This is a genomic window from Flavonifractor sp. An52 (assembly GCF_002159385.1).
GTDB lineage: Bacteria > Bacillota > Clostridia > Oscillospirales > Oscillospiraceae > Flavonifractor > Flavonifractor avicola.
Genome location: NZ_NFIB01000026.1, coordinates 1 through 45,457 on the forward strand (window position 1 = coordinate 1; position 45,457 = coordinate 45,457).

The window sequence follows — 45,457 nt, forward strand, 5'->3', positions numbered from 1 at the left end:
TACTACCATTTGCTTGAATTCCGGTGTGTAGCGCTTGTTTGCTTTCCCTTTTGGCATAATAAAACACCCCACTTGTTATCCAGTATATCATACTGTCTAACAAATGGGGTGCAGTTCATAAACTGGTGGGAGGGGGGCTTTTTATGCAAAGTAAGGCGTTACAGGAACAGATCAAAACGGCGGACAAATCCCTGTTTTTTCTCAGTATCCTGCTGGGGTCCATCTGCCTGTCCTGGCTGGCCCTGGACAAACAGCGGCGGGGGCTGTGCTGCAACGGAAAAGCCCCCGATGTGACGGGGCTGCGGCAGATCAGCTCTGTATTGGTGGTACTGGCTCTGGGGTACTTCTTCTGCCTGGGTGTGAAGGGCAGGGGAGAGCAGGGAGGCCAGGTCAACTTCTGGGCCTCCCTGCTGGTGCTGCTGGCCGCCCTGCTGCGGCTGGGGGAGCTGCTGAAGGATGGGTAAAGAAAAGCGGTGGTGCTGCCTGTGGCAGCACCACCGATTGGCGCGTTAAAAGGGGGCGTCCTCAATACGGGTTTCCTTGGCGAAAAAGGTGTAGGTGCCGGTAGCCACTGTCTGGCCCTGGTCGTTGGTCAGAACGGCGTCGTAGACCAGAATGGTCTTGCCCAGCTTTTTGGGGGTGGCCAGGCAGTGGATCTGGCTGCCGGTACCGGGGGCCAGGTACTGCATGGAGCAGTCCAGGGTGACGCACACCCTGCCGCAGGTGAAGGCGGCGCAGCCCGCCACTGTGTCCGCCAGGGCCACCAGGGCACCGCCGTGGACGATGCCCATGGGGTTCAGGCTCTCGGGGCGGATCTCCAGGGTGCCATCCGCCTCCCGACCCTCGATGCGGGTGACGGTAATATGGTTGTAGGGAGCGAAGTGGCCCTCGCCGTTGACCACCCGCTGAATATCACTGAAGGAAGCCATCCAGAATCTTCTCCTCCGCTTCCTGCTCGGTCAGACCCAGGGTCATCAGCTTCAGGATCTGGTCTCCGGCGATGCGCCCGATAGCGGCCTCGTGGATGAGCTGAGCGTCCACATGGTTGGCCACAATGGCGGGGATGGAGGAGATCTTGGCGTTGCCCATGATGATGGAGTCGCACTGAACATGGCCGAAGCACTTGGTGTTGCCGGTCATTTTGGGGTAGAACACCTGGACCGAGTTGTCCTGAGCCACAGACCGGGAGATGACCCGTCCGGTGGCGTCCTCGCCGTCCAGAATGATTTCCATGTCGCTCTCGGCGGTCTGCTGACCGTGGGTGAGCAGCTTCTCGGTGATGATGGCCTCGGCGCCCTTGCCCACCACAATGCGGGTCTCCCGCTTGGTGGAGTCCACGCCCCGGATCTGGGTGGACTCCATGTTGATGGAGGCCCCCTCGTCCAGATAGACGATGGTCTGGGGGTTCATGATCCGCTGGCCGGTGCCCTCACCGTCGCCGTAATGGCGCTCCACATAGCGAACCTTGGAATTCTTGCCGATGTGGAAGGTGTGGATGCCGTCGTGCTGGCTGGTCTCGCAGCCGGTGTTGTGGATGCCGCAGCCAGCCACGATGTCCACGTCGCAGTCGTCGCCGATGAAGAAGTCGTTGTACACCATTTCACTCAGGCCGGTCTGGCTGATGATAACGGGGATGTGGACCGACTCGTGCTGGGTGCCGCTCTTGACGGTGATGTTGATGCCCGACTTGCCCGGCTCCTCCTTGGTGGTGATCTCAATATTGGCGGTGTTGTTCCGGGAATCCAGCTGTCCGTTGCGCCGGATGTTGTAGGCCCCCTGGGGGGTCTTCTCCAGGTCCGCGATCTCCTTGAGGAGCTTCCATTCCGCTTGATCCATCTTACTTCGCTCCTTCCGACAGATAACTGCAAGAGGTCCTGGTGTTGGCCAGGATCTGGGGGAAGATCTCATCCTTGGGGCCCTGCTTCTGCACCTTGCCGTCGGCGATCATGACGATCTCGTCGGCCAGGTCGATGATGCGCTCCTGGTGGGAGATGACGATGAGGGTGGCCTCCCGCTTCTGGTGGATGAGCTTGAAGGTCTCGGTGAGCTTGGCGAAGGACCACAGGTCGATGCCGGCCTCCGGTTCGTCAAAGATCATCAGCCCGGTCTTGCGGGCCAGGATGGTGGCGATCTCAATGCGCTTGACCTCGCCGCCGGACAGGGAGGCGTCCACCTCACGGTCGATATAGTCCCCGGCGCACAGGCCCACCTTGGTCAGGTACTGGCAGCCCTCTTCCCGGGTCAGCTTCTCGCTGCCGGCGGCCAGGGCCAGCAGGTCCTTCACCTTCAGACCCTTGAAGCGGGGGGGCTGCTGAAAGCCGTAGCTGATGCCCAGACGGGCACGGCCGGTGATGTCCAGATCGGTGATATCGGTGTCGTTCCAGCGGATGGAGCCGCCGGTGGGCTTGACCAGGCCCATGATGGCCTTGGCAAGGGTGGTCTTGCCGCCGCCGTTGGGGCCGGTGATGACCACAAACTGGTGGTCCTTGACAGAGAGGGAGACGTCGTTGAGGATGCCCAGCTCCTGGCCTTCCTCTCCCTCCACCTGATAGCTGAGATGGCTGATCTCCAGCATAATCGGTCTCTCCTTTGTAAATGGTTCATTCCATGAGCAATTATTTTATCACGAAAGGCAGGAAAATACAACCCTGAGCGGGGCAAATCTTGCCAGGACGGCATAGGATGGTGGGAATCTACACAGAATGGGGAGGCAATGCGTATGGAACAGGAGTTGCTGCCCGGCTGCGACCGGGAGGTTTTCGAGCGGGTGTGGAAGCGGGTCATGCCCAACGAGCGGGGGGACTGCCCCTTTGAGGTGGTGGAGGCGGCGGCCCAGCGGCCTCTGCCGGCGGTGGTGGTACACGACACGCCGGCGGCGGAAGAGGAGGAGACGGTCACCTGCCTTGGACCCGCCTCGGCAGTCCACGGACCTCAGCTGCAACAGTACATAGACCAGGAACTGGCCACCCACCGGTGCTGCCAGGCGCTGGCCCGGCGGGTGCCGGGGGCCGGGGGCAGGATGCTCTCCAACCTGGCCGCCGAAAAGCGGCGGCGGGCCAAGCGGCTGAGCACCGCCTATTTCCTCATCTCCGGGGTGCGCTACTGGCCTGCTGACCGGGGGAGCGCTCCCGCTCTCCAGCCGGTGCAGGCCGCCCTGCGGGAGCAGTTTCAGGCCCAGCAGCGGGGGGCGGCCTGCTACCGGGCAGCCGCCGCCGGTACTGCCGACCCCTGCCTGGAGGCTCTCTTCCATGAGTCAGCTGACGAGGCGGAGGCCCATGCCTGGATCATCCGCAGCGTGCTGGAGCAGATGTAACGCTCAGTCCCGGCGGAATACATGGATGCGGAAGGCGGCCTGTACCTTCAGTCCGTCCAGGGCCGCCAGCCGGGCGGCTCCCTCCTTGGGGGTCTTCCAGTAGTAGGGGGTCATCTGGAACAGGTTGGGCAGGTCCTCGCCTGCCACCTCCATGGTGGTATCCACCGGAACCACGCTGACATAGGAGAAGCCCTCGTAGGGGATGTCCTGCTCCTGGTTGGGGTAGGGCTTGTCATAGAGCACCTGCTTGAGCTCCCACAGGTGGTTGGCGGCGGGGACCACATAGAGGAACAGACCTCCGGGGCGGAGCACCCGCCGGAACTCCTCCAGCGCCAGGGGGGAGAAGCAGTTGAGGAGCAGATCCACGCTCTGGTCGGCCACCGGCAGGTGGTAGGCCGAGGCCACGGCAAATTCCCCCTGGGGCACACGCTTGGCCGCCAGACGCACCGAGGGCTTGGACAGGTCGATACCCGCCAGGGCAACCTGCCTGCCCGCCCCGGTGAGGGCGGCGTGGATGCCGGCGGTGTAGTAGCCCTCCCCGCAGCCCGAGTCCAGCACCGATACCTGCCCGCCGGTGTGCTCCAGTGCCAGGGCGCACAGGGCGTCCCGGAGGGAGGCGTAGTAGTCCCTGGACAGGAACTGGTTGCGGGCGGTGACCATGCCCTTGTCGTCCCCGGGGGACTTGGAGTGCTTCTGGTTGGCGGGGAGCAGGTGGACATAGCCCTCTTTGGCGATGTCAAAGCAGTGGCCGTTGAGGCAGGTATAGGAGCGCGCCTCCCGGTTCAGGGGAGCGGCGCAGTGGGGACAGCGAAACAGGCTCAAAGGGGCCATCTCCTTCCAAAATGTCTGAGGGTATCATATCAGCTTGGAGGACATAACACAAGGGCCGCGCCAATGGCGCAGCCCTTGTGTTATACAGGCGTATTATTTGATTTTTTCAAAAATAATATAGCTGTTGCTGTCGCCTAAAAATTTAATGGTGTCTCCGTCGACTGTTCCGGTCCAAGGGCTACCGGGGAAGGAGATGGTGATTTTATTCCCTTTCATTTGCCACGTGCCGGAAGCGCTCTCATCGCTTGATGAGGCCATGCTCTTTAATGTGGCAAGGTCTTGTGCAGATAAAAATTCCTCAGCCTCTGGGTTTATTATCGTGGTAAATGTGGCCGTTGCGCTACCTCCGGATTTGATCTCTAGTATGCCAGAGGTTCTAGTAAGGCCGGATGAATCCCACTCCATCATATTGCGTTCCTCGTTGGAATCACCTACTTTTGTGGCCTCATAGGTGCCCACAGGATCGCCTCCTCCTGAGCAGGCGGTCAGTGCGGCCATCATAGCAACGGCCAGAGCTAGTGACAGAATTGTTTTTCTCATAAAAATCTTCCTCTCTTGTCTTTTTGGTTAATAAAGCGGCTAGGGTGTAGGTTAAAACGAGATGTCCACTATTAGTATAACATGAGTATGCGCATATGTCTACTAATAGGGCAATATAAGTACACCAAAACAGGACGATTTTTTTATACACTGTGCCAAAGAGGTGATTTGCTGTGAATGCCGTCGGCGAAAGGATCAAGGAACTGCGAAAGGCCAGAAGGATGACGCAGAATGAGTTTGCAGAACGGATCAATGTGACAAAATCAACGGTTTCGGCATATGAAAATGGGAGCAGGCTGCCTTCTTACGACGTGCTGATCAGAATCGCCCGATTATTTAAAGTAAGTACGGATCATCTGCTTGGATACAGCGAAAAAACGGAAATCGATGTAACGGGTCTGACCAGAAAACAGATCAATGTGATCCAGGATATGATTGCAACTTATCAACGCCATAACCGTTTTTATCAAGCTATACAGGAGGATAACTGCATCAAGGACAGGCTGATTGCCGCAGGATTGCTCCATGAAGATGATGGAGAGTGGATGAAATAGACATGAAACGAGCCGCGCCAATGGCGCGGCTCGTTTCATCCCCACAAGCATTTTTAGGAGAGGTTCTGCCTTTTGTGGTTTGTTTTTTTCTTTTTCTATGGTATACTGTACACTTGCGAAGATTTTCCCGGCCTGACGCCGGGCTGAACAAAAAGGAGTACGACATGATCACTGTTTCCGACCTGACCCTGGCATACAGCGGCCAGCCCCTGTTTTCCCATGTGGACCTGCAGTTCACCAAGGGCAACTGCTACGGCATCATCGGCGCCAACGGCGCCGGCAAGTCCACCTTCCTGAAGATCCTCTCCGGCGATCTGGAGCCCACCTCCGGCGAGGTGTCCATCCTGCCCAAGACCCGTATGTCCGTTCTGAAGCAGGACCAGAACGCCTACAATGCCTACACCGTCATGGATACCGTCATCATGGGCAACAAGCGCCTGTACGACATCGGCAAGGAGAAGGACGCCCTCTACGAGAAGGAAGAGATGACCGAGGAGGACGGCATCCGGGCCTGCGAGCTGGAGGAGGAGTTTGCCGAGCTGGGCGGCTGGGAGGCCGAGAGCGACGCCTCCCGCATCCTTCAGGGTCTGGGTGTGGGCACCGAGTTCCACCAGACCTCCATGGAGACCCTGGACGCCCGCCTGAAGGTGAAGGTGCTGCTGGCGCAGGCCCTGTTCGGCAACCCCGACATCCTGCTGCTGGACGAGCCCACCAACAACCTGGACATCAACGCCGTCAACTGGCTGGAGGACTTCCTGCTGGACTTTGAGGGCACCGTTATCGTGGTCAGCCACGACCGCCACTTCCTCAACACCATCTGTACCCACATCGTGGACATCGACTACAACAAGATCAAGCTCTATGTGGGCAACTATGATTTCTGGTACGACGCTTCTCAGCTGATGCAGAACCTGATGAAGAACCAGAACAAGAAGAACGAGGAGAAGGCCCAGGAGTTGAAGGAATTTATCTCCCGATTCTCCGCCAACAAGTCCAAGTCCAAGCAGGCCACCGCCCGCCGGAAGCTGCTGGAAAAGATCACCCTGGAGGAGATCCCCGCCTCCTCCCGCCGCTACCCCTGGGTGGCCTTCTCCCCCGACCGGGAGGTGGGCAAGGACATCCTCTTCGTCACCGACGTGTCCAAGACCATCGACGGGGTGAAGGTGCTGGACAAGGTGTCCTTCATCGTGGGCCACGGCGACAAGATCGCCTTCGTGGGCGACAACGAGAACGCCCAGACCGCTCTCTTCAAGATCCTCACCGGCGAGATGGAGCCCGACGAGGGCACCGTGAAGTGGGGCCAGACTGCTACCTTCTCCTACTTCCCCAAGGACAACACCGAGTTCTTCAAGGACTGCGACGACAACCTGGTGGAGTGGCTGCGTCAGTGGTCCTCCGATCCGCACGAGGCCTACCTCCGGGGCTTCCTGGGCCGGATGCTCTTCTCCGGCGACGAGGTGTATAAGCCCGTCAAGGTCCTCTCCGGCGGTGAAAAGGTGCGCTGTATGCTCTCCCGCATGATGCTGTCCGGCGCCAACGTGCTGCTGCTGGACCAGCCCACCAACCACCTGGATCTGGAGTCCATCGCCGCTCTGAACAACGGCCTGGAGGCCGTCAAGTGCAACGTGCTGGTGGCCTCCCACGACCATCAGCTCATCCAGACCGTGTGTAACCGGGTGTTCGACTTTACCGCCGACGGTCAGCTCATCGACCGCAAGATGACCTACGACGAGTACCTGGAGAGCCAGAAGGCGGACGCATAACAAGCAAAACAGCGGGACGGCTTGCCGTCCCGCTGTTTTTATGGATTTCCGCCCCCTATAGGGCGGCGGAGATAGAAGAGCAGCCCCGCCAGATCGGCCAGTCCCCACCCGATGGGTACCGCCCACCAGATGCCCTTCAGGCCGATGGCCGGAATGGGAGCCAGAAGGTAGGCCAGAGCCACCCGGGTACCCAGGGAGACCACCGTCAACACCACCGATACCCCGGGCTGCCCCAGCCCCCGGAAGAGGCCGTAGAGCAGGAAGAGGATGCCGATGCCGCAGTAGCACAGCCCCTCGATACGCAGATATTCCACCCCGATGGCGATGATCTCGGTCTCTCCCGGCTCCACGAAGAGGGCCATCAGGGGGGCGGCGAAGAGACACACCAGCAGGGAGCTGACCACGCAGAAGAGGATGGACACCCAGACGGCGGAGCGGATACCCCGGCGGATGCGCTCCGGCTGGGAGGCTCCGGTGTTCTGGGCCACGAAGGTGGAGAAGGCGTTGCCGAAGTCCTGGACGGGCAGATAGGCGAAGGCGTCGATTTTGACGGCGGCGGCAAAGGCGGCCATCACGTTGACCCCGAAGGAGTTGACCAGCCCCTGCACCATCAGGATGCCGAAGTTCATCACCGACTGCTGCACGCAGGTGAGCAGGGAGTAGCGGATGATGCGGCCCAGCTCTCCCCGCCGGAAGGTGCAGTGCTCCCGCCCCAGGCGGAGGAGCGCCACCCGCCTCCAGCAGTAGAGCGCAATCCCGGCGGCGGACACCCCCTGAGCCAGCACCGTGGCCCCGGCGGCTCCCGCCACCCCCCAGCCCAGACCCAGCACGAACCACAGGTCCAGAGCAATGTTGAGCAGGGTGGACAGGGCCAGAAAGACCAAGGGGGCGGTGGAGTTACCCACCGACCGCAGCAGGCAGGCGAAGTAATTGTATAAGAAGGTGAAGCAGATCCCCAGCAGCACCACCCGCAGATAGGCGTGGGTGTCGTCCCAGGCCTCCGCCGGGATACGCAGCAGAGTCATCACCGGCTCCAGCAGCAGAAGCACCCCCACATTGAGGATCACCGCCACGGCGCCGATGAAGAGGAAGGAGAGGAAGAGGCAGCGCTTCAGCTCCTCCTCCCGCCGGGCCCCGTGGAGCATGGACCACAGAGCCCCGCTGCCCATACACAGCCCCAGCAGCACCGAGGTGAGGAAGGTCATCAGAGTAAAGGAGAAACCCACCGAGGCCAGGGCGGAGGGCCCAAGGGCCCGGCCCACGATGAGGGTATCGGCAATGTTGTAGCACTGCTGCAGCAGGTTGCCCGCGATCATGGGCGCGGCAAAGCAAAGCATGGGCCGGGTGATGCCGCCCCGGGTCAGATCAATCTGCATGGTCATTCCACATCCCTTTCCAGGGCATGATAGCAGGCCCGGGGAAAAAATACAAGAGTGGCCTTGCCTTTTGAGCCAGGAAACGATAAGATAAGATGTGCAAAAAAACCGTGCGTTTTTAACCATTTCGTGCTATACTACATATTCGAACTTACTTCATCCGGAAAGGATGCTGACCATGCGAAAAGAGATCCTTTTGCCCGCCATTGCGGTGGTGGGCGGCGGGGCCGGCTTCGCCCTGCGGCGCTGGGAACTGGCCACCGCTTTTGAGGCGGACACCGGCCTTCCCATCTCCGGCGCTCCCGCCACCATGGCCCTCATCGCCCTGTCGGTGGTGGTGGCTGCCGTGCTGCTGATCCTCAGCTTTATGGGGAAGTATCCCCGATTCAGCGGCTATGACCAGGCTTTTTCTGCCAAGGACAACACCCTGTATGCCATGGCGGGGATACTCTCCGGCTTCCTGCTCATCGGGGCGGGCGGTCTGATGGCCTATGACTTTGCCACCGGGGCCAATCCCATCTACACCCGCCTCATCGTGGCGGTGCTGGCGGTGGCCTCCGGCCTGTGCGTCATGTACACGGTGCGGGACAATTTTAAAGGGGAGAACAAGGGCAAGTACAGCGTGCCCCTGCTCATCCCGGCCTTTGCCTTCTGCGTGTGGCTCATCGCCGCCTACCAGGTGCGGGCGGGGGACCCGGTGCAGCTGGACTATGTGTACGAGCTCTTCGCCATCATCGCCGGCCTGCTGGGGCTCTACTTCATCGCCGGTTTCTCCTTTGACAAGGGTAAGTGCGTCCCCGCGGTGTTCTTCTGCCTGATGGGTGTGTATTTCTCCCTGGTCACCCTGGCCGATGAGCACGACTGGGCCACCCTGGTGCTCTATGGCTTTACCATTCTCTATCTGCTGACTTCCAGCGCTTTGCTGCTGTACAATGCCGCCCGGCCTCTGCCAGAGGAGCCGGTCGAGAACGATACGGAGGGATCCTCTGATGTCTGAGAAAAAGAAATTTTATATCACCACCCCCATTTACTACCCCTCGGACAAGCTCCACATCGGCCATGCCTACTGCACTGTGGCCACCGATGCTATGGCCCGGTATAAGCGGCTGTGCGGCTATGATGTGATGTTCCTCACCGGCACCGACGAGCACGGCCAGAAGATCGAGGACAAGGCCAAGGCCGCCGGCGTCTCCCCCAAGGAGTATGTGGACAACATCGTGGAGGGCCCCCAGGGCGTCAAGGACCTGTGGAAGCTGATGAACATCTCCAACGACCGGTTCATCCGCACCACCGACGACTACCATGTGGCCGCCATCCAGAAGATCTTTAAGAAGATGTATGAGAAGGGCGACATCTATAAGGGCAAGTATGTGGGCAAGTACTGCAAGCCCTGCGAGTCCTTCTGGACCGAGAGCCAGCTGGTGGACGGCAAGTGCCCCGACTGCGGCCGTGAGGTCCAGGACGCCGAGGAAGAGGCCTACTTCTTCCGGCTGAGCAAGTACGCCGACCGCATCCAGGACCTGCTGGAGAACACCGACTTCCTGGAGCCCCGCAGCCGGGTCAACGAGATGGTGAACAACTTCATCAAGCCCGGCCTGGAGGACCTGTGCGTCTCCCGTACCTCCTTCCAGTGGGGCATTCCCGTGGACTTCGACCCTGGCCATGTGGTGTATGTGTGGATCGACGCCCTCTTCAACTACACCACCGCCCTGGGCTTCATGAACGACAAGTACGACGACTTTGAGAAGTACTGGCCTGCCGACGTCCACTTCATCGGCAAGGAGATCGTCCGCTTCCACTCCATCATCTGGCCCGCCATGCTCATGAGCATGGAGATGCCCCTGCCCAAGAAGGTGTTCGGCCACGGCTGGCTGCTGCTGGACGGCGGCAAGATGAGCAAGTCCAAGGGCAACGTGGTGGACCCCTATCTGCTGGCCCAGCGCTACGGCGTGGATTCCCTGCGCTACTTCCTGCTGCGGGAGTTCCCCTTCGGCACCGACGGCAACTTCTCCAACGAGACCCTCATCGGCCGCATCAACACCGACCTGGCCAACGACCTGGGTAATCTGGTGAGCCGTACCACCGCCATGGTGGGCAAGTACTTCGGCGCGCACCTGCCTGCCGGCTGCGGTGCCACCGGAGACGAGGCGGATCTGGCCAATCTGGTGGCTCAGTCCATGGGCAATGTGGGCCTGTCCATGCAGTTCCCTGAGGACGATCCCCAGAAGTTCGACGTGGAGCTCATCGCCATGGCCGCCCAGCTGCGCAACACCTATGAGGACAAGATGGAGCAGTATGCCTTCCAGGATGCCCTGATGGAGGTATTCAAGCTCATCGGCCGGGCCAACAAGTATATCGACGAGAACAAGCCCTGGGCTCTGGCCAAGGACGAGACCCAGCAGGACCGTCTGGCCCATGTGCTGTACAACCTGCTGGAATGCGTGCGCATTTCCGCCGTGCTTCTCACCCCCTTCATGCCCGAGACCTGCGAGAAGATCTTTGCCCAGATCGGCGCCGACGAGAGCCAGCGCACCTGGGAGTCCGCCGGTGTGTGGGGCGCGCTGTCCGACCAGGCTCCCGTGAGCAAGGGTGAGAACCTCTTCCCCCGCATCGATGCCGCCAAGGAGCTGGAGGAGCTGGCCGCTCTGGAGGAGGCCGCCAAGGCAGAAGCCGCTGCCAAGGCCGAGCCCGAGTATATTACCATCGACGACTTCGCCAAGGTGAAGTTTGTCACCGCCAAGGTGCTCTCCTGCGAGGCGGTGAAGAAGAGCAAGAAGCTGCTCCGCTTCACCCTGGACTGCGGCGAGGGACAGCCCCGTCAGATTCTCTCCGGCATCCATGAGTATTACGAGCCCGAGGATCTGATCGGCAAGACCGTGGTGGCCTGCGTCAACCTGGCCCCCCGGAAGATGATGGGCCTGGAGTCCAACGGTATGCTCATCTCCGCCGTGAAGGAGGGAGCCGAGGGCCACGAGGAGCTCCACCTGCTCATGCTGGACGACAAGGTGCCCGCCGGCTGCACCCTGGGTTAATTGAAAGAAAAACAAAGGAGACGCTGCACAAGCAGCGTCTCCTTTTTTATAAATACTATGCAGCCAGCTCATTGTGCCGGTGGGAAGAATTCTTTATACTTTAAGAAAAGGTTCAGGTTTTACAGGTCTGTTCAAGCCTGTGCCATTTCGAGAGGAAAGAAGGATCGCTATGAAAAAGGTTGTTTCCCTTGCGCTGGCCCTGGTCATGATGCTGGGCCTGTGTGCCTGCGGCGGCGGTTCCGCCGCGCCGGAAGAGGAGGACCACTCCGACGCCATCCGTCTGGCGGTACAGTCCGAGGCGGCTGTGGAGTGTATGTTCAGCTATGCCAACGTGAAGAACGTTATGGCCTCTGTGACCAACACCGACGATAACGGGGACGGCACCTATGAGGTCAACGGCTACATTACCGTGATCGACGACTACGGTGACCGCTACAAGGCCAAGTTTGACGCCACCGTCTCTGTGGACGAGGACGGCGACGCCGACTGCGACAGCTTCAGCATGGAGACCCCCACCCGGGAGTGATACTTCCAATCCCTTCAAAACAAAGACGTGCTGCTATGCAGCACGTCTTTGTTTTTTGTTCTGTTATCGCTGGTCCAGGGGCACGAAGGGCCGCATGGGAGCCACCGCCTTGTAGGCGGGACGGATGATGCGGTTGCCCGGCTGGTAGACCTCCTCGATGCGGTGGGCGCACCAGCCCACGATACGGGCCACGGCGAACAGGGGGGTGTACAGCTCCTGAGGAATGCCCATCATCTTGTACACCATGCCGGAGAACAGGTCCACATTGGCGCACACCACCTTGTCCTCCCTCTTGACCGAGAGGAGCACCTCGGGGGTGAGCCGCTCCACCGTCTCGTACAGCTCGAACTCGTCCAGCATCCCCTTGGTCTCAGCCAGCTTCTTGGCGAACTTCTTGAGGATGACGGCACGGGGGTCGGAGATGGTGTAGATGGCGTGGCCCATGCCGTAGATCAGGCCCGACTTGTCGCCCGCCTCCTTCCGCAGCAGCTTGCCCAGGAAGGCGCGCACCTCGTCCTCGTCCTTCCAGTCCTTTACCGCGTCCTCGATGTAGCCGAACATCTCCATGACCTTCTTGTTGGCGCCGCCGTGGCGGGGACCCTTCAGGGAGCCTACAGCAGCGGCGATGGAGGAGTAGAAGTCGGTGCCGGAGGAGGAGAGCACCCGGCAGGCGAAGGCGGAGTTGTTGCCGCCGCCGTGCTCGGCGTGGAGTACCAGGCACAGGTCCAGCAGCCGGGCCTCCTGCTCGGTGAACTGGTTGTCGTGGCGGACGGAGTAGAGAAAGTTCTCCGCCACGCTGAGTCCGGCCTGAGGCCGGTGGAGGTAGAGGGACTCGTCGTCATAGTAGTGGCGCTTCACGGCAAAGGCGTGGGCCACAATGACGGGCACCCGGGCGATGAGCTGGATGGCCTGCCGCAGCTGATTGGACAGGGACATATCGTCGGGGTTGTCGTCATAGGAGTACAGGGCCAGCACCGAGCGGGCCAGCTTGTTCATCACGTCGGGACTGGGGGCCTTGATGATCATGTCCTCGGTGAACATATGGGGCAGGGTGTGGTTGTCGGTGAGCATCTGCTGGAAAGCGGTCAGCTGCTCCCTGGTAGGCAGAGCGCCGAAGAGCAGCAGATAGGCGGTCTCCTCAAAGCCGAACCGGTTCTCCCGCACGAAGCCGTCCACCAGCTCCTCCACATCGATGCCCCGGTAGATCAGCTTGCCGGGGGCGGGAAAGCGCTCGCCGTCCTGGAGGTAGTAGCCCAGCACGTTGCCGATCTGGGTGACGCCCGCCATGACGCCGGTGCCGTCGGCGTTGCGCAGGCCCCGCTTGACCCGATAGCGCTCGTAATATGCCGGGTCGATCTGGTTATGTTTGCGATATTCCTGACATAGACTCTCTATGAAGTCCATGGATGTTCCCTTCTCGGCGTTTTGCATTTCCAGCCTCTCCTTTGCCCAAATTCTTTTACACGGTATTGTACAACCATTTTGCGGCACAGTCAATATGGAAAGTAAACGAAGTAAAAATTGAAATGGAATGAATGATGACTTGCAAAAAGAGAGGACGGTGTTTCCAATGAGACAGGTGGCGGCGGTTGCCCTGGCCCTGCTGCTGGCCCTTTTCCTGCTGCCGCTGCTGCTGGTGCCCCAGGGAGAGGGGGCTCTGCCGGTGGAAAGCGGCAGTCTGCCCATTGACCGCACGGTGGTTACACCGGAGCCGGCCCTGGACAGCGCCCAGCAGGTGAGGGTGAAGTTGGCGGACGGAACGGTGGCGACCATGGCCATGGACGATTATCTCTGGTGTGTGGTGGCGGCGGAGATGCCCGCCGCCTTTGAGCCGGAGGCCCTGAAAGCCCAGGCGGTGGCGGCCCGTACCTATACCTATGCCAAGATGGAGCGGACCACCGGCACCCACCCGGAGGCCGACGTGTGTACCGACATTACCTGCTGCCAGGCCTACCGCACCCGGGAGGATGCCGCCGCCAGCTGGGGAACCAACGCCCAGATGTACACCGACAAGATTGCCGCCGCTGTGGCGGACACCGACGGGGTGGCGGTACTCTATGAGGGCAGCCCCATCCAGGCCGTCTTTTTCTCCTCCGCCGACGGGCGGACGGTGGACGCGGTGGAGGTGTGGGGCAATTCCGTGCCCTATCTCACCGGAGTGGACAGCCCCGAGGGGGAGGAGGTGCCCAACTACCACTCCACCGTCACCCTGACGGCGGAGGAGTTCAAGACCGCCATTCTGGCCAAGTACCCCGGGGCGGACCTGTCGGGGGCCCCCTCCGGCTGGTTTTCCCATACCGTGTCCAACTCCGCCGGGGGCGTGAGCAGCGTGGACGTGGGGGGTGTCACCGTCAGCGGACAGGAGCTGCGTACCCTCTTCTCCCTGCGCTCCACCAGCTTCACCGTCTCCGCCGGGGCGGACGGGGTGACCTTTTCCGTCACCGGCTACGGCCACGGGGTGGGCATGAGCCAGTACGGGGCCAACGCCCTGGCCCAGGAGGGCAAAAGCTATGAGGAAATTTTAAAGTGGTACTACACCGGCGTGGAGGTGGAACAGTATACGCCTGGACAACCCTGAAAGGGTTGTCCAGGCGTATTTCTATGCCGTCAGTTGTTGGATGTTGGTCTCGTTCAGCTCATACCATACCGCGTCCGCTTTTTGGTCCTGGGCCGAACAGGCGGTCTCATACTCGGTCTGGGAGACGGGCCGGCCATCCACTTCAAAGGCTTTGGGCTCCCAAGCCTCCATCTCACAGCGGATGTGCTTTTCCAGGGTAAGGCCGTCTTCCCCGAAGCGGGCGGAAGCAATGCCGTCCTCCGTGCCGGCGGTATAAGAGTAAGTAAACGTACCGTCGGTTTTCAGATACCAGAAGGTGCGCCAGTGGCTGGGATAGCCCATGATCTCGTCCCCCTCCTGGCGTAAGACCACGTAGCCGCCCATGTCATTGGCCACGTCGGTGACCCGCAGGACTACCTCCCGGCTTCCGTCACCGTCCAGGTCCAGGACAGCAAACTCCGTTACAGCGGCATAGGAGCTGTAGGGGCTGAAGGCCAGGGGGATGTCGGGGAGGAAGGTGGGAATTTTCTGGCCGGAGCCGTCCACATAGAGGAAAGGAGCCTTTCCCAGCAGGACGTCCTGATAGGGGCTCTTCCCTCCGTCTGAGAAGCGAATGTAGGGGAGGGAGACGCCGGAGTCCATCCAGCTATCCCCGATGGTCCAGGCTTCCTCGCCGTCCTCCGGCTCGGACACGTGGTCCAACAGCGCCAAATAGCCCTCCGCCGACGGATCGAACCGGTACTGGTTCCATGCTGTCCGCCCTGCGCCGCTGGAGCCGTTGTGGCAGAGGATGTTGTCCTCGCGCACCACATAGAGACTCCGCTCCCAGCCCTCCACCGCCAGCACGGGCTGGCCGTCCACCAGGGTGTAGATGGCAAAGACATAGCCCTCATCCATGCTCCAGAATTCGCTGCCCACAAAGCCCATCAATAGCTCCTCTACCCCGTCGCCGTTTAGATCACGGAGTGTGTAGCCGATGGTACCAGCCGGGTCCCAGGAGGGGCAAATGAGGACGAGCAGCAGGTCCGGAAAGTCGATCGGCGGTCGTTTGCGAAGCAGGGCCTCCGCATACCGGGACAGAAGCGGACCATAGGCACTGAGCTCCCCGCCGGTGGGAGTGCCGGCGGAGACGGAGGACGCTCCGCCCCGCTGGACGGTGTTCTCTGCTGTGGCCGCAGCCGGGGGGTGAGTATCCACCATCCCGCAGGCGCAGCAGGTGACCACCAGCCCCAGAACCAAGGTCAGGCAGACTGCCCCTTTGCCCGGCTTGCGATAGCCCTTGATCCCCAGAAGCCGGGTTTTCAGCCGCTTCCCCTCCTGACAGAGGGGGGCGGCCATCCAGGGGGAGGGCCTTCCGGGCCGGGCGGCCAGCATCAGCAGCATATCCCCGTAGGCCATCCGCTGCTCCGGCTCCAGGGCGCGGAGTACCGCCTCGTCGCAGGACAGCTCGCAGTCCAGTGCGATGCGCCGCCCCATCCAGTGGACCAGGGGATTGAACCAGTGGAGGCTGGTAACCAGCACCACCAGCCACTTGTAGCAGATGTCCCACCGCCGGGCGTGGGTGAGCTCATGGCGGAGGGCGGCGGCCAGGGCCTGAGGAGGAAGGGACGGCCCACCCTGGGGCAGGACAATCACCGGCCGAAAGACCCCCAGCAGCATGGGGGCGTCCACCTGGCCGCTCTGGGCCAGCCGCACCCGGCGGCGGAGGCCCAGCCCCTCAAAGAGGGCCAGGGCCTCCGCGGTTGGCGGGGCGAGAGAGATACGGACCCGGCGGGAAAAGCGGGCATAAGCGGCAATGTGCCAGAGGAAGAAACCTGCCCCAACCGCCAGCCACAGGAAAACCAGCACGCCGGGGAGGGAAATTGCCGGGGCGGAGGGCTGGGTCGTCTCCGGTTGATCCACCGTGACCGACTCCGACGGCGGAGTAATGGGGGCAGTCTGCGTATTTGTTTGGTCCTGCCGTTCGGGAAGAATGGTTTCCTGCCGGACCATCTCCTGGGTAGGCTGAGGGGGCTGGGGCAGAGTGATGCCGTAGCCGAAGGGGATTAGAAAGCGGAGGAGCACCGCCAGCCAGAGATAATAGGAGACGGCTCTGGGCACCCTGTTTCTCGTCACGGGGCGCAGGAGCAGTACAAGCACGCACAGCAGGGAACCGGACAGGGTGAGGGAGAGCAGGGTAAGCAGTACCTCTTTCATGTGGATTCCTCCTGATGGAACAGGGCGGACAGCTCGGCGATCTCTGCTTGGCTCAGCTGGCCGTCGGACAGCAGGGAGGCCACCAGCTTTTTGGCGCTGCCGTTGAACACCTGGTCCACCAGGTGGCGGGCGGACCAGCGGCCATATTGGGCCTGGGTGATGACCGCCCGGTACATTCCCCGGCGCTCCAGCTGAACAGCCCCCTTTTCGCACAGACGGCGCAGCAGGGTCTTGACGGTGGAGTCCTCCCAGCCGCACCGGGCGGACAGAATGCGGCGCAGCTCTGACAGCGGCGCCGGCTGGGGCAGGCTCCACAGGGCCTTCATAACCTCCAGCTCGGCATCCTGGATCTTTTCAGCACCAATACACATAGCGGCCTCCTTAAAGGTTTACTGTTGTAGCCTAAATAAAGATTACAATAGTAAACTTTATTTGTCAAGGGGTTTCCGCAGCGCGGGGAAAAATTTGATGGGCTGCCTAAAAATTTTTCAGCCTGGATGGGTCAACGGCGTTGTCAAAAATAAGACCTTTTGGTATAATATCAAATTGGAAAGGTGGGTTACACCCCTTCCAAATATGACGTAAAGTGAGAGATCGCACATGAACACACGGTATGACGTTGCCATTCTGGGCTGCGGCGAAGCCGGTATTTTCGCCGGGTACGAGCTGATGCACCGCAACCCCGGCCTCAAGGTGGTGGCCCTGGATCAGGGGGCCGATATCTATACCCGCAGCTGCCCCATTGTGGCGGGCAAGGTGAAGGAGTGCGTCCACTGCAAGGTGTGCGGCACCATGTGCGGTTTTGGCGGCGCCGGTGCCTTTTCCGACGGCAAATATAACTTCACCACCGCGTTCGGCGGCTGGCTCACCGACTTCATGCCCAAGGAAGAGGTCATGAGCCTCATCGACTATGTGGACTCCATCAACATGAAGCACGGAGCCACCGACAAGGTGTTTTCCACCGATACCCCGGCGGCCCGTGCCCTGGAGAAGCGTGCTCTGGAACACGACCTCCACCTGCTCCAGGCCCGGTGCAAGCATCTGGGTACCGAGAACAACCTGAAGATCCTGCATAGCATCTATGAGGAGTGCCGCAAGGGTGTGGAGTTCCATTTCAACACCGCTGTCACCAAGATCATGGATCTGAAGGGGGAGGGCTACCGCCTCATCACCGAGAAGGGCGACGAGATCGACTGCACCTGGCTCATCGCCGGTCCCGGCCGCTCCGGCGCCGAGTGGTTCTCCAACCAGTGCAAGGAGCTGGGCATCCAGCTCATCAATAACCAGGTGGACATCGGCGTGCGGGTGGAGCTGCCCGCCAAGGTCTTTGAGCACATCACCGACGTGGTGTACGAGTCCAAGCTGGTCTACCGCACCAAGCAGTACGGCGATCAGGTGCGTACCTTCTGCATGAATCCCTACGGCCATGTGGTGGCCGAGAGCGTGGAGGGCATCAACACCGTCAACGGCCATTCCTATTCCGACCCCGCCCTCCAGAGCGAGAACACCAACTTCGCCCTGCTGGTGTCCAACCGGTTCACCCAGCCCTTCAACGAGCCCTATCGTTACGGCAAGCACATTGCCTCCCTGTCCAATATGTTGGCCGGCGGCGTGCTGGTCCAGCGCTTCGGCGATCTGGTCAGCGGCATCCGCACCAACGAGCACCGGATGAGCAAGTCCTTCGTCCGGCCCACCCTCACCGCCGCCGTCCCCGGCGACCTGTCCCTGGCCCTGCCCAAGCGTCAGCTGGACGATATTATCGAGATGATCTATCAGCTGGATAAGATTGCCCCCGGTACCGCCAACTACGATACTCTGCTCTACGGTGCCGAGGTCAAGTTCTACTCCGCCCGGCTGGCCCTGTCCGGCGAGCTGGAGACCTCTCTGCCCGGCTTCTTCGCCGTGGGCGACGGCGCGGGCATCACCCGCGGCCTGGCTCAGGCAGGCGCCTCCGGCGTGAAGGCGGCCCAGGTGATTCTGAACCGGCTGAAATAAGCCCGCCCGGAGCCCACACAATGCAAAGCATTGCCGCCGGCGGAATTTATTTCCGCCGTGCGAATCAAATCATCAGGGCTCCCGCAGGGCCTTGGCCCTGAGGGACCGACGGCGCGGGCATCACCCGGGGTCTGGCCCAGGCAGGCGCCTCCGGCGTGAAGGCGGCCCAGGTGATTCTGAACCGGCTGAAATAAGCCCGCCCGGAGCCTACACAATGCGAAGCATTGCCGCCGGCGGAATTCATTTCCGCCGTGCGAATGAAATCATTAGGGCTCCCGCGGGGCCTTGGCCCCGTGGGAACGACGGCGCGGGCGTTACCCGGGGCCTGGCCCAGGCGGGCGCTTCCGGTGTGAAAGCGGCCCAGGTGATTCTGGAGCGGCTGAAATAAGCGCAACAAAAAGCAGCTGCAAGCCAACGGCTTGCAGCTGTTTTTTGATTTGTTATGCAGCGGAGACACCGGTGTCGGGCAGTTGGGTCTCCTCCGGCTTCTTTACCAGGAAGGCCAGCCGCTTACAGAAGAACCGGGAGATGTAGCCCACCGTCAGGGCGCACACTACGGTGCCCTCCCGCAGGCCGTACACAGCCCCCAGGTCCAGCAGAGACAGCAGAGTGGCGGCGGCTACCATGGTCAGGTCAAAGCCAGTCTTGGTCTTGCCAAAGTCCCAGTGGAATTCCTGGCTGCACACCCGGACGAAACCCTCGCAGGGGAGGATGAGCACGTTGGGGATGACCTCCAGGGCCACACCCAGTCCCAGACAGGCGCAGCCCATCAGCAGTATCACCCAGTGGCTGGCGTAGGACTGGGGCACCAGACCGCCCAGCAGCCCCATCCACAGGTCGATGCAGCAGGAGAAGAGGAAAGTAAAGGGAACCTGGAGCAGCTGGATGGGCCGGAACTTTTTACGAAGAATGAGGATCTGGCCGCCCAGCATGACGCAGTTCACCACAAAGGTGAAGGTACCCAGGGAGATGCCGGGGAACACATAGGTGAGCACATAGGCCAGGCTGGATACCGCGGAGGTGCCCATTCCGGCCAGGGTGATTAGGGAAATGCCGAGGGCCGAGCACAGGACCCCGGCCAGAAAGATCAAATAGCGCCGGAGCAGACCGGAATGAGACATCGCATACGCCTCCAAAAAATCATTTTTTAGTACTAAAAATAGTTTAGCACGATGAAAAGGAGGGTTCAAGAGACATCTTTACCAAATAAAAAAGGAAATTTTTTGTGGAATTAACAAGAGGATGGCGCAAAACAGCAACAATAATTCAGGCGTGCCGCCCAAATCAGCGGCACGCCTGAATTTCAGGATTCTTTTTTGTGGCCGGTGTGTTCCTCTTCCTCCTCCGGCGGGGGAGAGAGTTTGGTGACGGTGGCCCACTCCACCCGGCGCTCGGACAGCTCCTCCACCCGGATGTGCAGGCCGTAAATGTCCACCTCGGGGTGACTGCCGTCCTCGGGGATGACGGACAGCTGGGCGTACACCAGCCCGCCCAGAGTCTCCGATTCCTCCTCCTCCGGCATCTCCATGCCCAGGGCCTCGAAGAGCTCCTCCAGCTCGGCGGAACCGGCCACCCGCCAGCGGTCCTCCCCCAGGGGAATGATCTCCAGGTCCTCCTGGGGATCGAACTCGTCGTAGATGTTGCCCACGATCTCCTCCAGCAGGTCCTCCATGGTGACCAGGCCGGCGGTGCCGCCGTACTCGTCCACCACAATGGACAGGTGGACCTTTTTGCTCTGCATATCCCGGAACAGCAGGTCGGTGCGCACCGACTGGGGCACGAAATAGGGGCGGCGGAGCAGCTCCCGCAGGGGCTTGGGCTGGGGCTTGCGGGCGTTGATGAGCCACTCCCGGGTGGAGAGGATACCGATGATGTCGTCGGCGTCCTCCTCGTAGACGGGGAAGCGGGACAGGCCGGATTCCTCAATGGTCTTTTCGATCTTCTCCGGGGTATCCTCCGCCTGCAGCATGACCATGTCGGTGCGGTGGACCATCACGTCGGCGGCGGTCATATTGTTAAACTCGAAAATATTTTCGATCATTTCCTTCTCTTCGGTCTCAATAGCACCCTTCTCCTCACTCAGGTCGATAAGTATACGCAGCCCCTCCTCGGATACCTCCTTATCCTCATCATTGGGATTGATGCGGAAGAGCCACAGGACGGCGTTGGTGGAAACGGTGAGCAGCCAGATCAGCGGACGCATGACGGTGGCCAGCAGGCCAACCACACCGCAGGAAAAACGGGCCACCGCTTCGCTCTTTTTCATGGCTACCCGCTTGGGCACCAGTTCACCAAAGACCAGAGTAAAGAAGGAGAGGATCACAGTGACCACGATCACAGACAGGGTACGAACCGTGGCCACCACAGGCCCGGTCAGCGCGAACGTGGATACCGCCCACTGGGTAAGGGGTCCGGCCAGATTGTCGGCGGCAAAGGCAGACCCCAGGAAACCGGCCAGGGTGATGCCGATCTGGATGGTGGAGAGAAACCGGGTGGGCATCTCTACGATCCGGAGCAGCTTGGCTGCCTTGCGGTCGCCGCCTTCGGCCTGCTTGCGGATAAGTGCCTCGTTTAATGAGATTACTGCGATCTCAGTGGCAGCAAAGTAGGCGTTGATGGCAATGAGTATGACCTGAAGAAGTAGTTGAGGCCATATGGATGACAAAATAAATTCCTCCTTAAATATATTGATCATGGAACCAGTATAACACACCGCTGAAAAAAATCCATAAGATTGCGGAAAAAAGTTGGTATCCATGTTATAATAATCACGTGTGTCGTACCTGGGGATAGGATAGTTCCTCAGCCCCAGAAAGAGCAAGGCCCCCTGTGCCGGGGACCGATGGAGTGTGAAAGAGATGGAGACAAAGAAGGTACCGGCCTGGCTGGAGCATCCGGCCGCCTTTGTAAAATGGCTGATCTTCGCGGGGATCAGCGGCCTGCTGTGCGGCGGGGTGGCCACCGCCTTTTACTATGCCTTTTCCTCGGTCACAGACCTGCGCCATGCCAATCCCTGGCTGATCTGGCTGCTGCCGGTGGGCGGTCTGGCGATTGTGCTGCTCTACCGGGTGTGCGGCATGGAGGGGGACCGGGGCACCAACTTCGTGCTGGCGGCGGTGCGGGAAAACCAGCCCCTCCGGCTGCGTACCGCCCCCCTGGTCTTTGTGTCCACCGTTATCACCCATTTGGTGGGTGGTTCCTCCGGCCGGGAGGGAGCCATCCTCCAGATTGGCGGATCTATCTCCTCCAAAGTAGGCCGGTGGATGCGCCTGGACGACAAGGACAGCCGTATCATCACCATGTGCGGAATGTCGGCGGCTTTTTCCGCCCTCTTCGGCACCCCGCTCACCGCCGCCATGTTTTCTATGGAGGTCACCAGTGTGGGAGTGCTCTATTATGCCGCCATCGTGCCCTGTGTTCTCTCCTCCATCATCGGCCTGTGGGTGGCCCAGCATTTCGGTGTGCCTCCCACCGCCTTTACCCTGGAGGGCATCCCCAACCTGAGCGCCGTCACCCTGCTGCAGGTCATCGGTATGGGCATCCTCTTTGCCCTGCTGTCCATTTTCTTCTGCCGGCTGATGCACGCCGCCCCCAGAATCTATGACAAGTTCCTGCCCAACCATCTGGTGCGGGCGGCGGTGGGCGGCGCGCTGGTCATCGCCCTGACCTATGTGATCTGGATCTGGGACCCTGGTACTTACGACTACAACGGAGCGGGAGAGGCGATCATCCATGCCGCCGTCGGGGGAAACGCCCGGCCGGAGGCGTTCTTCTTTAAAATGCTCTTTACCACCATCACTCTGGGGGCAGGCTTTAAGGGCGGTGAGATTGTGCCGGTGTTCTTTACCGGAGCTACCTTCGGCTGCACCGTGGCCCCCTTCCTGGGACTCCACCCCTCCTTCGGGGCGGGACTGGGCATGGTGTGTGTGTTCTGCGGCGTCACCAACTGCCCCATCACCTCCCTGCTGCTCTCTCTGGAGCTCTTTGCCGGGGACAGCCTGGGGATGTTTACCGGCCAGAGCCTGTGCCTGTTCGCGGTGTGTCTGGCGGTGTCCTATATGCTGTCCGGCTATTATGGGCTGTACAGCGAGCAAAAAATCGTTTATAGTAAACTGCGGCCCGAATTCATCGACAAAAAGGCAAACCAGGACCATTGAGTTCGGGGTCCCATTCAAAGGAGAACCTATATGCTGCGATTTGATCATTTTAATTTCAATGTCCTGGACCTGGACCGGTCCCTGGACTTTTACCGTGAGGCTCTGGAACTGACGCCGGTGGCGGAAAGGAATGCTGGCGACGGGTCCTTTAAGCTGGTCTACCTGGGAGATGGCGAGACCGGCTTCCGGCTGGAGCTGACCTGGCTGCGGGACCGGAGGTCGCCCTATGACCTGGGGGAGCAGGAGTTCCATCTGGCCTTTGTCACCGACCGCTTTGATGAGCTTCTGGAGCGCCACAAGGCTATGGGCTGCGTGTGCTTTGAAAACCCGGCCATGGGCATCTATTTCATTGAAGATCCCGACGGCTACTGGATCGAGATCGTTCCCGGAAAGGAATAAGGACATGAGCAAGACCGTAACGGGAGGCCGCCTGGCCTATGCCGACCTGCTGCGGGCGGTGGCCATGCTGGCGGTCATTATAGTCCACCTGGCCGGTTCCCAGCTGGGCAATGTACCGGTGGGCTCGGCGGAATTTCATGTGCTGAACGCCTACGATGGGCTGACCCACTGGTGTGTGCCCGTCTTTATTATGCTGTCAGGGATGTTCCTGCTGGACCCCAAGCACAGCCTCTCCCCCTCCAAGCTGTTTTTCGGCCATATTCTGCGGATGCTGGTGGCCCTGGCGGTGTGGGGGACGGCCTATGCCCTGGTAACCCAGGTATCGGCGGCAGGGCTGAGCTGGGAGAGTGTGAAAGCGGCCCTCTGGCAGGTGCTCCAGGGCAAGACCCACTTCCACCTGTGGTTTTTGTATATGATTGTGGGCCTGTACCTCATCACCCCCATTCTCCGCGTCTTTGTTCGGGGGGCCAGCCGGGCGGACTTCCACTGGTTCTTCCTGCTGTGCTTTGTGTTTGCCAACCTGCTGCCCACCCTGCTGCGGCTGCGGCCCAGTCAGACGGTGAGCCTGTGGGTGAACAGCCTGGATCTCCACCTGGTGCTGGGCTATGTGGGTTACTATGTGCTGGGTTACTATCTGAAAACCTACACCCTCAGCCGGGCGGCGGAGTATCTCATCTACATCCTGGGCATCCTGGGGGCGGTGGTCACCGTGGGCGGCACCGCCTGGCTGTCCCAGCAGCGGGGCGTCTTTGCCCAGACCCTCTACAACTATGACAGCCCCAATATCGCCCTGATGAGCGTGGCGGTCTTTGTGTTCTTCCGGTATGTGCTGGGCGTCAGCGAGGAGCGCTCCCGCCGCCAGCGGATGAGTTCGGTGGCGCAGGTGTCCTTTGGGGTGTACCTGATCCATGTCTTTTTCCTCATCCTGCTGGACCGGCTGAACATCACCGTTCTCGCCATTCCGCCGGTGCTGGCGGTGCCCGCCCTGACGGCGGCGGTATTCCTGTGTTCCTTCGCCGTGGCCTGGCTCATCTCCAAGATCCCCCTGGTGGGGCGCTACCTGACTTAAAGGAGGCAACTGAGTGCTCTTTTCCAGTTCCGTATTTCTTTTTCTGTTCCTGCCCCTGGTGCTCATCATCTACTATGTGCCCCTGCGCCGGTTCCGGCAGGCACAGAATGTATTCCTGCTGTTGGTCTCCCTGGGCTTCTATGCCTGGGGCGAGCCCTGGTTTGTGCTGGTGATGATAGGCTCCATTGTGATTAACTACTTCTTCGGCCTGTGGGTAGATTGCAACAAGCGGCGGGAAAGATCCTGCAGGGTCCCCATTTTGCTGGCCCTGCTGATCAACTTGGGTATTCTGTTTGTATTTAAATACCTGATGTTTACTCTGGGTATTCTAAATGGCCTGGGGGCCAGCTTTGTGATCCCGGTAATCGAACTGCCCATCGGCATTTCCTTCTTTACCTTCCAGGCCCTCAGCTATGTGCTGGACGTCCATCGGGACCGGGGAAAGGTGCAGCGTTCCCCTCTGAAGGTGGGACTGTACATCTCTTTCTTTCCCCAGCTTATTGCCGGCCCCATCGTCAAATATGAGACGGTGGCCGACCAGATCGACAACCGGAAGGAGAGCTGGGAGGACTTCTCCGCCGGCTGCGCCCGGTTTGTTGTAGGCCTGGGCAAGAAGGTGCTGCTGTCCAATCAGCTGGCCATCATCGCCGACCGGGCCTACGGTATGGCGGGAGATGGACTGACCACCTCCTTTGCCTGGCTGGGAGCGGTGGCTTACATTCTTCAGCTGTACAACGACTTCTCCGGCTACTCGGACATGGCCATCGGCCTGGGCAGGATGTTTGGATTCCACTTTCTGGAGAACTTCAATTATCCCTTTGCTGCCACCTCTCTAGCCGGCCTGTGGCGGCGGTGGCACATCTCCCTGGCCACCTGGTTTCGGGACTATGTATATATCCCTCTTGGGGGCAGCCGGGTGGACAGCCGGGCCAAACTGATCCGCAACATCTTCATGGTTTGGCTGTGCACCGGCATCTGGCACGGAGCCAACTGGACCTATCTGGCCTGGGGCATGGTCAACTTTGCCATGCTCATGCTGGAGAAATACGGCGGCCTGGGCCGTGGATGGCCCAAGTTCTTCCAGTGGCTCTACCCTCTGGCGGTCTTTCTGCTCACCTGTGTGTTCTTTCGTTCGGACAGCATTGGCGCGGCCCTGCAGTATTTCCAGGCCATGTTCGGCTTCGGGGCCGGGCTGGGGGACGGGCTGACCGTGCTCTATCTCACGGAGTGCTGGCTGCCCCTGCTGGCTGCCGTGGTTTTTGCGGCTCCGGTGGCGCCCAGGCTGCGGGACTGGGTCGGCAAGCGCAACTGTGTGGCGCTGGATCTTGGCTACGCCCTGCTCATTGCCGGGGTGTTCCTGGTGTCGGCCAGCTTTATCATTAAGGGCACCTATAATCCCTTCATCTACTTCAATTTCTGACAAGGAGCGGCCCAATGAAACGACGCAATACCATAACCGCCTGCCTGTTCCTGCTGCTGATGGCGGGGGGCTTCGTGCTGCTGCTCACCTCTTTTTTGGGGCGGGAGGGCAGCTTTGAAGCCCTGCTCAAGACCTTTGCCAAGGACAAGGATGTGACTGCCTTCCTGGCCCAGGCGGAGACCGCCGTCAATCAGGATTTGGACCGGGACCATCTGTTCATCCAGCTCTACGGCGGCATCCAGCGTATCACCGGCCGCAGGATGGTGGAGGACGCGGTGGATGAAAACACCGTGGTCAAGCTGTCCACCGGGGCGCTGAACTTCGTCAAGCCGGACAGCACCGCCCAGCCTGCGGAAAGCGTGGAAGCCAACGCCGCCGCCACGGCCGAACTGGCCCAGGCGCTGGAGGAGCAGGGCATTCCCTATCTCTTTGTGATGGCGCCCCAGAAGATCCAGCGGGGGCAGGACCTGCTGCCTGTAGGCATGGCGGAGAACGGAAACTCCACTGCCGATGCCTTCCTGGAGGAACTGGATCAGTCGGGGACCAGCTATTTCGATCTGCGGCCCTTCTTTGAGAGCAATGGTATCTATTCCGGCTGGTTCTTCAATACCGACCACCACTGGAAGCCGGAGGCCGCCTTCTTTGCCTGGCAGAACCTGGCCCAGCTGCTGGACCACAACTACGGGTTCGTCACCCCGTCCTATCTTACCGACCCCTCCAACTGGTCCACCGCGGTGCTGGAGGATTTCTTCCTGGGCAGCCAGGGCAAGCGGGTGGGGTCCCTCTACGCCGGGGTGGACGATTTCACCATCTACACCCCCAAATTTGAGACCAATCTTACCTATGCCAGCACCGACGGCGGCTTTGAGCGCACCGGCCCCTTCAACCAGTCGGTGTGCTTCCCCGAGCGGGTGGAGCAGATGGACTGGTTCAACGGCAACCCCTACACCTACTACTCCGGCGGCGACTACGGCATGGCCACCATGACCAACCACAACAACCCCAACGGACCCAGGATCGTGCTGCTGCGGGAGTCCTTCTCCTGCGCTCTGGCCCCCTTCCTGGCCCTGTCCTGTTCGGAGCTGACCACCATCGACCTGCGCTATTTCCAGGGGGATCTGATGGAGACCCTTGAGGCGCTGGAGCCCGATCTGGTGATGACCATGTATGCCGCCAGCTCTACCGGCCTGGAGAATATGTTTGCTTTTGAAGGAACGGAGTGAACCAAGTGGAACTGAGTGAGCGCAGGCCCTCCCTGCGGCGGCTGGACTATCACTATATTGCCATGCAGGCGGGCTTCTGGGCTATGTTTGCCGCCATTGTGGCCTACCAGACCGCCCTGCTGCTGGAGCGGGGCTTCTCCAACAGCGAGGCGGGACTGATGACGGCGGTGCGCTGTCTGGCGGGCATCGTGTTTCAGCCCCTGCTGGGAGGCTTTGCCGACCGGCATCCCCGCATTCCCCTGAAGTATATCGTGGGCCTGTCCCTGCTCATCTCGGTGGCGGCGGGAGCCTGGTACTGGCTGTCCCCCGGCATGGGCCTGTGGGAGACCACCCTGGTGTGGGTGGTCATCGGCGGCCTGGAGGTGTCCTCCTACCCTCTGATGGACGCCATGGCGGTGCAGTTCATCAATGAGGGTATGCCCATCCGCTACAGCCTGGGCCGGGGCATCGGCTCCCTGGCCTACGCGATGGTGTGTGTGGTGCTGGGCTTCCAGGCGGGCCGGCTGGGCATGGAGAGCACCCTGCTCACCCATCTGGCCCTGGTGGTGCTGGAGATCCTGCTGGTGGTCACCTACCCGGCTTACCGGGGCAAGGGTGGACAGGCCGGGGAGGAGGGCCCCAAGCCCCAGTCCGCTCTGTCCCTGCTGCGGAGCAATCCCTGCTTTACCCTGATGCTGGTGGGGGTGTTCCTGGGCCTTACCGGCATCATGCCTCTGTCCAACTTCCTGGTGAACATCGTCAACAGCCGGGGAGGCACCGACTCCGACCTGGGTATTGCCCTCTTCCTGATGGGAGCCTCCGAACTGCCCACCGCCTTCTTCTTCCAGAAGCTGCTGCGGCGGCTGGGCAGCGGAAAGCTGCTGATGCTGAGTATGATCTTCGGCACGCTGAAAGGTGTGCTGCTGCTGTGTACCTTTAACTGCCTGGGTGTACTGGCGGTTCAGCCCATTCAGGTGCTGGGCTACGGCCTGTTTACCCCGGCCTCGGTGTACTTCGTCAACGAGTCGGTGCCCGCCGCCGACCGGGTGCGGGGGCAGACCGTGATGATGGTGGCCTCCAACGGCCTGGGCGGCATGATGGGCGGTGTGCTGGCCGGCTGGACTCTGGATCTGGGGGGCGTCAATCTGATGCTGGCGGCCTGCATTGCCTCGGGCTGCCTGGGTGTGCTCTTCTGTCTGGCGGCCCTGCGGCTGTCTCGCGGAAAGAGAAACCAGTTAGTATAGCTTTAGGTGCCGCTAAAATGGTAAGCAAACACAAAATAGTGGAAAAAAAGGCTGTTCCTGAGTGAAGGGACAGTCTTTTTTTATGCTTAGCGCGTATCAACTGTAAATATTTCTGATAAAAACCTCCGAAAGTTGGTTAAAATGAAAATTACCTCTATGCAAAACGGAAAGATTGGTGTATGATAGTCCCGGATTTTTTTTAGAGTCATATTTGCATACCTATGGAGGTAGGAAATGAGAAAGACAAAAATCATCTGCACCCTGGGTCCCGCTGTGGACAATGAGGAGACCATCCGTCAGCTGATTCTGGCTGGTATGGACGCCGCCCGCTTCAACTTCTCTCACGGCAGCCACGCCGAGCAGCTGGCCCGGCTGACCATGTTGAAGTCCGTCCGGGACACCCTGGGCCGCCCCGTGGCCACCATCCTGGACACTAAGGGCCCTGAGATCCGCATCAAGTCCTTTGTGAACGGTCCTGTGATCCTGGAGAAGGATCAGGAGTTTGTTCTGAGCACCGATGAGGTGGAGGGCAACGAGAAGCAGGTGTCCGTGACTTATCTGAATCTGCATGAAGAAGTGGGGCCCGGCTGCCGCATCCTGGTGGATGACGGTCTGATCGAGCTGCTGGTGGAGAAGGTGGAAGGCCACAACATCCACTGCACCGTGGAGAACGGCGGCCCCCTGTCCAATAACAAGTCCATCAACATCCCCGATGTGAGCATCATGCTCCCCTCCCTCACCGAGAAGGACAAGGATGACCTGAAGTTTGCTGCCGAGAACGACTTCGACTTCATTGCCGCTTCCTTCGTTCGGAAGGCCAGCGACGTGGAGGATATCCGCGCCGAGCTGAACAAGCATGAGGGCGGCGAGAACATCCGCATCATTGCCAAGATTGAGAACCGGGAAGGCGTGGACAACCTGGAGTCCATCCTCGAGGCCGCTGACGGCGTCATGGTGGCCCGCGGCGACCTGGGCGTGGAGATCCCCGCCCATGAGGTGCCCATCCTCCAGAAGAAGATGATCAAGGCCACCATCCGGCAGGGCAAGCCCGTTATCACCGCCACCCAGATGCTGGACTCCATGATCCGCAATCCCCGTCCCACCCGTGCCGAGGTGTCCGACGTGGCCAACGCCGTGTTTGACGGCACTTCCTGCGTGATGCTGTCCGGCGAGACCGCCTCCGGCAAGTACCCCGTGGAGGCCCTTCAGACCATGGTGGACGTGGTCACCTCCGCCGAGAACTCCATTCGCTACTGGAACCGCTTCCGGGAGCGCAACCTGCTGCCTGAGATCGGCGGCATCAACGACGCTATCACCCACTCCTGCTGCCTGACCGCTATGGACCTGAACGCCACCGCCATCCTGGCGGCCACCAAGTCCGGCTACACCGCCAAGGTGATCTCCCGTTTCCGTCCCGCCTGCCCCATCGTGGCTCTGTGCCAGAACGAGTCTACCCGCCGTCAGCTGGCCATCTCCTGGGGCGTGAAGCCCCTGCTGTCCGGCGAGGTGGATTCCACCGACCGGATGTTCTCCATGGCCGTGGACGTGGCCCGCAAGGAGGGCATCGTGAAGCCCGGTGAGACCGTGGTTATCACCGCCGGCGTGCCTCTGGGCAAGTCCGGTACCACCAACCTCATCAAGGCTGAAGTGGTGGCCGAGCCTGTGTAACAGGCTTCTGAGCCCGCTTGACCGAAATAAAAAAGGACCCGCTGCAACAGCAGCGGGTCCTTTTTTATATCAGCTCAGCCGCCCATGTAGGAGAAGTGCATATAGTCGTGGTAGCCGGTGGCGTCGTCGCTGTCGGCGGCCCAGGCGTCGCCGCCCCAGCTCCAGCCGTGGGCCTCGAAGATACGGACCACCGAGCTGTCCGGAGCGATGGAGTAGGGGTTGGTCCCCGGCTCCCAGCAGCTGCCCACCAGCACCTGACCGTCCCGGATCTGGTAGTTCTCATTGGCGTTCAGGTCAATGGCGGTGCCGCAGTTGTGCTCGCCGGTGGTACCCTCCACATAGCGGAAGCTGCTGGTGCCGTTGATGGGGAACTGCTCCGGGTCATTGTAGATCTCGGTAAAGATGGCCTTTACATCGTCGGCAATGGCGGCGTGGACCTGGAGGGTGGTGGTAGAGGCCTTTTTCACCCCGTTGGACAGCGTCCAGATGGGTACCGTAATGGTGGTCATAGCGGCCTGGGCCTCCGCCTGGCTGTCAAAGCGGCGCTTTTCCGTAGAGCCGAAGAGCAGGTTGTGCTTGGCTTCGTTCTCGCCCTGCATGGACAGCCAGAAGGGCTGGGTCCAGTAGTCGTCCGCGCTGGCCAGTCCCTGGTCCACCTTGTCCCAGAAGTCGGCTTCCTCCCGCTCGGCCTGGGTCATGGGCCGGTACTGGGCACAGTAGCTGGCGCAGGCGGAGGTCACAGTGCCGCCCCCCTGAAATCCGTCAAAGACATAGTATTGGGGGGCGTCCTCCAGCAGGCCGTATAGGTAGGCCCCGACCTCGGTTACATACTCCTGGCGGAACAGCTCCTGACCGCTCTCGCTGTCCACTCCGTACAGCGTGATGGTGACGATCTCGCCGGTCCGGGCCCGGTCCACCACATTTAGGGTGCGCATCAGTAGCACCGTGCCGTCGCACCGCTGGATGGGATCGGTTCGGCCAAAGGAGCCGTCCGGCTTGCCGGTGGACACCTGGGTGTCGGCCAGAGCGGATACCGCCGCCTGATGGACCTCATCCATCTGGTCAAAGTCGGTGAAGAGGGCCTCATTTTCCGGATGGGCGTATTTCTCCTGGATCTCCTCCGGCATGGCGCGGTAGAGCAACACCGCCGCGTCCTCCCGGGTAATGCTCTCCCCCAGTTGCTCGGGGCTGACAGACAGGGCGTCCTCCTCCCGCAGAATGCCGGCGGATGCTGCCGCCAAATAGCCCGCCTCATCCCAGGCCGCTCCCTGGTCCAGGGCGCTCTGGTAGTCCTCAGAGGCGAAGGTCCGGGTGACCAGAGCCAGGAACTGGCCCCAGCTCATGGTGAGGGCGGGGGCCAGCTGGTTGTTTCCCACCCCCTGAAGGATGCCCAGCTCCACCGCTCGGGTCATCTCCTCGTAGGCCCAGTGGTCCTGACCCAGATCGGCGTACTCCGCCGCCTGGGCGGGCAGGACGGACAGGGACATGACCCCGGCCAGAGCCAGGGCGCTTACTTTCACACACCAGTTGCGTACCATCATAATCAGACCTCCTTTCTCTCTTTTGATCCATAGAACGGATGGTGGCGTTCTCTTGTTAGTGATGCCGGGGAAAGGGGCGGTTTTATCTTCAGCAAAATTTTTTGAAAAATGTCGATGTCGGTCGAGGACTTAGCAAACCATATCCTACCGTATTTTGGTGCAAAATACAATGGCGCCAAAAAGGACTTTACAAAAACTAAAATGTGCAGTATAATTTAACAACCGACACTGACGCGAAAGGGGTAACAGCCTGACGGGAAAGGGTCGCCGGACAGAACGAACGTATGCTGTGGCGCACCCTTTTTGAGTGCGCCATTTGTCATTTTTTGCAAGGAGGAAATTGCTATGGAAGAGACCCGCGTGGCCCTGCTGGGCGTGGTGGTGGAGAACCCTGACTCCGTGGAGGAGCTCAACGCCCTGCTCCACGAATACAAGGACTATATCATCGGCCGGATGGGCATCCCCTACCGGGAGCGGAAGGTGAACATTATCTCCATCGTGCTGGACGCCCCCGCCGACGCCATCAGCGCCCTGTCCGGCAAAGCCGGTATGCTGCCCGGAGTGAGCTGCAAGGCGGTGTACTCCAAGCTGCCCAATGAATGAGCTGCTGGACAAGCTGTGCCGTCAGCGGCGGCTGGACCGGGACGAGTGGCGAACCCTGCTGGCCGGTCGGCACAGCCTGGATCAGCAGGACCTCTTTGCCCGGGGACTGGAGGAGCGCCGCCGGTGGTACGGGGACCAGATCTACGTCCGGGGGTTAATTGAGTGTAGTAATATCTGCAAAAATAACTGTCTGTATTGTGGTATCCGGCGGGATAACCGCCATGCAACCCGTTACCGGCTGGACCGGGACACCATTCTGGCCTGCTGCGAAAAGGGCTACGGCTGGGGCTTTCGCACCTTCGTGCTCCAGGGAGGCGAGGACCCGGGGCTCACCCCGGACTGGGTGGCGGAGACGGTGGCGGCCATCAAGGAACGCTGGCCGGACTGTGCAATTACCCTTTCCCTGGGGGAGTTCGAGCGGGAAGTGTACCGGCTGTGGTTTGACGCCGGAGCCGACCGCTACCTCCTCCGCCACGAGACCGCCGACCCCGTCCACTATGGAAAACTCCACCCGCCGGAGCTGACCCTGGAGCACCGGCTGAACTGCCTGCGTACCCTGAAGGACATCGGCTACCAGGTGGGGGCCGGGTTCATGGTGGGCTCTCCGGGCCAAACGGCGGACACTCTGGCGGAAGATTTCTGCTTCCTCCAGGACTTCCAACCCCACATGGTGGGCCTGGGGCCCTTCATCCCTCAAAAGGACACCCCCTTTGCCGGGGAGAAGGCGGGCACCCTGGAGGACACCCTGATTTTGCTCTCTCTGGTGCGGCTCACCTTACCCAAGGTGCTGCTGCCCGCCACTACCGCCCTGGGCACCATCCATCCCCAGGGCCGGGAGCTGGGCATTCTGGCAGGGGCCAACGTGGTGATGCCCAATCTGTCGCCCCCTGCCGCCCGGGACAAGTACACCCTTTATGACAACAAGCTCTGCACGGGCGACGAGGCCGCCGAGCACCTGGCGGGCCTGAAACAGCGCCTGGCCGCCATCGGCTGCACCGTGGCCGTCCACCGTGGAGACTTTCCTGATTAGAAAGAGAAAAAACTGACGGGGAAGGGTTTTGCCCTGACCCAAAAGAAAGGAAGTAATCCCAATGTACGATCCCAAATCCAGAAAAGCAGAGGACTTCATCAACCACCAGGAGATCCTGGACTCCCTGGCCTACGCCGACGCCCATAAGAACGATGTGGCCGTCATTGACGCCATCCTGGAGAAGGCCAGACTTCGCAAGGGCCTGACCCACCGGGAGGCCTCGGTGCTGCTGGCCTGTGAGCTGGAGGACAAGAACCAGGAGATCTATGAGCTGGCCCGCCAGATCAAGAAGGACTTCTATGGCGACCGCATCGTCATGTTCGCCCCACTGTACCTGTCCAACTACTGCGTCAACGGCTGCCTCTACTGCCCCTACCACGCCAAGAACAAGCACATCCCCCGCAAGAAGCTGACCCAGGAGGAGATCAAGGCGGAAGTCATTGCTCTCCAGGACATGGGCCACAAGCGGCTGGCGCTGGAGGCGGGCGAGGACCCGGTGAACAATCCTCTGGAGTACATTCTGGAGTCCATCAAGACCATCTACTCCATCAAGCACAAGAACGGCGCCATCCGCCGGGTGAACGTGAACATCGCCGCCACCACGGTGGAGGACTACCGCAAGCTGAAGGAGGCCGGGATCGGCACCTACATCCTGTTCCAGGAGACCTACCACAAGGAGAGCTATGAGAAGCTCCACCCCACCGGACCCAAGAGCAACTATGCCTATCACACCGAGGCCCACGACCGGGCTATGGAGGGCGGCATCGATGACGTGGGCCTGGGCGTGCTCTTCGGTCTGGAGCTCTACCGCTACGAGTTTGCCGGTCTGCTGATGCACGCCGAGCATCTGGAGGCGGTGTTCGGGGTAGGCCCCCACACCATCAGCGTACCCCGGGTGTGCCCCGCCGACGACATCGACCCCGGCGCCTTTGACAACGGCATCTCCGACGAGATCTTTGAGAAGATTGTGGCCTGCATCCGGGTGGCAGTGCCCTACACCGGCATGATTATCTCCACCCGTGAGTCTCAGAAGGTGCGCCAGCGGGTGCTGGAGCTGGGCATCTCCCAGATCTCCGGCGGGTCCCGCACCAGCGTGGGCGGCTATGTGGAGCAGGAACCGGAGGAGGAGTCCTCCGCCCAGTTCGACGTGTCCGACACCCGCACCCTGGACGAGGTGGTGCGCTGGCTGATGGAGCTGGGCTATGTGCCCTCCTTCTGCACCGCCTGCTACCGGGAAGGCCGCACCGGCGACCGGTTCATGTCCCTGTGCAAGGCGGGCCAGATCCAGAACTGCTGCCTGCCCAACGCCCTCATGACCTTGAAGGAGTACCTGATGGACTATGCCGCTCCCGAGACCCGCGCCGTGGGTGAAAAGGTTATCGCCCAGCAGCAGGCCTACATCACCAACCCCAAGGTGAAGGAGATTGTGGCCGGCCGGCTGGTGAAGATCGCCCAGGGCGAGCGGGACTTCCGGTTCTGAGGAGGGATACCCATGAGCCTGAATGCCACCCCCGCCGGCGAGCGGGTCCACATCGCCTTTTTCGGCCGGCGCAACGCCGGTAAGTCCAGCCTGGTCAATGCCTTCACCGGCCAGGATCTGGCCATTGTGTCCGACGTGAAGGGCACCACCACCGACCCGGTGTACAAGGCCATGGAGCTGCTGCCCCTGGGCCCGGTGCAGATCATCGACACCCCCGGCATCGACGACGAGGGCGCCCTGGGTGAACTGCGGGTGAAAAAAACCCGGCAGGTGCTGAACAAGACCGACCTTGCCATTCTGGTGGCCGACGCCACCCAGCCTCTGGGCAAGGCGGAGGAGGAGTTGCTTGCCCTCATTAAGGATAAGGGCATCCCCTATCTGCTGGCCTGGAACAAGGCCGACCTGCTGGACAGCGTGCCCGAGGAGGGGGAGAATACCCTGTGGGTCAGCGCTCTCACCGGCCTGCACATCCATGAGCTGAAGGAGAAGGCTGCCCGGCTGGCGGGGCAGGAGGGCCCCAAGCGCCCCCTCATCGCCGATCTTCTTCAGCCTGGCGACACGGTGGTGCTGGTGGTGCCCATCGACAAGGCGGCCCCCAAGGGTCGGCTCATCCTGCCCCAGCAGCAGACCATCCGGGACGTGCTGGAGGCGGGGGCCTCCGCCCTGGTGTGCCGGGACACCGAGCTGGCCCTCACCCTGGAGGGGCTGCCCAAGCCCCCACGGCTGGTGGTCACCGACAGCCAGGTGTTCGGCAAGGTGGCCCAGATCGTGCCCCGCGACGTGCCCCTTACCTCCTTCTCCATCCTCATGGCCCGATACAAGGGGGATCTGGCCCTCACGGTGGAGGGGGCCCGGGCAGTGAAGGAATTGAAGGCCGGGGACAAGGTGCTTATCGCCGAGGGCTGCACCCACCACCGCCAATGCGAGGATATCGGTACCGTGAAGCTGCCCCGCTGGATCCACGAGGCCACGGGGGTAGAGCCGGACTACACCTTCTGCTCCGGCCGGGAGTATCCGGAGGACTTGACGCCCTACAAGCTGGTCATCCACTGCGGGGGCTGCACCCTGGGGGAGCGGGAGATGAAGTACCGTCAGCGCACCGCCGCCGATCAGGGCATTCCCATCACCAACTACGGCATCCTCATTGCCTCCCTCAACGGCATTTTGGAGCGCACCCTGGAGCCCTTCCCGGAATTTCAAGCATGAAAAAAGGACCGCTGCACCGCAGCGGTCCTTTTTCTATGGATTAGTTTTGATAGATCTCCTTGGCGTACCGGACGGTGGCCATGGCGTCCTTGGCGTAGCAGTCCGCCCCGATCTGGTCGGCGTAGGCGGGGGTCAGCACCGCGCCGCCCACCACGATCTTCACCTGGGGGCAGGTCTCCCGCAGCTGGCGGATGGTCTCCTCCATGCTCACCACGGTGGTGGTCATCAGGGCGCTGAGGCCCACCAGTTTCACGCCGGGCTGTCCGGCGGCCTCCACGATGCGCTCCGGGGCCACGTCCCGGCCCAGATCGATGACGGTGAAGCTGTAGTTTTCCAGCAGAACCTTGACGATGTTCTTGCCGATGTCGTGGATGTCCCCCTTGACGGTGGCCAGCACCACGGCCCCCTGGCTGGGCCGGTCCTCGCCGGACATGGCGTTCTGCACCACCTCAAAGGCGGCCTTGGCGGCCTCGGCGCTCATGAGCAGCTGGGGCAGGAAGAGGGTGCCCTTCTCAAAGCCCTGACCCACCTGATCCAGGGCGGGAATGAGCACGCTGTCCACAATATCCAGCGGGGCCTTGCCGCTGTCCAGAGCGGCCTGGGCGGCCTGGGCCGCCCCCTCCTTGCTGCCCCGCAGAACGCAGTCGGTGAGAGAGGGGCCGTTGGTGGAGGAAACAGGAGCGGCAGTCGTCTCCTGCCCGCCGTAGGCGGCGATGTAGCGGCCGCATTGGGGGTCCAGCCCCATCAGGGCCTGATAGCCCCGCCAGGCCCCCATCATGGCGGCGTTGTTGGGGTTGAGGATGGCGCAGTCCAGCCCCTGCTGGAGGGCCATGGTAAAGAAAGCGGTGTTCACCAGCTCCCGCTTGGGGAGACCGAAGGACACGTTGGACACGCCCAGAATGGTGGACACCCCCAGTTCCTTCTTAATGCGGCCCACCGCCTCCAGGGTGATTTTGGCGGCCTCCGGCTCGGAGGAGATGGTGAGGGTCAGGGGATCGATGACGATCTCCTTTTTGGGGATGCCGTACCGGGCGGCGGTGTCGCAGATCTTTTTGGCAATGGCCAGCCGACCCTCCGCCGTGGGAGGGATACCGTTCTCGTCCAGGGCCAGGCCCACCACCACGCCGCCGTACTTCTTCACCAGGGGGAAGAGGGCGGCCATGCTCTCGGCCTTGCCGGACACCGAGTTGAGCATGGGCTTGCCGTTGTAGCGGCGCATGGCCCGCTCCATGGCCTCCGGGTCGGAGGTGTCCAGCTGGAGGGGGAGAGGGAGGACAGCCTGGAGGGACTCCATCACCTCCACCAGCAGGGCGGGCTCGTCGATCTCGGGCAGGCCCACATTCACGTCCAGCACCTGGGCCCCCGCCTCCTCCTGGGCAAAGGCCTCGTTGAGGAGGTACTCAATGTTGTGGTCCCGCAGGGCCTGCTGGAACTTCTTCTTGCCGGTGGGATTGATGCGCTCGCCGATGACCACCGGGGCGGGGCCGATCTCTACCGCCTGGGCGTAAGAGGACACCAGAGTGCGGCCCTTGTCGGCGGCAGGAGTGTAGGGCTTGTCCCGGCATACCTCCACGGCTGCCCTGATGTGGTCGGGGGTGGTGCCGCAGCAGCCGCCTAGCACCTGGACGCCCAGGTCGGCGATGGCCCCCATGTGGACGGCAAACTCCGCCGGGCCCACGTCAAAGACGGTGCAGCCGTCGCAGGCGTGGGGCAGACCGGCGTTGGGGTTGACGATCAGAGGCACCGAGGCATATTCCACCAGCTGCTTCACGATGGGCAGCATCTGAGCGGGGCCCAGGCCGCAGTTGACGCCCAGGGCGTCCACGCCAAGGCCCTCCAGCAGGGCCACGGTGGAGGCGGGGGTGCCGCCGGTGAGCAGCTTGCCATTCTCCCCGTACACGGTGGTCACCACCACCGGCAGGTCGCAGTTCTCCTTGGCGGCCAGCACGGCGGCCTTGGCCTCGTAGGAGTCGCTCATGGTCTCGATGAGCACCAGGTCGGCTCCGGCGGCGGCTCCCGCTTTGACCACCTGGGCGTACAGGGCCACCGCGTCCTCAAAGTCCAGGTCGCCCATGGGCTTCAAGAGCTTGCCGGTGGGGCCCATATCCAGGGCCACGAACACGTCGGGCCGGGGATCGGCGTCCCTGGCCTCACAGGCCAGACGTACACCGGCGGTCACCAGCTCCTCCAGATTAAACTCCCCTCCGGCGGGGAACTTCAGGGCGTTGGCTCCAAAGGTGTTGGTACACAGGATGTTGCTCCCCGCCGCCAGGTAGGCCCGGTGGAGAGCGGAAATGCGGTCGGGATAGAGCAGGTTCCAGGTCTCAGGCAGCTCGCCGCCCTTCAGGCCCTGGGCCTGGAGCAGAGTGCCGGTGCCGCCGTCAAAAAACAGGCGCTGGCTGTGCAGCGCGTCAATGAATTTCATTTGGTATCTCTCCTAAAGGCGCAGTTGGTTTTGGAACAGGTGGCGCAGCCTCCGGCGTGGCATTTGCCGGGGGTATTTGCCACACCGATCACCGCCGTCACCGATTTGATGGGGGCCAGCAGGCAGGTGTCGGTGGCGGTGAGGCCGATCTTCCGGGGGCCGTCCAGCCGCCGCAGCAGCTCGGGCTGGGCGGTGAGGGGGAAGTCCCCGTAGCCGGGGCTGAACCGGGGCCGCAGATATTTGCCGGGATAGCGCTGGGCCAGCTGGTCGCAGGCGTCGTCGCACACCGCCTCGATGAGGGCGGCGGCCACCGCCTGGTCCATGGCGGCCCGGGTCACCTGGCCCGCCGCCGAGCGGGCGATGAGCCGGTCTACCCCCACCCCCAGGGTGGCCCCGAAGAGGAGGGCGGCGGTGCAGCCCTCCAGGTGGGCCCGCAGCTTTTCGCTGTCAATGGACCAGTCCCCCAGCTCCACCCCGCCGGGGCGGAGGGTGAGGGGGACCTCCACAGAAGTCCACCGGGGGTCGGCGGCCCCCTCCACCGCCTGGATGCGCTTGTCCAGCAGGGCGGCGGTGGCCTCGTCGGGCTGGGCGCCCCGGTAGCCCAGATAGCGCAGGGCCTCGGACCGGGGGGTGTGGATCATTTCAGGACCTCCGACAGGCTGGACTGGATGGAGGCGGCGATCTCCGGCTTGTTCATGGAGTAGATGTGGATATGCTCCACGCCGTTGGCGATGAGGTCGATGATCTGCTCGGCGGCGTAGGCCACACCGGCCTGGCGCATGGCGGCGGGGTTGTCCCCGAACCGGTCCACAATGGCCTTAAACCGCTCGGGTAGATAGGTGCCCGACAGCTTGCAGATACGGGCGATCTGCTTGCCGTTGGTTACCGGCATGATGCCTGCCACCACCGGCACGGTGATGCCCTTCTCCCGGATGCGGTAGAGGAAGTTATAGAGAATGTTGTTGTCAAAGAACATCTGGGTGGTGAGGAACTGGCAGCCCGCCTCCACCTTGGCTTTCAGGTGGTCGATGTCGGCGTTCTTGGTGGGGGACTCGGGGTGTCCCTCGGGATAGCAGGCCCCGCCGATGCAGAAGTCGCCGTGGGCCTTGATGTCCTTCACCAGCTGGGCGGCGTACTGGTAGTCGTGGGCGGGAGCGCCCCCCTCGGGGATGTCGCCCCGGAGGGCCAGCACGTTCTGGATGCCCTTCTCTTTCAGGTGTTCCAGCACCTGGGCCACGTGGGCCCGGGTGGAGGAGGCGCAGGTCAAATGGGCCAGCACATCCACGCCGTACTGCTGCTGGATACCGGCGGCAATGCCCACGGTGTAGTCGCTGGTGCCGCCGCCGGCGCCGTAGGTGACGCTCATAAAGTCGGGCCGCAGGGCGGCGATGTCCTGGGTGGCCCTGGCTACCGAGTCATAGGTGTCGCTGGTCTTGGGGGGAAAAACCTCAAAGGACAGGGTGGGGCGGTCCTGGTTCAGAATGTCGATGATCTTCATGGAAGCATCTCCTTCGCTTGGGGAATTGGGAAACATTATATCACAGATGGGGGAAAAATCCTATCGCTTATCAAAAAGAAAGGGCCAACTGTTTGACAGCTGACCCTCTTGTGCGTGTTACTTCTGCCCGGCTTCCCGCTCCCGGTGGGCCATGGCCTGGGTGATCTCCTGGAACTTGGCGGCGATGTAGCCGTAGTTCTCCCGCTTGTGGGGGAGGGTACAGCCGCTGCAGTCCTTGATGCCGCTGTCCAGATACGTAAAGTTGCCGCCGCAGTCCCGGCCCAGCATATACAGCGGGCAGTAGCAGAACAGGCAGTTGAAATCCTGGCCCTCGGGGACCTTGTGGCAGGGATAGTACTCGCACTCCTTGTTGGTGTAGAAGGAGAAGTGCTTGCCCTCCCAATAGGGTTTGTTCTCTTCCATGACCGCGCCCCTTTCCGCGTGATTCTGTGCTTCCATGATACACGGAGGGGATGGGGTCTGTCAAGGAACTTAGGCCTTACCCGCCGCCTTCAGGCCCGCCAGCACCCGGCCGGGGGTCAGGGGGAACTCATGGAAGCGCACGCCGGTGGCGTCGGCCACCGCGTTGCCGATGGCGGCCAGGGTGGGGTTGACGCCGCACTCGCCGATGCCGATGATGCCGAACACACCGGAGGGGTCCGGATTCTCCACCAGGATGGACTCGATCTCCGGCCGGTCGTCGGCGGTGGGCAGCATATAGGAGTGGAAGCCCTTGTTGTAGAAGCCCTTGCCCTCCACATAGGTCATCTCTTCCCGGACGGCGTAGCCCACGCCCTGGAGCACGCCGCCTTCGATCTGGCCCCGGCACAGAGGCGGGTTGACCGCCTTGCCCACGTCGTGGGCGGCGGCTACCTTGATGACCTTTACCATGCCGGTCTCCATGTCCACCTCCACCTCGGCGGCCTGGGCGTAGAAGGGGAGACAGTTGGGGGGCACCTGGCAGGAGGAGGCCAGGAACTGTTTGCCCTCCAGGTGGGCCTGGGAGGCCATGTCGGCCAGGGTGGCCACCTGCTTGCCGTCGCAGGTGATGATGCCGTCGGTCATATCCAGGTTTTCCGGATCGATGCCCAGCTTGGGCCCCACCCAGTCAAAAATGTCCTTCCGCAGCTTTTTACCGGCGTCGGCCATGACATAGCTGACGGTGTACAGAGTGCGGGTGGCGTGGGAGCCGATGTCGAAGGGGGCGGCGTCGGTGTCGCCGAACTTCATGACGGCGTCCTTGTAGGGGACCCCGATGAGGTCGGCGGCCACCTGGAGGCAGGCGGTGGTGGAGCCGGGGCCGATCTCCGGGATGGAGGAGTTGACGAAGAGGGTGCCGTCCCGCTCGATGCGGAGAATGACGGTGTTATAGTCCACGCAGAAGGGGGCGGCGTTGCTGACGTGGGTACCGGCGGAGATGCCCACGCCCCGGCGGATGCGGCCGGTCTGCTTACCGGCCTTGCCGTGCTTGTCATACCAGCCGATGGCGGCGGCCGCCTTGTCCAGACACTCGTTGGTGCCGCAGGAGCCCGGCGGGAAGGGGAACCAGTTCTTGGTGTCCTCCCGGGTGGAGTTCTTCTTCCGCAGCTCGATGGGGTCCATGCCCAGCTTTTCCGCCATCAGCTCAATGGCGGGTTCCACTACGGCATTGCCCTGGGGGGTGCCGAAGCCCCGCATGGCGCCGGCGGTCATCTGGTTGGTGTACACCGGCCAGCCGGTATAGCGGAAGTTGGGGATGGCGTAGGCACCGGCGGTGCCGCAGGCGCCGCATACGCCCACCAGGTCGGTGCCGAAGGTAGCATAAGCGCCGGTGTTCAGCCAGGCCTGGGTGTCGATGGCCACAAAGGTGCCGTCGGCCTTGGCTCCCAGCTTGCACTTGAGGTAGCCGCCGTGGCGGGAGTCGGAGCAGGTGAAGTCCTCCTCACGGGTGTAGATCAGCTTGACGGGGCGGAAGCACTGCATGGACAGGGCCGCCGCCAGAATCTCCGCCTTGCCGGACAGGCCGATGCGCACGCCGAAGCCGCCGCCCACATAGGGGGCGTTCTTCACGGTGACCTTACTCACCGGAATGTCCAGGGCCTCGGCCAAAATCATCTTGGTGGGGTAGAGGGACTGGGTGGTGCAGATGACCTCCAGCCGTCCGTCGGGGCTGTAGGTGGCCACCGCGCCGTGGGGCTCCATCTGGGCCTGCTTCACCCGGGGCAGGGTCACGTCGTACTCCACCACCGCGTCGCACTGGTCAAAGGCGGAGGTGGGATCGCCGCCGAATTCCAGCACAATGGGCCCGCCGCAGATGTTGTGGAAGTCGGGGTTGGCAAACTTGGGCTGAACCTCGGGGGAGTCCGGTTTGACGGCCTCCAGGGGGTCGTAGACGGCGGGCAGCTCCTGCCACTCCACCTTGATGAGCTTCACCGCCTGTTCGGCAATGGCCTCGGTGTCGGCGGCCACGGCGGCCACCTCGTCGCCGATGTACTTGGGCTCATCGGTGAAGATGGTCTGATCCAGCACCGGCTTGTGGGGCAGGGGGGTAATGAACATGGGGGCCGCCCCGTTCCACACCTTGTTGGTGGTGTTCTTAAAGGTACACACCGCCCGCACACCGGGCAGGGCCTCGGCCTCGGAGGTGTCAATGCTCAGCACCTTGGCGTGGGCGTAGGGGCTGCGCAGCACCTTGCCGTATACCATCCGGGGCAGGGTCACGTCGAAGGTGAACAGGCCCCGGCCGGTAACCTTGTCAAAGCCGTCGTTACGGGGAATGCTCTGTCCTACATATTTCATGCTCCTCACTCCCCCTTCTGGATGCGCTGGGCGGCGGCCTCCACCGCCCGCTCGATGTTGACGTATCCGGTGCAGCGGCAGATGTTGCCGCCCAGGGCCTCCCGGAGCTCCTCCTTCTTAGGCTCCGGGTTCTCATCCAGCAGGGCCTTGGCCGACATGATCATGCCGGGGGTGCAGAAGCCGCACTGGACGGCCCCCTGGTTGATAAACTCCTCCTGCAGGGGGTGGAGCTTGCCGTTTTTGGCCACACCCTCGATGGTCTGGATGACGGCTCCCTCCGCCCGCATGACGGGGATGATGCAGGAGGTCACCGATTTGCCGTCCATGATGATGGTGCAGGCGCCGCACTCCCCCTTGCCGCAGCCGATCTTGGTGCCGGTGAGGTAGAGATTGTCCCGCAGGAACTGGGCCAGGGAGATGGAGGGGTCCACCTCCGCCGTAATGGCCTCGCCGTTGATGGTGGTATGTAAAACAGCCATGTCAATTCCGCCTTTCTCTCAATGTGCCAGCTGATCCCGGCAGGCCTCCAGGGCCCGGCGGATGATCACCGGCAGGGTGTCCAGCCGGTACTCCCGGCTGCCCCGCAGGGGGTTGCTTCTGGGGTTGGCGTTTTCCAGGGCCAGCTGTCCGGCCTGGGCCATGTTCTCATCGGTGAGAGGCTTGCCCGCCAGGAAGGCCTCGGCGGCCTGGGCCCGCACAGGTCCCACGCCCACGGGGGCCATGGTGATCCGGGCCCAGGTGACCAGGCCGTCCTCCACATGGACCATGGCGGCGCAGTTGAGCATGGGCAGGGACAGGGATTTCCGCAGCTCCAGTCGCACAAAGGAAGCGGCCTCCCCGGGCTGGGGCAGAGGAATGGAGATCTTGGTCACCAGTTCCCGGCTGTGGTCGATGGTGCTGCGGGCGAAGCCGGCGTACATCTCACCCATGGACAGCTGACGCGCCCCCTGGGCGGACAGGACGGTGAAGGTGGGGGCCAGGGGGGCCAGGGACATGGCGCCGTCGCCGGCGGGCTGGGCACTGACCACGTTGCCCACCAGAGTGGCCGAGTTGCGGATCTGGAGGGACCCTACCGTGCCGCAGCCCTGAGCCAGGGAGGGGAAGTATTGGCGGACCAGCGGCGAGCGGGCGATGGTGGTCAGGGTGACGGCGGCGCCGATGACCAGCTTGCCGTCCTCCACGGTGATGCCGCACAGCTCGGGTACCCGGGTTACATCTACCCACACCTGGGGCTGTACCTTCCCGGCCTTGAAATCCACCATCAGGTCGGTGCCGCCGGCCAGGACCACGGCTCCGCCGTCGGCCTGAGCCAGCGTGTCCAGCACTTGCTGGACAGACGATGCGTTCACATATTCCATGGTATACTCCTCTCCTTTGAAACAGAATTATGAGGATTAAAACTAAACTATAATTATATTTAAACCTTTTGGTACAGGAAAGTCAAATGAATGGTTCGGACACGAACAAAGATTGGAAAAATCCGAAAGAGTGCCGACAAAGGGAGGATGAGAAAAGTGAAACAGACAAAACGAATATAAAAAGTGCTAAGTTTTCCAGGATTACCTGGTGGTAATGGAGTAAATCGATAAAGAAAATTTACGTTGTGTTTTTGAAAACACAACGATATAATGGCCATAGAAGCAAAATCCGCCCGGCATAGCAGCCGGACGGCAGAGAAGGGAGCGGGCCATGCGGGGGGAAGGAAAATTCTATCTGACGGATGAGACGGGGCGGCGGATCTTCGGGCCGGGACCGGCGGAGCTGCTGGAGCAGGTGGAGCGGACCGGCTCCCTGCGGGCGGCCGCCCAGAAAATGGGACTGTCCTACTCCAAAGCCCTGAAAATCCTCCACACGGCGGAGCGTGGGCTGGCTATGCCCCTGGTGAGTACCGAGGCGGGGGGCCTGGGGGGCGGCGGCAGCACCATCACGCCCCAGGCCAAGGCCCTGCTGGCCTGGTTCCGGCAGGCCCGGCAGGCGGTGCAGGAGGCCGCCCGGGCTCAGCTGGACCGCCTGCCCCAGGATGGCCAATAGGATAGAAAAGAACAGCGCCCCGTTGGAGAAAAGCTCTCCAACGGGGCGCTGTTTACAGGTGAAATGGTTACTGCTCCTCCCGCAGGACGATGTGATCCTTGTCCTTATAAATGCTGTGGGCGGGAATGACGCCCCGGACGCAGGAGGTGGGGTATACGCTGCTGTGGCGGCCCAGAATGGTACCGGGGTTGAGGACCGAGTTGCAGCCCACTTCCACAAAGTCGCCCAGGATGGCGCCCATCTTCTTCCGGCCGGTGGGGATGGGGGTCTCCCCCTTCACCACCACCAGGGTCTTGTCGGACTTGACGTTGGAGGTGATGGAGCCGGCGCCCATGTGGCTCTTGTAGCCCAGGATGGAGTCGCCCACATAGTTGTAGTGGGGGGTCTGGACGTTGTCGAAGAGAATGACGTTTTTCAGCTCCACCGAGTTGCCCACCACGCAGTGGGCTCCCACCAGAGCGGAGCCCCGGATAAAGGCGCAGTGACGCACCTCGGTCTCAGGGCCGATGATGCAGGGGGCGCCCAGGTAGGCGGTGGGGGCCACCACAGCGGTTTTGTGGACCCAGACGTGCTCCTGGGGCTGGCTGTACTCCTCGGGGGAGAGCTGGCTGCCCAGGGAGAGGATCAGGTCCTTGATGCCGTCCAGGGCCTCCCAAGGGTACTGAAACTGCCGGAGATAATCCCCGGCCAGGGTGTGGGACAGATCGAGCAGATCGGAAATGGTGATGTTCATAGGATACAGGACCTCCTGTTTCATTGAAATCTCAAACTTTCGCCGCAGGGACCTCCTGGGGCAAAGCCATATCCGGGCTGTATTATAGCACAAAGACTGCGCCTTGTCACCAAAACGGCCGTGCTGTGAATCATTCTTCACAGCACGGCCGTTTGTACAGTACAGAATTATACGTTGCTCAGATCGTCGTCCTTCATGCACAGATGGACGGCGCCCAGCTTGAAGGTCTGGGGCAGAGCCAGGATGTTGGGGTTCTCGCCCACGAACTTCTTCTTGGCGTCCTCCAGAGC

General features: G+C 61.7%; 42 protein-coding genes. 22 read left to right on the forward strand and 20 right to left on the reverse strand.

Going from position 1 to position 45,457, the window contains the following annotated elements; all coding sequences use genetic code 11:
* Positions 1 to 143: 143 nt before the first annotated feature.
* On the forward strand, positions 144 to 464 hold the full coding sequence (locus B5G06_RS10310; protein WP_087188988.1) for a hypothetical protein: 321 nt from the start codon (positions 144 to 146) through the stop codon (positions 462 to 464).
* Positions 465 to 509: 45 nt separating this feature from the next.
* On the opposite strand, the gene B5G06_RS10315 is transcribed toward B5G06_RS10310, so the two are convergent.
* The 3 genes from B5G06_RS10315 to B5G06_RS10325 are packed head-to-tail and all read right to left on the reverse strand — an operon-like array spanning position 510 to position 2,575.
* Positions 510 to 929: a PaaI family thioesterase gene (locus B5G06_RS10315; RefSeq protein ID WP_087188989.1), complete on the reverse strand. Its 420-nt coding sequence runs from the start codon at positions 927 to 929 to the stop codon at positions 510 to 512.
* The gene (locus B5G06_RS10320; protein WP_087188990.1) at positions 913 to 1,836 is read right to left on the reverse strand and encodes a SufB/SufD family protein; all 924 of its coding nucleotides are present in this window, start codon (positions 1,834 to 1,836) and stop codon (positions 913 to 915) included. The genes B5G06_RS10315 and B5G06_RS10320 overlap by 17 nt, the downstream gene beginning before the upstream one ends.
* A gap of 1 nt (position 1,837) precedes the next feature.
* On the reverse strand, positions 1,838 to 2,575 hold the full coding sequence (locus B5G06_RS10325) for an ABC transporter ATP-binding protein (RefSeq protein WP_087188991.1): 738 nt from the start codon (positions 2,573 to 2,575) through the stop codon (positions 1,838 to 1,840).
* Between the two features lie 144 nt (positions 2,576 to 2,719).
* Here B5G06_RS10325 and B5G06_RS10330 point away from each other — a divergent pair, with 144 nt between their 5' ends.
* Entirely contained in the window at positions 2,720 to 3,313 is a 594-nt protein-coding gene (locus B5G06_RS10330; protein WP_087188992.1) for a rubrerythrin, read from the forward strand.
* 3 nt (positions 3,314 to 3,316) lie between these two features.
* Here the strand turns inward: B5G06_RS10330 and B5G06_RS10335 are convergent, their stop codons facing one another.
* Both B5G06_RS10335 and B5G06_RS10340 read right to left on the reverse strand, forming a co-directional pair.
* The gene (locus B5G06_RS10335; RefSeq protein WP_087188993.1) at positions 3,317 to 4,144 is read right to left on the reverse strand and encodes a putative RNA methyltransferase; all 828 of its coding nucleotides are present in this window, start codon (positions 4,142 to 4,144) and stop codon (positions 3,317 to 3,319) included.
* A 93-nt stretch (positions 4,145 to 4,237) separates the two neighbouring features.
* On the reverse strand, positions 4,238 to 4,684 hold the full coding sequence (locus tag B5G06_RS10340) for a hypothetical protein (RefSeq protein ID WP_087188994.1): 447 nt from the start codon (positions 4,682 to 4,684) through the stop codon (positions 4,238 to 4,240).
* Between the two features lie 173 nt (positions 4,685 to 4,857).
* On the opposite strand from B5G06_RS10340, the gene B5G06_RS10345 reads away from it, so the two are divergent.
* On the forward strand, positions 4,858 to 5,238 hold the full coding sequence (locus B5G06_RS10345) for a helix-turn-helix domain-containing protein (protein WP_242955455.1): 381 nt from the start codon (positions 4,858 to 4,860) through the stop codon (positions 5,236 to 5,238).
* A 164-nt stretch (positions 5,239 to 5,402) separates the two neighbouring features.
* Positions 5,403 to 7,001, forward strand: coding sequence for an ABC-F family ATP-binding cassette domain-containing protein (locus tag B5G06_RS10350; RefSeq protein ID WP_087188995.1), 1,599 nt, complete (start codon positions 5,403 to 5,405; stop codon positions 6,999 to 7,001).
* A gap of 38 nt (positions 7,002 to 7,039) precedes the next feature.
* Here the strand turns inward: B5G06_RS10350 and B5G06_RS10355 are convergent, their stop codons facing one another.
* Entirely contained in the window at positions 7,040 to 8,377 is a 1,338-nt protein-coding gene (locus tag B5G06_RS10355) for an MATE family efflux transporter (protein WP_087189025.1), read from the reverse strand.
* A 178-nt stretch (positions 8,378 to 8,555) separates the two neighbouring features.
* Here B5G06_RS10355 and B5G06_RS10360 point away from each other — a divergent pair, with 178 nt between their 5' ends.
* The 3 genes from B5G06_RS10360 (at position 8,556) to B5G06_RS10370 (ending at position 11,935) form a co-directional block, all read left to right on the forward strand.
* Positions 8,556 to 9,374, forward strand: coding sequence for a hypothetical protein (locus tag B5G06_RS10360; RefSeq protein ID WP_087188996.1), 819 nt, complete (start codon positions 8,556 to 8,558; stop codon positions 9,372 to 9,374).
* A complete protein-coding gene (gene metG / locus B5G06_RS10365; RefSeq protein WP_087188997.1) occupies positions 9,367 to 11,409 on the forward strand; it encodes a methionine--tRNA ligase in 2,043 nt (680 codons plus the stop codon). Before B5G06_RS10360 ends, metG begins: the two co-directional genes overlap by 8 nt.
* Before the next feature lie 169 nt (positions 11,410 to 11,578).
* The gene (locus B5G06_RS10370; protein ID WP_087188998.1) at positions 11,579 to 11,935 is read left to right on the forward strand and encodes a hypothetical protein; all 357 of its coding nucleotides are present in this window, start codon (positions 11,579 to 11,581) and stop codon (positions 11,933 to 11,935) included.
* A gap of 63 nt (positions 11,936 to 11,998) precedes the next feature.
* Here B5G06_RS10370 and B5G06_RS10375 read toward each other — a convergent pair whose 3' ends face one another.
* Positions 11,999 to 13,366 carry a citrate/2-methylcitrate synthase gene (locus tag B5G06_RS10375; RefSeq protein WP_087188999.1) on the reverse strand — a complete coding sequence of 456 codons (1,368 nt, stop codon included), beginning with the start codon at positions 13,364 to 13,366 and terminating at the stop codon, positions 11,999 to 12,001.
* A 139-nt stretch (positions 13,367 to 13,505) separates the two neighbouring features.
* Here B5G06_RS10375 and spoIID point away from each other — a divergent pair, with 139 nt between their 5' ends.
* On the forward strand, positions 13,506 to 14,513 hold the full coding sequence (gene spoIID, locus B5G06_RS10380) for a stage II sporulation protein D (RefSeq protein WP_087189000.1): 1,008 nt from the start codon (positions 13,506 to 13,508) through the stop codon (positions 14,511 to 14,513).
* 21 nt (positions 14,514 to 14,534) lie between these two features.
* Here spoIID and B5G06_RS10385 read toward each other — a convergent pair whose 3' ends face one another.
* Together B5G06_RS10385 and B5G06_RS10390 are read right to left on the reverse strand one after the other, a co-directional pair.
* Positions 14,535 to 16,688: a M56 family metallopeptidase gene (locus B5G06_RS10385; RefSeq protein WP_087189001.1), complete on the reverse strand. Its 2,154-nt coding sequence runs from the start codon at positions 16,686 to 16,688 to the stop codon at positions 14,535 to 14,537.
* A complete protein-coding gene (locus B5G06_RS10390) occupies positions 16,685 to 17,059 on the reverse strand; it encodes a BlaI/MecI/CopY family transcriptional regulator (protein WP_087189002.1) in 375 nt (124 codons plus the stop codon). Before B5G06_RS10390 ends, B5G06_RS10385 begins: the two co-directional genes overlap by 4 nt.
* A 229-nt stretch (positions 17,060 to 17,288) precedes the next feature.
* On the opposite strand from B5G06_RS10390, the gene B5G06_RS10395 reads away from it, so the two are divergent.
* Both B5G06_RS10395 and B5G06_RS14055 read left to right on the forward strand, forming a co-directional pair.
* Positions 17,289 to 18,683 (forward strand): NAD(P)/FAD-dependent oxidoreductase, encoded by a 1,395-nt coding sequence (locus B5G06_RS10395; RefSeq protein WP_087189003.1) that lies wholly within the window; start codon positions 17,289 to 17,291, stop codon positions 18,681 to 18,683.
* Between the two features lie 214 nt (positions 18,684 to 18,897).
* On the forward strand, positions 18,898 to 19,071 hold the full coding sequence (locus tag B5G06_RS14055; RefSeq protein ID WP_158094696.1) for a hypothetical protein: 174 nt from the start codon (positions 18,898 to 18,900) through the stop codon (positions 19,069 to 19,071).
* Positions 19,072 to 19,123: 52 nt separating this feature from the next.
* Here B5G06_RS14055 and B5G06_RS10400 read toward each other — a convergent pair whose 3' ends face one another.
* Together B5G06_RS10400 and B5G06_RS10405 are read right to left on the reverse strand one after the other, a co-directional pair.
* Positions 19,124 to 19,804, reverse strand: a complete 681-nt coding sequence (locus B5G06_RS10400) for a YczE/YyaS/YitT family protein (protein ID WP_087189004.1) — start codon at positions 19,802 to 19,804, stop codon at positions 19,124 to 19,126.
* Positions 19,805 to 19,986: 182 nt separating this feature from the next.
* Positions 19,987 to 21,348: a hemolysin family protein gene (locus B5G06_RS10405; protein WP_242955456.1), complete on the reverse strand. Its 1,362-nt coding sequence runs from the start codon at positions 21,346 to 21,348 to the stop codon at positions 19,987 to 19,989.
* Between the two features lie 193 nt (positions 21,349 to 21,541).
* Between B5G06_RS10405 and B5G06_RS10410 the strand changes: the two genes are divergently transcribed.
* The 7 genes from B5G06_RS10410 to pyk all read left to right on the forward strand — a co-directional run bounded on the left by B5G06_RS10410 (position 21,542) and on the right by pyk (position 29,842).
* A complete protein-coding gene (locus B5G06_RS10410; protein WP_087189006.1) occupies positions 21,542 to 22,840 on the forward strand; it encodes a chloride channel protein in 1,299 nt (432 codons plus the stop codon).
* Positions 22,841 to 22,870: 30 nt separating this feature from the next.
* Positions 22,871 to 23,239 carry a VOC family protein gene (locus B5G06_RS10415; protein WP_087189007.1) on the forward strand — a complete coding sequence of 123 codons (369 nt, stop codon included), beginning with the start codon at positions 22,871 to 22,873 and terminating at the stop codon, positions 23,237 to 23,239.
* A gap of 4 nt (positions 23,240 to 23,243) precedes the next feature.
* A complete protein-coding gene (locus B5G06_RS10420) occupies positions 23,244 to 24,308 on the forward strand; it encodes an acyltransferase (protein ID WP_087189008.1) in 1,065 nt (354 codons plus the stop codon).
* A gap of 13 nt (positions 24,309 to 24,321) precedes the next feature.
* Complete coding sequence (locus B5G06_RS10425; protein WP_087189009.1) at positions 24,322 to 25,728, forward strand: MBOAT family O-acyltransferase; 1,407 nt, start codon at positions 24,322 to 24,324, stop codon at positions 25,726 to 25,728.
* 14 nt (positions 25,729 to 25,742) lie between these two features.
* Entirely contained in the window at positions 25,743 to 26,951 is a 1,209-nt protein-coding gene (locus B5G06_RS10430) for a DHHW family protein (RefSeq protein WP_087189010.1), read from the forward strand.
* A gap of 5 nt (positions 26,952 to 26,956) precedes the next feature.
* Complete coding sequence (locus tag B5G06_RS10435; RefSeq protein ID WP_242955457.1) at positions 26,957 to 28,174, forward strand: MFS transporter; 1,218 nt, start codon at positions 26,957 to 26,959, stop codon at positions 28,172 to 28,174.
* A gap of 234 nt (positions 28,175 to 28,408) precedes the next feature.
* Positions 28,409 to 29,842 carry a pyruvate kinase gene (pyk, locus tag B5G06_RS10440; protein ID WP_087189011.1) on the forward strand — a complete coding sequence of 478 codons (1,434 nt, stop codon included), beginning with the start codon at positions 28,409 to 28,411 and terminating at the stop codon, positions 29,840 to 29,842.
* 74 nt (positions 29,843 to 29,916) lie between these two features.
* Here pyk and B5G06_RS10445 read toward each other — a convergent pair whose 3' ends face one another.
* The gene (locus tag B5G06_RS10445; protein WP_242955458.1) at positions 29,917 to 31,383 is read right to left on the reverse strand and encodes a M15 family metallopeptidase; all 1,467 of its coding nucleotides are present in this window, start codon (positions 31,381 to 31,383) and stop codon (positions 29,917 to 29,919) included.
* Between the two features lie 345 nt (positions 31,384 to 31,728).
* On the opposite strand from B5G06_RS10445, the gene B5G06_RS10450 reads away from it, so the two are divergent.
* The 4 genes from B5G06_RS10450 to hydF all read left to right on the forward strand — a co-directional run bounded on the left by B5G06_RS10450 (position 31,729) and on the right by hydF (position 35,702).
* Positions 31,729 to 31,986 (forward strand): TM1266 family iron-only hydrogenase system putative regulator, encoded by a 258-nt coding sequence (locus tag B5G06_RS10450; protein ID WP_087189012.1) that lies wholly within the window; start codon positions 31,729 to 31,731, stop codon positions 31,984 to 31,986.
* Entirely contained in the window at positions 31,979 to 33,016 is a 1,038-nt protein-coding gene (gene hydE / locus B5G06_RS10455) for a [FeFe] hydrogenase H-cluster radical SAM maturase HydE (protein ID WP_087189013.1), read from the forward strand. The genes B5G06_RS10450 and hydE overlap by 8 nt, the downstream gene beginning before the upstream one ends.
* 61 nt (positions 33,017 to 33,077) lie before the next feature.
* The gene (hydG, locus tag B5G06_RS10460) at positions 33,078 to 34,496 is read left to right on the forward strand and encodes a [FeFe] hydrogenase H-cluster radical SAM maturase HydG (protein ID WP_087189014.1); all 1,419 of its coding nucleotides are present in this window, start codon (positions 33,078 to 33,080) and stop codon (positions 34,494 to 34,496) included.
* A 12-nt stretch (positions 34,497 to 34,508) separates the two neighbouring features.
* The gene (gene hydF, locus B5G06_RS10465; RefSeq protein WP_087189015.1) at positions 34,509 to 35,702 is read left to right on the forward strand and encodes a [FeFe] hydrogenase H-cluster maturation GTPase HydF; all 1,194 of its coding nucleotides are present in this window, start codon (positions 34,509 to 34,511) and stop codon (positions 35,700 to 35,702) included.
* A 40-nt stretch (positions 35,703 to 35,742) separates the two neighbouring features.
* On the opposite strand, the gene B5G06_RS10470 is transcribed toward hydF, so the two are convergent.
* From B5G06_RS10470 to B5G06_RS10500, 7 genes are all read right to left on the reverse strand, one after another.
* Entirely contained in the window at positions 35,743 to 38,127 is a 2,385-nt protein-coding gene (locus B5G06_RS10470; RefSeq protein ID WP_087189016.1) for a homocysteine S-methyltransferase family protein, read from the reverse strand.
* Complete coding sequence (locus B5G06_RS10475; protein WP_087189017.1) at positions 38,124 to 38,768, reverse strand: hypothetical protein; 645 nt, start codon at positions 38,766 to 38,768, stop codon at positions 38,124 to 38,126. Before B5G06_RS10475 ends, B5G06_RS10470 begins: the two co-directional genes overlap by 4 nt.
* Positions 38,765 to 39,625, reverse strand: coding sequence for a methylenetetrahydrofolate reductase [NAD(P)H] (gene metF, locus B5G06_RS10480; protein ID WP_087189018.1), 861 nt, complete (start codon positions 39,623 to 39,625; stop codon positions 38,765 to 38,767). The genes B5G06_RS10475 and metF overlap by 4 nt, the downstream gene beginning before the upstream one ends.
* Positions 39,626 to 39,742: 117 nt before the next feature.
* Positions 39,743 to 40,048: a cysteine-rich small domain-containing protein gene (locus B5G06_RS10485; RefSeq protein ID WP_087189019.1), complete on the reverse strand. Its 306-nt coding sequence runs from the start codon at positions 40,046 to 40,048 to the stop codon at positions 39,743 to 39,745.
* Positions 40,049 to 40,117: 69 nt separating this feature from the next.
* A complete protein-coding gene (locus B5G06_RS10490; RefSeq protein WP_242955459.1) occupies positions 40,118 to 42,403 on the reverse strand; it encodes a xanthine dehydrogenase family protein molybdopterin-binding subunit in 2,286 nt (761 codons plus the stop codon).
* Between the two features lie 5 nt (positions 42,404 to 42,408).
* Complete coding sequence (locus tag B5G06_RS10495; RefSeq protein ID WP_087189021.1) at positions 42,409 to 42,882, reverse strand: (2Fe-2S)-binding protein; 474 nt, start codon at positions 42,880 to 42,882, stop codon at positions 42,409 to 42,411.
* 18 nt (positions 42,883 to 42,900) lie between these two features.
* The gene (locus tag B5G06_RS10500) at positions 42,901 to 43,761 is read right to left on the reverse strand and encodes an FAD binding domain-containing protein (RefSeq protein ID WP_087189022.1); all 861 of its coding nucleotides are present in this window, start codon (positions 43,759 to 43,761) and stop codon (positions 42,901 to 42,903) included.
* A 331-nt stretch (positions 43,762 to 44,092) separates the two neighbouring features.
* On the opposite strand from B5G06_RS10500, the gene B5G06_RS10505 reads away from it, so the two are divergent.
* Positions 44,093 to 44,434, forward strand: coding sequence for a winged helix-turn-helix domain-containing protein (locus tag B5G06_RS10505; RefSeq protein ID WP_087189023.1), 342 nt, complete (start codon positions 44,093 to 44,095; stop codon positions 44,432 to 44,434).
* 67 nt (positions 44,435 to 44,501) lie between these two features.
* On the opposite strand, the gene B5G06_RS10510 is transcribed toward B5G06_RS10505, so the two are convergent.
* Positions 44,502 to 45,167: a UDP-N-acetylglucosamine pyrophosphorylase gene (locus tag B5G06_RS10510; RefSeq protein ID WP_087189028.1), complete on the reverse strand. Its 666-nt coding sequence runs from the start codon at positions 45,165 to 45,167 to the stop codon at positions 44,502 to 44,504.
* Between the last annotated feature and the right edge of the window lie 290 nt (positions 45,168 to 45,457).

Excerpts from the sequence above, each read along its gene's own strand:
- B5G06_RS10310 (WP_087188988.1), top strand. The coding sequence starts at position 144 with ATGCAAAGTAAGGCGTTACAGGAACAGATCAAAACGGCGGACAAATCC.
- B5G06_RS10315 (WP_087188989.1), bottom strand. The coding sequence starts at position 929 with ATGGCTTCCTTCAGTGATATTCAGCGGGTGGTCAACGGCGAGGGCCAC.
- B5G06_RS10320 (WP_087188990.1), bottom strand. The coding sequence starts at position 1,836 with ATGGATCAAGCGGAATGGAAGCTCCTCAAGGAGATCGCGGACCTGGAG.
- B5G06_RS10325 (WP_087188991.1), bottom strand. The coding sequence starts at position 2,575 with ATGCTGGAGATCAGCCATCTCAGCTATCAGGTGGAGGGAGAGGAAGGC.
- B5G06_RS10330 (WP_087188992.1), top strand. The coding sequence starts at position 2,720 with ATGGAACAGGAGTTGCTGCCCGGCTGCGACCGGGAGGTTTTCGAGCGG.
- B5G06_RS10335 (WP_087188993.1), bottom strand. The coding sequence starts at position 4,144 with ATGGCCCCTTTGAGCCTGTTTCGCTGTCCCCACTGCGCCGCTCCCCTG.
- B5G06_RS10340 (WP_087188994.1), bottom strand. The coding sequence starts at position 4,684 with ATGAGAAAAACAATTCTGTCACTAGCTCTGGCCGTTGCTATGATGGCC.
- B5G06_RS10350 (WP_087188995.1), top strand. The coding sequence starts at position 5,403 with ATGATCACTGTTTCCGACCTGACCCTGGCATACAGCGGCCAGCCCCTG.
- B5G06_RS10355 (WP_087189025.1), bottom strand. The coding sequence starts at position 8,377 with ATGCAGATTGATCTGACCCGGGGCGGCATCACCCGGCCCATGCTTTGC.
- B5G06_RS10360 (WP_087188996.1), top strand. The coding sequence starts at position 8,556 with ATGCGAAAAGAGATCCTTTTGCCCGCCATTGCGGTGGTGGGCGGCGGG.
- metG (WP_087188997.1), top strand. The coding sequence starts at position 9,367 with ATGTCTGAGAAAAAGAAATTTTATATCACCACCCCCATTTACTACCCC.
- B5G06_RS10370 (WP_087188998.1), top strand. The coding sequence starts at position 11,579 with ATGAAAAAGGTTGTTTCCCTTGCGCTGGCCCTGGTCATGATGCTGGGC.
- B5G06_RS10375 (WP_087188999.1), bottom strand. The coding sequence starts at position 13,366 with ATGCAAAACGCCGAGAAGGGAACATCCATGGACTTCATAGAGAGTCTA.
- spoIID (WP_087189000.1), top strand. The coding sequence starts at position 13,506 with ATGAGACAGGTGGCGGCGGTTGCCCTGGCCCTGCTGCTGGCCCTTTTC.
- B5G06_RS10385 (WP_087189001.1), bottom strand. The coding sequence starts at position 16,688 with ATGAAAGAGGTACTGCTTACCCTGCTCTCCCTCACCCTGTCCGGTTCC.
- B5G06_RS10390 (WP_087189002.1), bottom strand. The coding sequence starts at position 17,059 with ATGTGTATTGGTGCTGAAAAGATCCAGGATGCCGAGCTGGAGGTTATG.
- B5G06_RS10395 (WP_087189003.1), top strand. The coding sequence starts at position 17,289 with ATGAACACACGGTATGACGTTGCCATTCTGGGCTGCGGCGAAGCCGGT.
- B5G06_RS14055 (WP_158094696.1), top strand. The coding sequence starts at position 18,898 with ATGCGAAGCATTGCCGCCGGCGGAATTCATTTCCGCCGTGCGAATGAA.
- B5G06_RS10400 (WP_087189004.1), bottom strand. The coding sequence starts at position 19,804 with ATGTCTCATTCCGGTCTGCTCCGGCGCTATTTGATCTTTCTGGCCGGG.
- B5G06_RS10410 (WP_087189006.1), top strand. The coding sequence starts at position 21,542 with ATGGAGACAAAGAAGGTACCGGCCTGGCTGGAGCATCCGGCCGCCTTT.
- B5G06_RS10415 (WP_087189007.1), top strand. The coding sequence starts at position 22,871 with ATGCTGCGATTTGATCATTTTAATTTCAATGTCCTGGACCTGGACCGG.
- B5G06_RS10420 (WP_087189008.1), top strand. The coding sequence starts at position 23,244 with ATGAGCAAGACCGTAACGGGAGGCCGCCTGGCCTATGCCGACCTGCTG.
- B5G06_RS10430 (WP_087189010.1), top strand. The coding sequence starts at position 25,743 with ATGAAACGACGCAATACCATAACCGCCTGCCTGTTCCTGCTGCTGATG.
- pyk (WP_087189011.1), top strand. The coding sequence starts at position 28,409 with ATGAGAAAGACAAAAATCATCTGCACCCTGGGTCCCGCTGTGGACAAT.
- B5G06_RS10445 (WP_242955458.1), bottom strand. The coding sequence starts at position 31,383 with ATGATGGTACGCAACTGGTGTGTGAAAGTAAGCGCCCTGGCTCTGGCC.
- B5G06_RS10450 (WP_087189012.1), top strand. The coding sequence starts at position 31,729 with ATGGAAGAGACCCGCGTGGCCCTGCTGGGCGTGGTGGTGGAGAACCCT.
- hydE (WP_087189013.1), top strand. The coding sequence starts at position 31,979 with ATGAATGAGCTGCTGGACAAGCTGTGCCGTCAGCGGCGGCTGGACCGG.
- hydG (WP_087189014.1), top strand. The coding sequence starts at position 33,078 with ATGTACGATCCCAAATCCAGAAAAGCAGAGGACTTCATCAACCACCAG.
- hydF (WP_087189015.1), top strand. The coding sequence starts at position 34,509 with ATGAGCCTGAATGCCACCCCCGCCGGCGAGCGGGTCCACATCGCCTTT.
- B5G06_RS10470 (WP_087189016.1), bottom strand. The coding sequence starts at position 38,127 with ATGAAATTCATTGACGCGCTGCACAGCCAGCGCCTGTTTTTTGACGGC.
- B5G06_RS10475 (WP_087189017.1), bottom strand. The coding sequence starts at position 38,768 with ATGATCCACACCCCCCGGTCCGAGGCCCTGCGCTATCTGGGCTACCGG.
- metF (WP_087189018.1), bottom strand. The coding sequence starts at position 39,625 with ATGAAGATCATCGACATTCTGAACCAGGACCGCCCCACCCTGTCCTTT.
- B5G06_RS10485 (WP_087189019.1), bottom strand. The coding sequence starts at position 40,048 with ATGGAAGAGAACAAACCCTATTGGGAGGGCAAGCACTTCTCCTTCTAC.
- B5G06_RS10490 (WP_242955459.1), bottom strand. The coding sequence starts at position 42,403 with ATGAAATATGTAGGACAGAGCATTCCCCGTAACGACGGCTTTGACAAG.
- B5G06_RS10495 (WP_087189021.1), bottom strand. The coding sequence starts at position 42,882 with ATGGCTGTTTTACATACCACCATCAACGGCGAGGCCATTACGGCGGAG.
- B5G06_RS10500 (WP_087189022.1), bottom strand. The coding sequence starts at position 43,761 with ATGGAATATGTGAACGCATCGTCTGTCCAGCAAGTGCTGGACACGCTG.
- B5G06_RS10505 (WP_087189023.1), top strand. The coding sequence starts at position 44,093 with ATGCGGGGGGAAGGAAAATTCTATCTGACGGATGAGACGGGGCGGCGG.
- B5G06_RS10510 (WP_087189028.1), bottom strand. The coding sequence starts at position 45,167 with ATGAACATCACCATTTCCGATCTGCTCGATCTGTCCCACACCCTGGCC.